The sequence below is a fragment of the Zoogloea ramigera genome (genome assembly GCF_006539865.1).
Lineage (GTDB): Bacteria > Pseudomonadota > Gammaproteobacteria > Burkholderiales > Rhodocyclaceae > Zoogloea > Zoogloea ramigera.
The window spans coordinates 1-45,422 of the sequence record NZ_BJNV01000040.1 but is presented as its reverse complement, the minus strand read 5'-3'; the positions used below and the strand labels follow the sequence as shown (position 1 = coordinate 45,422).

Below are 45,422 nucleotides of genomic sequence, written 5' to 3'. Positions count from 1 at the left end.
CAACCTAGAAACGGCAGTTGACCGCTTTCCGCAATCTCGAGAGCCGTATGAACACTTGCGATAGTGCCTTCGCCGACGCTCACCCGGAGGGTGAGGACGCTACACGCCCGCTGGCACGCCTGCGTGGGCGGCTGGCTTTGTCGCTCCGCCTTGCAGGCATGAGCCTGCGGCGTTGTCGCTTCGCGCCAGACACCCGCCCAGACGCGCCAGCAGGCACGTCCAACTGCCGTTTCTAGGTTCAACCTGGGCCACCACGCGGGAGGCCCGGTCGACGGCTTCAGCCGCACAGGCCCTGGTTGATCGGGGCTGGTCGCCGATTTCACGTCCGCGGGCGACTGAAGTCGCCCCTTGTACAGGGGCGTCGAGGCCTGGGTGAATTTCTGCGGATGTCGGTGCCAGGGCAGTCCAGGCGCCCCGCATTCAAGCTGCGCCCTGCCTGCCCCGCCTCAGCACAAGGGCTGGCAGCATTCCCCTGTCCCGGCTCCCGTCGGCTGTTCCCGAGCCGGGGTGGGCTTTTCGTGCCCAGGCTCGAACCTTTCCAGGCGGTAGCCGCTGCCGTAGGTGGAGGCGAGGCGGTAGCCCTTGGTGTCGGTGAGCTGCAGTTTGCGGCGCAGGCGGCTGATGTGGGTGTCGACGGTGCGGGTCGATTGGGCGTGCTGCCCGCGCCAGACGGCGTCGAGCAGGTGGCCCCGCGAGAAGATGCGGCCGAGGTTCTGGAACAGGAAGACGGCCAGCTCGAACTCCTTGTCGGTCAGAGTGATCTCGTGGCCGTCGAAACGGCAGCCGCGGGTTTCCAGGTCGAAGAAGTAGGGTGGGTGGTCGAGGCTGGACTGGTAGCGCAGGGGCTGCCGGCGGCGCAGCACGGCGTCGACCCGCGCGGCGATCTCGCGGCTGCCCACGCCGCTCCGGATGAAGTCGTCGGCGCCCAGGGCCAGGGCATCGGCGAGCCGGTGTTCGTTGTCGTGGCAGTTGATGAAGATCAGCGCGGTGTCGTCGCCGGCCAGCGCGAACAGGCGCGTCACGAAGCGCTGCAGGCCGCTTTCGCAGGCCGATTCGTCGATCAGCAGGAGGTCGAAGGTCTCGCGGCCGAGCTCGCGCAGCAGGTGTTGCGGCTCGCGGTAGGCGTGCACGCTATGCCCCGCGGCGCGCAGCGCGGTGAGGATCTCCAGCGCTGGGCCCGGGGCGAGGTACAACAGGGCGAGGCGCATCATCGCCATTCGGGGCTTTGCATGGTCGTCGGCGGGGTGTGGCTGGCCCGGGGCGGGCGGGGCTGCGCCGCTCATCCGGTGCTTGGCACGGGGGCCGGCATGAGCCAGCGCCGGGCGGCGGAGTACAGCCGCTCGGGGGCGACGGGCTTGGTCAGAAAGTCGCTCATCCCCGCGGCCAGGCAGGTCTGCCGGTCTTCCTCGCAGGCGTTGGCGGTGATGGCGATGATCGGTGTGGTGGCGTTGAGCGGCAGCGCCCGGATCTGCCGGCTGGCCGCGGCTCCGTCGAGCCCGGGCAGCTGCATGTCCATCAGGATCAGGTCGAAGCGGGTGTGCCGTGCCAGCGCGATGGCGCCCTCGCCGTCCTTGGCAAAATGGGTGTGGCGGAAGGCGCTCTGCAGCAGGGCCAGCATCACCGCGAGGTTGATGGGCTCGTCTTCCACCACCAGCACGCGGGCGCCGGCGCAGGATGCCTTCAGCGCGTGGAGCGCCGTGGCGGCCAGGTCGGTGCTGCCGCTGGGGGCGGTGTGGGCGGTGGGCTCGCCGCGCATCAGCTGCACCGTGAACCAGAAGCGGCTGCCCCGCCCGGGTTCGCTGGTGGCGCCGGCGCTGCCGCCCATCAGCTCGGCCAGGCGGCGGGTGACGGCGAGGCCGAGGCCGGTGCCGCTGTTGAGCGCGATGCCGGCCTCGGCCTGCTCGAAGGGCTGGAAGAGCTGCGCGAGCCGCCCGGCGTCTATGCCCTTGCCGCTGTCTTCGATCTCGATGCGCAGGGTGATCTGGCCGCCGGCTTCGGCAAGCGGCACCGCGCGGCAGGTGATGGTGCCCGTTTCGGTGAATTTGACCGCGTTGCCCAGGTAGTTCAGCAGCATCTGGCGGATGCGCAGGGCGTCGCCCACGACCGGGCCACGCAGGGGCGGGGCGATGCTGACCGCCAGCGCGAGCCCCTTGTCGTCGGCCTTCTGGCGGATCATCGCGAGGGCTGAGTCGATGACCTGCTCGAGGCTGAAATCGGCGTGCACGATCGCAAACTTGCCGGACTCGATCTTGGCCAGGTCCAGCACGTCGTTGGTGATCTGCATCAGGTGCTGGGCCGACTGGGACGACTGCTGCAGCAGCTTGCGCTGCCGTTCGCTGCTCGCCGCCAGCCCGGCCAGGTGGGTGAGGCCGATGATCGCGTCGAGCGGGGTGCGGATCTCGTGGCTGACGGTGGCGAGGTAGCGGGACTTGGCCTGCCGGGCGGCTTCGGCCGAGCGGGCGGCGTCGGACATCATGCGGTACAGCTGGACGAGGGCCTGGATCAGCTCGTCCTGCTCGGGGCTGCCCGCCGGCTGGCGGGCAGCGATGCTATTTACATGGTCTATGAGCAGGCGGTGGGCCCCGTCGACTTCCGGGTTGCCTGTTGCGTGAGCGGAGGACCATTCGAGCAGCGCCATGATTTTGCCTTCGGCATGAGACTATGCCGATCGCAGATCGGGAGAGGCGCGACTGTAACACTCTGGCTTGGCCGAATATTTCAATATATTTCACTGAATTATCGGCTGCTGATATAGATAAAGTCGAAAAATGCGGCGTTGCCGCGTTGATTCTCAGCGAATCTCGATGGGGATCAGCAGCTGGTAGCCCTTGCGGCGCACGGCCCGGATCAGCTGGCTGTCTGCGCCCGTGGAAACCTCTGCCAGCTTGCGCCGCAGGCGGCTCAGCAGCACGCCCAGGTAGCCCTTGTTGAGCGTGTCCTTGTCACCCGAGCACAGCAGCAGCAGCTCGGCCGAGTCGGCGATCCGCTCGCGGGCCCGCGCCATGCCGGCCAGCACGGCGCATTCATTGGCCGACAGCTCGCTGCTCGCGCCGCCGGGGCTGGTGATGGTGCGGCGCTGCAGGTCGAGCTGCCAGGCGGCGCTGGGTTGCGGGCGGAGCCGGCGCTGCAGGCTGGCCAGCACCGCCAGCAGCTCCTCGCCGGAGGCCGGCTTGGTGAGGTAAACATCGGCGCCGGACACATAGCCGCTGAGGCGGTCGGCGGGCTCCTTGCGGCCGGTGAGCATCACGATGCCCAGGGTGGGGTAGGTGGCCCGCAGGCGGCGCGCCACGTCGAGCCCGCTTTCGCCCGGCAGGTTGAGGTCGAGCACCACCATGTCGGGGGGGCGCGGCCGGCTGGCCAGCCAGTCATCGAGGCCCAGGCTGCAATTGACGCCGGCGACGTCGAAGTGGTTGAGGGCCAGAAAATGCACCAGCTCTTCGCGGAGGATCCCGTAGTCCTCGACCACCACCACGGAAGGCCGCCCGCCCGCGCTCATTGTTCGGCCTCCGGCGGGTAATCGGGGGCCGGCAGCCAGATGCTGAAGCTCACCCGCCCCTCGGGGCCGCAGCGGTAGTCCGCGTCGCCGCCCTGCAGGCGGGCCAGCTCCCGCGTGAGGTAGAGCCCGAGCCCGGTGCCGCTGACGTCGTGGGCGTTGGCGCCCCGGAAGTAGCGCACAAAAACCTGCCCGGCCGCGGGTGCGCTGCCTGCGGCGACCTGGTTGTCGACGGAGAGCCGGAAGCCCGGCTTGCCGTCCCGCTGCTCGGCATCGCTGCGGAGGGTGATGGGCGTGCCGGGCAGGGCGTACTTGAGCGCATTGTCGATCAGGTTGCCCAGCGCAACCTCCAGCAGGTGGCGGTCGGCCAGCACGCTGTCCACGTCGTTGAGCTCGATGCGGAGGCGCGGGTTGTCGGGGCCGCACACCACGTCGAGGGCGGTCACCACGTCCAGCAGGATGCACTCCGAGAGGTGGATGGACTGCTCGCCCCGGTCCAGCCGTTCGAGTTCGATGCAGCGGTCGACGATGGCGCTCATCGAGTCGGTGGCCCGGCCGATGTTGTCGACCCGCCGGGTGACCTCGGGTGGCTGGTCGGTGAGCTGGCATTTGAGCGAGCTGCTGGAGATCTTCACCACCGCCAGGGCCGCCCGCAGTTCGTGGGTCAGCATGTCGATGAAGTTGCTCTGCAGCATGCGCCGCTGCCGCTCGCGCTGTTCGCTCTCCACCAGCAGCTGGTCGTCGCTTTCTTTCATGAGGAGCAGGAAGCCGACCGTGCCGACCAGCAGCAGGCAGAACTGGATGATGTAGATGATCGACTGGATGGTGTGGGAGGTCATCACGCCGATGTTGTCGGTTGGCGCCAGGTAGCTGCGCAGCAGCAGGATCGGGCAGAAGCCGAGGTAGATCAGGCCTGTCAGCTGCTGCAGCCTTGATCGACGGCTGGCGGCCAGCAGCCCCACCCCGCCCATGGCATAGATCACCGCGCCCGTGGCGCTGGCAATGACCACCAGCAGTGACGGCGTGCTGCCCAGACCCCAGAACGTCAGGCTGCCGGCAATGACCCAGGCGGCGAGGGGTTTCTCCATGCGCAGCCTCGACTCGCACAGCCGCGCCACGGCCAGCATCTCGAGGGCAAAACCCGAGAACAGCAGCGGGTTGCCCAGGTGCGCCGAGAGCCACAGCGGGATCTCGCCGCGCTGGCTGAGCAGGCAGAAGGCCACGGCCTGGAACAGCCTGCTCAGCACGAACAGCCGCATCGGCACCGCGTGGTTGCCGGGGCTCTTGTAGGCGAACACCATGGCCATGGCGACCAGGTTGCCGATCACCAGCGCTCGCAGGAGGGTCCGGATGTCGAGTTCGAGAAATTCCATGGAGGATGCTTGCGTGACCAAGCCGGCACGCTACCACATTCCGCCGATCACCCCGCGCGGGCTGCGGCGGGGCGCCGTCAGCCCACCAGCCGCACCACCAGGCGGTCTCGCCAGGTGAGGTTGTGCCACCACTGCTCGCCCTCGCGCCAGAAGTCGAAGCCGCGCTGGGTCAGGCGGTAGAAGTGGATGCCGTCGCGTGACTCCCGCTCGGCGATCCATTCGTGGTCGAGGATGTACTGGAACAGGATCGCCACATGGGGCAGGCCGTCGAGGAAGCTCTGGAAGGAGCTGGGGCCGGTGACCACCAGCGCGTGCCCCCTGGCCATGGCGCGCAGCATCACCAGTAACCAGAAACGGTGGGGAATGTCCTTGTCGGCTGCGCTATCGTGGGTCATGGCTTCACCCCGCTCTCGAAGTGTTGGTGCGATGCGGCGCCGCGGGTGCCGCTGGCTGGTGGATAGGTATTTTTACGGTCGGCCCGCCGCGGGCTTGACTCCGTAAATACCCTGACCCCGCCCCGGCCCACCGCGAGGCGGCGGCTGATCTGTGATACAACGCCAGCCACCGTGAGCCCCCCGAGCTACCCCGAGCCGCCGCTGATTTACGCCGATGCCTCTCTCCGATCTCCCCGCCCGGGCTGCCCGGCGTCTGCAGCCCCTGCTGGCCCGCCTGCGCCGGCCCACCCGGCGTGGCATGGTGCTGGCCGTGGCGGCGGTGCCGGCGTCCTTACTTCTTTATAGCCTGATCCTGATCCCATTCACCCCCGGTATCAGCGACATCCGCAAGGCGCGGCTGGAGCAGCCAGCGCGGGTGCTGTCGGCCGACGGCAAGGAGCTCGCCGTCTTCAAGTGGGCCAACCGCGAATGGGTGGGGCTGGCGCAGATGGCGCCCTCGGTGAAGGCCGCGCTGATCGCCACCGAGGACCACCGCTTCTACGAACACCACGGCATTGATTTCTACCGCCTCGGCGGCGCCGCGCTGCGCACGTTTTCGGGGGAGCGCCAGGGCGGCTCGACGCTCACCCAGCAGCTCGCCCGCAACCTCTACCCCGACGAGATCGGCCGCGCCCCCACACTGACCCGCAAGCTCAAGGAGGCGATCACCGCGCTGAAGATCGAAGCGGTGTACAGCAAGGACGAGATCCTCGAGACCTACCTCAACACGGTGCCCTTTTTGTACAACGCGTGGGGCATCGAGATGGCGGCGCGCACCTACTTCGACAAGCCGGCGCGCAGCCTGGACGTGCTCGAGAGCGCCACCCTGGTGGGCATGCTGAAGGGCAACAGCTATTACAACCCGGTGCAGAACCCCGAGCGGGCGCTGGCCCGGCGCAACACCGTGCTGGCCCAGATGGCCCGCCGCGGAGGGCTCGACCCGGCGCGCCTGGATGCGCTGCAGAAGAAGCCGCTGCGCATCGACTTCGAACGCCAGCTCGAAGCCCCCGGGCCGGCGCCGCACTTTGCCCAGCAGGTGCGCCGCTGGCTGATCGACTGGGCCGACCGCCGCGGCTACAACATCTACACCGACGGCCTGGTGCTGCGCACCACCCTCGACAGTCGCCTGCAGGCCCAGGCCACCCAGGCCGTGGTGCGCCGCGGCAAGCAGCTGCAGGGCCTCGCCGACGAAGCCTGGCGCACGGGCTGGGGCGCCAGCCCGGCGCTGGTGGAGGCCTTCATCCGCGAATCGAAGCCCTACCGGGCTGCCGTCGCCAGCGGCCAGAGCCCCGATGAAGCGCTCAAGCAGCTCGCCGCCGACAAGGCCTTCATCGACGCCCTCAAGCGCGACAAGACCCGGGTGCAGGTGGGCTTCATGGCCGTCGACCCGCGCACGGGCCAGGTGCGCGCCTGGGTCGGCAGCCGCGACTTCGTGCAGGACCCCTTCGACCACGTCCAGCAGGCCCGCCGCCAGCCGGGCTCCACCTTCAAGCCCTTCGTGTATGGCGCCGCCTTCGCCAAGGGCATGAGCCCCGCCGACACCCGGGTGGACCAGGAGGTCGAGATCCCGCTGCCCAACGGCGAAGTCTGGCGCCCCAGCGACGAAGCGGCCCCCAGCGGCCAGCCGGTGAGCCTGCGCGACGGGCTGGTGTATTCCCGCAACCGCATCACCGCCCAGCTGATGACTGACGTCGGCCCGGCGCGGGTGGCCCGCCTCGCCCGCGCGATGGGTGTGCGCCAGAGCCCGCTCGAAGAGGTGCCCTCGCTGGCCCTCGGCACCAGCCCGGTGACGCTCAGGGAGATGGTCGCCGCCTACGCCACCCTCGCCAACGGCGGCGGCTACCTCGAGCCGGTGCTGGTGACCCGCGTCGAGGACAAGGACGGCAATTTGCTGGAGGCCTTCGCCCCCGCCGAGCCCGAAGAGGCGCTGGCACCGGAGACCGCCTACACCCTGCTCGACGTGATGCGCGGGGTGGTGGACCGCGGCACCGGCAGCGCCATCCGCCGCCAGTTTGGCCTGCGCGCCGACCTCGCCGGCAAGACCGGCACCACCCAGGACAACACCGACGGCTGGTTCATCCTGATGCACCCGCAGCTGGTGGGCGGCGCCTGGGTCGGCTTCAACGACAACCGCATCACCCTGCGCAGCGACTACTGGGGCCAGGGCGCCCGCAGCGCGCTGCCGGTGGTCGGCGACACCTTTCACTACGCGCTGGCCAACCGCCTCGTCGACGCCAAAGTGCGCTTCGTGTCCACCGAAGAGCCGGGCTGGCTGGCGCAGGGCTGGAGCTGGGTGAAGGGCCTGTTCGCACCGGCGCCGGAGCCCACCCCCGAGCCCACCCCGCGGCGCAGGAAGCCGCCCACGCCGGAAGCCCCGCCGCCACCGCAAGCACCCGCCCAGCCCCCCGCAGCGCCGGCCTGGCAGCCGCCCGTGCCGGGGCCCGACGAGCCGCTGCCGCCGACGGCACCCAAATCCTGACACTGCCCCTTACCCTGGATCGACCCATGCTCCCCGACACCAAAGCCGCCCCGCGCTACCCGCTCGTCATCGTCGGGGCCGGCGCCCTCGGGCTCAACTTTGCCGCCCGGCTGGCGGCCGTCGGGCCGGTGGCGCTGATTGCCCGCAGCGAGGCCCGGGCGGCCGAGCTCAGGGCCGGCGTGCAGGTGGGCGATGCGATCTTCCGCCCGCAGGCCTTCGGCCCCGACAGCCTGCCCGCCGCCGACTGGGTGATCGTGCTGGTCAAGACCTACGACACCGCCGCCGCGGCGCACACCGCCCTGGCGCTGCGGCCCCGTGGCGTGGTGTCGCTGCAGAACGGGCTGGTGGACGACGTGTTGCGCGGCGTGTGCGGCAGCGTGCCGGTGGGGCAGGGCATCACCACCGAGGGGGCGTTTCGCGACGGGGCCGGGGTGCAGCCCGCCGGGGCCGGCGAGACGCTGCTGCCGCCGGGCTTCGAGGCGGTGGCGGCGCGGCTGCAGGAGGCCGCCATCGCCGCGCGGGTCGAGCCGCAGATCGCCGCGGCGCGCCTCGCCAAGCTGCTGATGAACGTGGTGATCAACCCGCTGGCGGCGATCTTCCGGGTGCCCAACGGGGCGGTGCTCGAGCCGCCCCAGCGGCCGCTCTTCGACGCGCTCTTGGCCGAGGCCTGGCCGGTGCTGCGGGCCGAAGGCCTGGCCCTCGACGAGGCCGCGGCGCGGGAGCGGGTGATCGCGGTGGCCCGCGCCACCGGCGCCAACCGGGCCAGCATGTTGCAGGACGTGCTGGCCGGCCGGCGCACCGAGATCGACGCGATCACCGGTAGCCTGCTGGCGCTGGCCGAGCGCCAGGGCACCGAACTCCCCACCCACCGGGCGGTGTTCGCGCTCGTCAGGGTGATCGAGGCGGCCGGCCGCGCTTGAGCGTGGATCAGCAAGAAAGCGCCGGGCCGCCCCAGGCTTTATTGCCACCCCCTCGGGGGGCGGTGGCGCTTGGCGCGGCCGCCGGGGCATCCATTTAAGAAAGCGCCAGGCCGCCCCAAGCGCCAATGCCGCGGGGGCAGGCTGGGCGAAGCCCTGGCGCCGCTCAGCCCTCGCGCCCCGGGCGGGCGAGCCACTTGAGCAGGGTTGAGAACAGCACGTCGGGCTCGACGGGTTTGGCGATGAAGTCGTCCATGCCGGCGTCGAAGCAGCGGGCCTTGTCTTCGGCGAAGGCGTTCGCGGTCATCGCCAGGATGGGCAGGTCGCGGCAGTGGGGGAGCTGGCGGATCTGGCGGGTGGCCTCGGGGCCGTCCATGCGCGGCATCTGCATGTCCATCAGGACCACGTCGTAGGGCCGCGTTTCCAGCATCGCTTCGATCATTTCGACGGCCTGCAGCCCGTCTTCGGCGATGTCCACCTCCAGCTCGAGGTTTTCGAGCAGGCCTAGGGTGACCTCGCGGTTGATCTCTTCGTCCTCCACCAGCAGGATGCGCCGGCCCTTGTGCTGGCGCAGCAGGGCCGCCTCGGCGGATGCGCCGGTCGATGCTTCGCCGGGCTGGCCGGCGGCCTTGGCGAGCCGGGCGGTGAACCAGAAGCTGCTGCCGACCCCCGGGGTGCTGGTGGCGCCGGCCTCGCCGCCCATGATCTGGGCCAGCTTGCGGGTGATGGCGAGGCCCAGCCCGGTGCCGCCGTACTGGCGGGTGGTGGAGTTGTCGGCCTGCTCGAAGCTGGTGAACAGGCGGTTGATGTCGGCTGGGGCGATGCCTATCCCGGTGTCGTGCACCTCGAAGCGCACCAGCACGCTGTCGGGGGTCTCTTCGGCGAGGGTGGTGCGCAGGGTGACGCTGCCGGATGCGGTGAACTTGATCGCGTTGTTGGCGTAGTTGAGCAGGGCCTGGCGCAGCCGGGTCGGGTCGCCGCGCAGCGGGCGGGGCAGGGCCTGGGTCTGGATGAGCAGCTTGAGATGCTTGGCCTGGGCCTGGTTGAAGACGATGGAGGCGACGTTGCCGACGATGGCGGCCACGTCGAGGGCGGTGTCGTCGAGGGTGAACTTGCCGGCTTCGATCTTGGAGAGGTCGAGGATGCCGTTGATGACCTCCAGCAGGTGCTGCCCGGCGATGTTGATCTTGTCGAGGCGCTCGGCCTGGCGCGGGGTCACGCCATCGCGCCGCATCAGGTGGGCCATGCCGATGATGGCGTTCATCGGAGTGCGGATCTCGTGGGACATGTTGGCCAGGAAGGCGCTCTTGGCCACGCTGGCGGCCTCGGCGCTCTCGGCTTTGCGGCGCTCGCTGATGTCGCGCAGGATCAGCACGTAGTGGATGTCGTCGGGCACCGCCATGCGTGACACGGTGAGCTCCGCCGAGACGCGCCGCCCGGCCTTGTGGCGGGCCTCGACTTCGGTGATGTGCCCGACCAGGGTGGCGAGCTGCAGGCTGCTCGCGCTGTCGGCGAGCAGCTCGACGGCGGTCTGCCCGCGGAGCTCGTCGCCGGCGTAGCCCAGCATCGCCTCGGCGGCCGGGTTGGCCGACAGGATGCGCCCGCCGGCGTCGGCGGTCAGCATGCCTTCGCTGATGCTCTCGATCACCGCGCGGTAGCGGGCCTCGTTGCGGGCGGCGGCGATCAGGGCGGTGCTGCCGGTGCGCTGCAGGGTGTCGATGGAGGCCGCGAGCTGGTCGATCTCGTCGCGGATCTCGGGCCCCCGGGTGGGCGCCGGGCTGAGGGCCAGGCGGCGCAGGTCGTCGGCGGTCACGGCGCGCAGCTGGCGGGCGATGGCGACGAGGCGCCGGGTGACCACCGCCTGGTAGATCAGCACCGAGACGATGGCGACCAGCAGGATCACCAGCGCATTGCCGGCAAAGGTGGTGACCCACTGGCGGATGATCGTGTTGCGGTCTTCCCGCAGGTCTTTGACGAGGGTCAGGGTGCCGAGATTATGGAGCTGCCCGTCTTCCTCGTAGATCAGCGGGAGGCTGTGTTCGAAGGTGTCGGGCGAGAGCTGCCGGGCGCCGAAGTGGAGCGGCTCCTGCCCTTTGAGGTTGAGGCGTGCCGCCGACACGTCGGGCAGCCGGGTGAAGCCCTTCAGCTGCAGCTCGATCTGGTCGCGGTCGAAGGCCCAGGCGCTCTTGGCCAGCGAGGGCGCCGCAAAACGGCCGATCGACTGGAGCTGGATGGCGAGGTTGTCGACGTGCTGGCGGTAGGCATACACCGACTCGCCCACCGACACGGTAAGCGTGCCGATACCTCCCACCAGGAAAGCCCACAGCAGCAGGCGGCGCACCACATGGCTGGTGAGGCCGAGGCGGTCGCGCAGAGGCTCGCGTTGTGGCGGCGTTGAAAGGCTCATGCCGGCGTGGGTCAGTAAATGGTCGAGAGGATGCGGTTGTAGGAGCCGTCGGCCTTGATGTCACGGATCGCCTGGCTCAGCTTCGGGACCAGGGCCTGGTGCTTCTTGTGCAGGTAGAGGTACATGTCCACGTCTTTCAGGGTCGGCGACAGGGGCGCGATGGCCGGCAGCCCGAGGTTGCGGGCCAGGAGTATGCCGTCGGCACGAGTGTAGAGCGCCAGGTCGACCCGGCCTTCTTCCAGCATGCGGAAGAGTTGTTCCGGCTTGTCCACCTTGTGCACGACCCGCGCGCCCAGCGCATTGGCCTCGAACATCTTCCAGCCGTTGATGAAGGCGATGCGGTAGGGCTTGAGGCTGTCCCAGCCGTTGTCGAGGGGGATCGTGGCGTCTTTGGAGAAGGCGACGAAGCTGATCCGCACAAAGCGTTCGGGTACCTGGACGAGGTTGGGGTAGGGGCCGCCGGGCCCGCCCAGGCCGGCGACGCGCAGGCCCTCGCCGTCCACTTCGCCCAGATTGGCGGCCACCAGCGAGCGCTCGGAGGGCAGGCTGACCAGCTTGAGATCGACGCCGACGCGGCGGAAGCTCTCTTGAGAGAGCTGCTCCAGGGCCTTGCGGTCGAGGGGGGTGTTGTTGGTGCTGACGGTGAGGGTCGGATTGTCGGCGAGGGCCGCGTTGAGTCCGAACATCAGCAGGAGGCCTGCAATAATAAGGGCGCGCATGATCTGTTCCATCCTGGGTGCGCCGCCCGCCTTCCGCTCCGACGGCAGGGCTGCCTGCCTGGCGGGGTGTCTCGCCGAAGCGGGCGGAGCGGAGTGATGCGGCGCTTGGTGTGCCGGTTCGAGGCGTTTTACGGCCCGATCATGCCCGGTCTTGAGGCTTTTTGCCCGCGTTAGCCGTCGCCGCCGATACGCAGGCCGGTCTTTTTGAGGATTTCGGTGGAAAACAGCACATCGTGGCCGCGGCAGGCCGGGCCGAGGAGGGCGGCGATCTCGCTCACCCGGGCCTGCACGGTGGCGCGGTCGCCGGCGTGGACCATCGCGAAGAGGTTGTAGGGCCAGTCGGGCAGGCGCCGCGGGCGTTCGTAGCAGTGGGTGACGAAGTCGAGCCGGCCGATGGCTTGGCCGAGGGCTTCGATGTGGGCGTCGTCCACGTCCCACACCGACATGCCGTTGGCGGTGTAGCCGATGGCGTAGTGGTTGGGCACCGCGCCGATGCGCCGGATGCGGCCGCTGGCCAGCATGGCGGCGAGGCGCGCCTTGACCTCGGCAGGGCTCACGCCGAGCTGCTCGGCGAGCAGGTCGTAGGGCCGCGGTACAAGGGGCAGGCCGGCCTGGGTGGCGATGACGAGGCGGCGGTCGAGGTCGTCGGGGGCGTTCATGCCTTCAGCCTCATGTCGACAAAGAATTCGCGCAGCTTGGGAAAGGCGAACACCGGCAGGCCGGTGGCGGCCTCGATGCGGGCGATGGCCTGGGCGATGCCCTCGGGCGTCTCGGTGGCGAGCACGAACCACATGTTGAGGGCGTGCTCGCGGCGGTAGTTGTGGGCGACCTCGGGCAGCGCATTGACCTGGGCCGTGACCTCGGCGAAGCGGGCCTCGGGCACCGCCAGCGCGGCCAGCACGAAGCGCCCGCCCAGGCGTTCGATCTGGAACATCGGGCCGAAGCGGGTCAACACCTTGGTGTCGAGCATGCGCTGCAGGCGGGCGAGGAGCTCGGCCTCGGTGGTGCCGAGGCTGTCGGCGACCTCGCGGTAGGGCTCGTCGCTGATCGGGAAGCCGCCCTGCAGGGCATTGATGATGCGCCGGTCGAGCTCGTCGAGGGGCGCGGCGGGGCTGCGGGCGTTCATGGGGCGAGGGCGGCGTGGCCGGCGGCGGGCGGCAGGCCGGGGGCCTGGTAGCGGGCGCCGCACTGTTTGTAGCAGTCGGTGGAGAACAGCACCGCGTGGGGGAAGGCGGCCAGGCCGACTTCGGCGGCGAGGGCCTCGCGGCGGGCGGCGACGGCCTCGCGGTTGCGGCCGTGGATCATGCAGAACAGGTTGTAGGGCCAGTCGCCGTCCAGGCGGCGGCGGTAGCACAGGCTGACCCCGTCGTGGCTGGCGAGCAGGTGGCCGAGGCGGCTGACCTCGGCCTCGGGCACCGCCCACACGCACATGGCGTTGGCCCGGTAGCCGAGCTCGCGGTGCTTCACGACGACGCCGAAGCGCCGCAGCGTGCCGTCGGCCTGCCAGGCGGCGAGGGTGTCGAGCACGCTGGGTTCGGTGAGGCCGGCGGCCTCGGCGACGGCCTGGTAGGGGCGCGGCTGCCAGGGCAGGCCGTCGTGGAGGGCGTCGATCAGCCGCCAGTCGGCCGCCGACAGCCGGGGCCGCGGCGCGGCGGGGTCGACCACATGGCGGGTGCGGCGGCCGTTGGCGAGGTCGAAGCCCAGGTCGATGTGGAACTCTTCGAGCAGCGGCAGCGCGATGGGCGGGCAGCCGGTGGCGGCGCCCATGTCGGCCAGCAGGCGGGCGAGGGCGGCCTCGTCGGTGCTGCTGGCGACGAACCACAGGTTGTAGCGGTGCTCGCGCCGGTAGTTGTGGTTGACGCCGGCGAAGGCGTTGACGATGGCCGCCACGCGGGGCAGGTCGCCCACCGGCACGGCCATCGCGGCGAGGGTGCTGGCGCCGATCCGGTTGGGGGCGAAGACCGGGCCGACGCGGCTGATCTTGCCACCGTCGCGCAGCCGCTCGAGCCGGGCGAGCACGTCGCCTGCGCCGCAGCCGAGGCGCGCCGCGATGGCTGCCCACGGCTCGGCGACCAGCGGGAAGCCGCGCTGGAAGTCGTTGAGCAGCGCGAAGTCGAGGGGGTCGGTGTCGACCACGGCCGGGGCTGCCTGCGGGGGGCTCGGTAGAGCGGCCGAGCCCCCTTTTTGGGGGGTGATGTTCATCATCAGAAGCCGATCCGTTGCCCGCGGGCGGTGAAGAAAATGCCGGATGGGGCGTCGGCGGGGAGCTCGCTGCGGGTGGCGAAGGTGGCGGTGTTGACCACGCTGACCCGGTTGCTGTCGCGGGACGACAGCCAGACCTCTTCGCCGCGGGGCTCGAACTCCATGTGCAGCACCGCCTTGCCGGGGCTGAAGGTGTGCACCACGCGCTTCTCGACGGTGTCGATGACCTGCACCCATTCGTTGTCGGGGAAGGCGAAGTTGACCCACACCTGGCGCCCGTCGGGGCGCGCCATCACGAACACCGGCTGGCCCTTGACCGCTACGCGGGCGGTCTCCTGCCAGCTGCGGGCGTCGGCGACGAGCACCTCGTGGCGGCCGATGGCGGGCAGCCAGGCCTGCCCTCCGGCCAGCGACCAGCCGCGCAGGTGGGGCATCTTGAAGACCGGCAGTTTTTGTTCGCCACGGCCGTAGCCGGCGAGGATCTTGGTGGCGCCACGCTCGGGCTGCCACAGGTCGAGGAGCGAGATGCCGTCCTCGCCGAACAGGCCGGCCAGGAAGTAGCGCCCGTCGGGGGTGACCAGGCCGTCGTAGGGCTGCTTGCCGGCCGGGTAGCGGGTGGTGGTGGGGCGGCGCGGGTTGGTGAAGTCGGTGACCCAGATCTCGCCGGCCTCGAAGAGCGCATAAACGAAGCGCTGGCCCGACACGTCGGCCAGCCCGACGACCTTGGAGAACTTGCCCGGGGCGTATTCGGCGGGGACTTCGGAGAGCAGCTCGAGGGTGTCGGCGTCGAAGGCCTTGATGCCACCCGGTTCGTAGTTTTGCGCGACGATCAGCCGGCCGTCCTGGGAGATGGAGCCGCCGATGGAGTTGCCGGCCTGGATGATGCGCTTGTCGATGCGGCGGGCCAGCAGGTCGACCTTGGTGAGCCCGCCGTCGCGCCCGAACACATAGGCGAAGCGGCCGTCCCGCGAGAAGGTGACGTGGGCGTGGGAGAGGTCGCCGAGGCCGGGGACGGTGGCGAGGCTGCTGTTGGTGCTGTGCTCGACGATCTGCACGCGGCCGGCGGCGCGTTCGATGACCACGCCCAGGTCGCCGGTGCCGCGCAGGGCCTCGGGCGGGGTGGTGGCGCAGCCGGCGAGGGCGAGGGCCGCTACAAGGCTGGCGATGGCGGGGCGCAGGCGCATGTCAGTCGAGCTCCGGGAAACCCTGCTTGAGGCGGGCGACGATCCAGCCGGCCTCGGCTTCGTTCATGAAGCGCTGCCAGCCGGGCATCGCGGTGCCGGGGCGGCCGTGGATGATGGTGGCGACGAGGGAGTCATCGGGCCAGTCGGCGAGGCGTTCGGGCAGCAGGGCCGGGCCGAGGCCGCCGGCGAGGCGCATGCCGTGGCAGGAGCCGCAGTCCTGGCGGACCATGTGCACCAGCTCTTTCTGACGGGCGGGGGCCGGCTCGGCGGCCTGGGTGGTGCTCACCGCAAGCGCGGTGAGGCCGAGCAGCACGGCAACGTGGATGAGCAACGATCGATCCATCACGACCTCCTTCAAACAATGCCGCCAGATTAGGTCGGCGGGGGTCGAGGGGCATTGATGGCTGTCAAGTTGGGGAAGTGGGGGGTGGGGCGTGGGAAGTGGGGCGGGGCTGGATTTGGCTGTGCCGACAATCGTCAGCGCAACCGCATCCAGCCCCGCCCCTGTTTCCTACTGCCCGCTCCCTGTTTCCGGGGGGTCAGCCTTTCAGGATCCAGCCCACGACGTCCTTCAGGTCACCGTCGCTGATCTTTTCGGCGGCGTTCGGCGGCATCGGGATCGGGCCCCAGACGCCGGCGCCGCCCTTGCGGACTTTGTCGGACAGCTTGGCGACGGCGTCGCCCTGGCCCTTGTACTTGGCGGCGATGTCCTTGAAGGCTGGGCCGACCAGCTTCTTGTCCATTGCGTGGCAGGCCATGCAGCCGGCTTTCTGGGCGGCGGCGGCCGGGTCGGCCGCAAGCGCGCTGCCGCTGGCGGCGGTGGCGAGGAGGGCGGCGAGAATCAGCGAATATTTCATCGAGAACTCCTTTGGCAGGTTTTCCGCCGGCCGAGGCCGGCGGTGGCTACGACGATCAGTAGACGTCGTGCTGGGTGTTATACACGTTGAAGTGGCCGGTCGGGGTGATCAGGCGCGGGTCCTTGATCACAGCCTTCAGCTTGAGCGTCTTGTCGTCCACCACCACGATGGCGGATTCCTTGTTCTTGGCGCTCCACACCGAGAACCACACTTCGTCACCGGCCTTGTTGTACTCCGGCTGCACCACGCGCTTGGCACCGTCGTCCTTGATGCCGGACCATTCGCCGATGGGCAGGGTCTTGTAGCCGGCGGCCAGGTTGTTGATGTCATACACCACGATCGACTGGGAGATCTTCGGATCGGGGTTCAACGGGGCGTCGGACCAGAGGTTCTTGGACTTCGGGTGGCTCTTGACGAACAGCGCGCCTCCGCCCGGGCCCTTCAGCGACTCGACCATCTTCCAGGCGTACTGCTTGTGCTTGGCCGGGTCGGTGCCGATCAGGGCGATGGTCTCGTCGCCCAGGTGGCCGGTGGCCCAGACGGGGCCGTACTTCGGGTGGGTGAAGTTGGCGCCGCGGCCCGGGTGCGGGATCTTGCCCACGTCGATCAGCCCGGCCAGCGTGCCGTCCTTGAGGTCGATGGCGCCGACCTGGTTGGACTGGTTGGCTGCGACCATGAAGTAGCGCTTCGAGCTGTCGAGGCCGCCGTCGTGCAGGAACTTGGAGACCGGGATCTCCTTGGTGGTGATCTCGTTGAGATTGCTGTAGTTCACCATCAGGGACTTGCCGGTTTCCTTGACGTTCACCACGAACTCGGGCTTGTAGTGCGAGGCCACGATGGAGGCGACGCGCGGCTCGGGGTGGAACTCTTGCTCGCCGACGGTCATGCCGCGGGTGGCCATGATCTTCAGCGGCTCGAGGGTGTCGCCGTTCATGATGACGTACTGGGGCGGCCAGTAGGTGCCGGCGATTGCCAGCTTGTCTTCGTAGCCCTTGAACTTGGAGGTCTCGACCGAACGGGCCTCGAGACCGACGCGGATCTCGGCGACGTTGTCGGGCTTCTCCATCCACAGGTCGATCATGTTGATCTTGGCATCGCGGCCGATCACGAACAGGTAGCGGCCCGAGGCGGACATGCGCGAGATGTGCACCGCGTAGCCCGTCTTGATAATGCTGATGATCTTCTTGGTGTCGCCGTCGATCAGCGCGATCTCGCCGGCATCGCGCAGGGTGGTCGAGAAGATGTTCTCGAGGTTGTAGTTGTTCATCTTCTTCTTCGGGCGCGCCTCGGGCGGCACGATGACCTTCCAGGTCGCCTTCATGTCCTTCAGGCCGTACTCGGGCGGCTGCGGAGGCGTCTGCTGGATGTAGCGGGCCATCAGGTCGACTTCGTCGTCGCTGAGCTCGCCCGAGGTGCCCCAGTTGGGCATGCCGGCGGGGGAGCCGTACTTGATGAACACTTTCAGGTAATCGGTGCCGGCGGCCAGCGTTTTATCGGGAGTCAGCGGCTTGCCGGTGGCGCCCTTGCGCAGCACGCCGTGGCAGCCGGCGCAGCGCTCGAAGTAGATCTGGCGGGCCTTGTCGAACTCGGCCTTGGTCAGCGGCGGCGCCTTCGGGTTGATGTCCTGGTACATCTCGACGTTCGCGAGGGGCGAACTGCCGGCCTGGTATTGAACTTCGGCCGAGCTGACATCCTTGCCGGCGGCGAGGGCTTGCGCGATGGCCAGCGGCAGCATGGCCGCGGCGATTGCTCCGGTCTTCCAGATTCTCATAGTGCATCTCCCTTTAATGAACGCGACGAGCGGACAGTCCCGCTTGCCGGCAAGGTTGCGCCTGTGGGGCATTCCCCTTCCTTGACAGGGGTCAAGTTCGAAAAGTCGCTCCGGCTGATAGATTCCTTCCGTCATGATTCCGGGAGTAACGCCATGCCGCCGCCCGTCACCGCAAGCCTCGCCCTGCCGGCCACCGGCACCCTGCGTTCGTTCCTCGACCAATGGGTCGGCAGCCGTCGGGCCGGGGCGGGCGACACCCCCCGCTCGCACGACGCCGGCGCGATGGGCCGCGTCGCCCTGGTCGGCGCCGGCCCCGGCGACCCCGAGCTCCTCACCCTGCGCGCTGCGCGCCTGATCGGCGAGGCCGACGCGCTGGTGGTCGACCACCTGGTGAGCGACGGCGTGCTGCAGTTCGCCCGCCGCGGCGCCGAGATGATCTACGTCGGCAAGGAGGCCGGCCACCACACCCTGCCCCAGGACGAGATCAACCAGCTGCTGGTGCGCCTGGCCCGCGAGGGCAAGCAGGTGGTGCGCCTGAAGGGCGGCGACCCCTTCATCTTCGGGCGCGGCGGCGAGGAGCTCGAGGAGCTGCTCGAGGCCGGCGTGCCCTTCGAGGTGGTACCCGGCATCACCGCTGCCTGCGGCGCCGGCGCCTACGCCGGCATTCCCCTCACCCATCGCGACTACGCCCAGTCGGTGGTGTTCGCCACCGGCCACCGCCGCGCCGGCGAATCGGCGCTGGATTGGGACGCGCTGGCGCGCCCCCACCAGACCGCGGTGATCTACATGGGCGTCGGCATGCTGCAGTCCCACTGCGCTGCGCTGGTCGCCCACGGCCGCGCCGCCAGCACCCCGGCGGCCCTCGTCGAGAACGGCACCACGCCGCGCCAGCGGATCGTCGTCGGCACCCTCGAGACCCTGCCGGCGAAGGCCGTCGAGGCCGGCATCCGGCCGCCGGCGCTGCTCATCGTCGGCGAGGTGGTCAGCCTGGCCGGCAAGCTGGCGTGGTTCTCGCCCGCCGGGGCCGCCGTGCAGGCCGCCTGAGGCCACGCCGCTCCGATGATGGCGGCCGCCTGCGGGCGGCCGTTGCTCGTCCACCGGCCGGGCGGCCTGTTAAGCTCCCCATCCTTCACAAAACCATAACAATGGGAGGGAAAAGCCATGCCCGTCCGCCTGATCGAGCGCACGCCCGACGCCTACGCCTATCCGCTGCTCATCAAGCAGCTCCTGCACACGCCGCTGGCCGTGGCGCCGGACCAGGAGATCACCTACATGGGCGGGCGGCGCCACAGCTACCGCGAGCTGCGCCAGCGCATCGGCCGGCTGGCCAGCATGCTCGCCGGGCTGGGCGTGGAGGCCGGCGACACCGTGGCGATGATGGACTGGGACAGCCACCGTTACCTCGAGTGCTTTTTCGCGGTGCCGATGATGGGCGCGATCCTGCAGACGGTGAACGTGCGCCTGACGCCCGAGCAGATCCTGTACACCCTCAACCACGCCCGCGCCGACGTGGTGCTGGTGAACGCCGAATTTCTGCCCATCCTTGCCGCCATCGCGCCGCGTCTCGAGACGGTGAAGCGTTTCGTGCTGATCGAGGACGCGCCGGCCGCCGTCGCCCCGGTCGACCTGGCCGGTGAGTACGAGGCCCTGCTGGCGGCGGCGTCGCCCGACTACGACTTCCCCGATTTTGACGAGAACGCCCAGGCCACCACCTTCTACACCACCGGCACCACCGGGCTGCCGAAGGGCGTCTACTTCAGCCACCGCCAGCTGGTGATGCACACCCTGGCCACCGCCGCGGCCCTCGGCAGCGCGCCGGCCCAGGGCCGCCTGCACCGGGACGACGTGTACATGCCGATCACCCCGATGTTCCACGTGCACGCCTGGGGCCTGCCCTATGTGGCGACAATGCTCGGCCTCAAGCAGGTCTACCCGGGCCGCTACGTGCCCGAAACCCTGCTCAAGCTGGTCCGCGACGAGGGCGTCACCTTCTCCCACTGCGTGCCCACCATCCTGCACATGCTGCTGGTGCACCCGCTCTCCAAGGTCATCGACCTGTCCCGCTGGAAGCTCATCATCGGCGGCTCGGCGATGTCCCAGGCCCAGGCCAGGGCCGCGCTGGCGCGGGGCATCGACGCTTTCACCGGCTACGGCATGTCCGAGACCTGCCCCATCCTCAGCCTCGCCCAGCTGCCCACCGCGGCGCTGGCCGACGGCCCCGAGGCGCAGGCCGCCCTGCGCGCCAAGACCGGCATCCCGCTGCCGCTGGTGGACATGCGGGTGGTGAACGAGGTGCTCGAAGAGCAGCCCCACGACGGCCAGACGGTGGGCGAGGTGGTGGTGCGCAGCCCGTGGCTGACCCAGGGCTACCTCCACGACCCGGCCGCCTCCGAGGCCCTGTGGCAGGGCGGCGTGCTGCACACCGGCGACATCGGCCACGTGGACGCCGCCGGCTGGCTGCAGATCACAGACCGCATGAAGGACGTCATCAAGACCGGCGGCGAGTGGACCTCCTCGCTGCAGATCGAGGACGTGGTGGCCCAGCACCCGGCGGTGGCCGAGGTGGCGGTGATCGGCGTGCCCGACGAGAAATGGGGCGAGCGCCCGCTGGCCCGGGTCACCCTCAAGCCGGAGCACGTCGGCCAGGTGAGCGAGCACGAGATCCGCAACTTCTCGGCGCGGCTCATCGAATCCACCGGCGTGTCGCGCTACGGGGTGCTGCTCCAGGTGCAGTTCGTGGACGTGCTGCCGCGGACCAGCGTGGGCAAGCTCAACAAGCGCGCGATGCGCGAGGAGCACGGGCCCCACTGAGCGCCCCCGGGGTCGGGCTCCGCCCCCGTGGGGGGCAGGGAAACCTGGGGCGGCCCTGCGTTCCCCTGGGCGCGGCAAGAGGGCGCGCGCACCGCCCCGGTGCGCACCCGGCGCATCACTTTGGTGCGCCGGACGTGGGTGGGACGTAGATGTGACGTGAGTTGGGCGGCAAACCGCCATGCTGGTGCAATTATTCGGGCTTTTAGTGCTGGCTCGAAGCTTGCTTGCTCGTATGGCCAACCTATTTTGCCGTCCTGTTAACGGAGTCTCCAGTGACCATCCACGTAGCCCTCAATCACCTGACTTCCTACAAGTACGACCGCCCGATCAACGTCGGGCCCCAGGTCGTCCGCCTGCGCCCGGCGCCCCATAGCCGCACCCGGATCCTCTCGTATTCCCTGCGCGTCCTGCCCAAGCCTCACTTCATCAACTGGCAGCAGGACCCGCAATCCAACTACCTGGCCCGCCTGGTCTTCCCCGAGAAGGTCACCGAGTTCAGCGTCGAGGTCGACCTCGTGGCCGAGATGTCGGTCATCAACCCCTTCGACTTCTTCCTCGAGCCCGAAGCCGAGAACTTCCCCTTCAGCTACGACAAGACCCTCGCCCACGAGCTCGCCCCCTTCCTGCTGAAAGAGCCGGCCACCCCGGCCTTCGCCGACTACCTCGCCAGCATCCCCCGCGAGACGATGCGCAGCGTGGACTTCCTGGTCAGGGTCAACGCCGACCTGCAGCAGCACATCGGCTACGTGATCCGCATGGAGCCGGGCGTCCAGACGCCCGACGAGACCCTCACCAAGCGCACCGGCTCGTGCCGCGACTCGGCCTGGCTGCTGGTCCAGCTGCTGCGCCACATGGGCCTGGCGGCGCGCTTCGTGTCCGGCTACCTGATCCAGCTGAAGGCCGACGTCAAATCCCTCGACGGCCCCTCTGGCACCGAGGTCGACTTCACCGACCTCCACGCCTGGACCGAGGTGTACCTGCCCGGCGCCGGCTGGGTCGGCCTCGACCCCACCTCCGGGCTGTTCGCCGGCGAAGGGCACATCCCGCTCGCCTGCTCGCCCGACCCGTCCTCCGCCGCGCCGGTCTCGGGCCTCATCGACGAGTGCGAGTGCGAGTTCGAGCACCGCATGGAAGTCACCCGCGTGCTGGAAGCGCCGCGGGTCACCAAGCCTTACACCGAAGAGCAGTGGGCCGAGATCGAAGCCCTCGGCCACCGCATCGACGTGGACCTCGACGCCCACGACATGCGTCTCACGATGGGCGGCGAGCCCACCTTTGTCTCCATCGACGACCCCGACGGCGCCGAGTGGAACACCGAGGCGATGGGCCCCACCAAGCGCATCCGCGCCGAAGACCTCTACCACCGCCTGCGCGACAAGTACGCCCCCCAGGGCCTGGCCCACTTCGGCCAGGGCAAGTGGTACCCCGGCGAGCAGCTGCCGCGCTGGTCGCTGAGCTGCTTCTGGCGCAAGGACGGCGAGCCGATCTGGCTCAACCCCGACCTCATCGCCGACGCCTCCGCCCCCGGCGAGGCCAAGGCCGACAAGGCCCACACCTTCCTCGCCGGCGTCGCCGCGCGGCTCGAGATCGACCGCCGCCGCGTCTTCCCGGCCTACGAAGACGCCTTCTACTACCTGTGGCGCGAGCGCCGCCTGCCGGGCAACGTCGACCCCTTCGACGCCCGCCTCGACGACCCCCTCGAGCGCGACCGCATCCGCCGCGTGTACGAATACGGCCTGCCCAACCCGGTCGGCTACGTGCTGCCGGTGGGCATCAACGCCTACACCGGCGCCTGGGAGACCGGCCCGTGGTTCCTGCGCGACGAGCGCTGCTACCTGATCCCCGGCGACTCGCCCCTCGGCTACCGCCTGCCGCTGGATTCCCAGCCCTGGGTCGCGAAGGGCGACTACCCCTACGTTAACCCGCCCGACCCCCACCAGCCGCAGGTGCCGCTGCCCGCCTACGCGGCCATCCGCCGCCAGCTGCCGGGCGGCCAGACCGCGGTGGTCAATGCCCTCTCCGCCGACGAGGCCGGTGCCGGCACGTCGGCCGCCGCCCGCGCCGCCGCGGCGCTGAAGGCAGCCCAGGACGCCGGCAGGCTCACCCCCACCGACCGCCCGCCGCAGCCCTTCGAGTCCGCCGCCGGGATCGTGCGCACCGCGCTGTGCGCCGAGCCGCGCAACGGCACGATGCACATCTTCATGCCCCCGCTGGCCCGCCTCGAGCACTACCTCGAGCTCGTCGCCGCCATCGAAGCCACCGCCGCCGACCTGGGCATGCCGGTGGTCATCGAAGGCTACGAGCCGCCCTCCGACCCGCGCCTCACGCACTTCCGCATCACCCCCGACCCCGGCGTGATCGAGGTCAACATCCACCCCGCCAGCAACTGGGAAGAACTCGTCGAGCGCACCACCCACCTCTACGACGCAGCCCACTACTCGCGCCTCACCACCGAGAAGTTCATGGTGGACGGCCGCCACACCGGCACCGGCGGCGGCAACCACTTCGTGCTGGGCGGCGCCACGCCGGCCGACTCGCCCTTCCTGCGGCGGCCCGACGTGCTGCGCAGCCTGATCTCCTACTGGCACAACCACCCGAGCCTGTCCTACCTGTTCTCCGGCATGTTCATCGGCCCCACCAGCCAGGCCCCGCGCATCGACGAGGCGCGCAACGACTCGGTGTATGAAATCGAAACCGCCTTCCGCCAGTTCCCCAAGGCCGGCGAAACCGTGCCGCCGTGGCTCATCGACCGCCTGCTGCGCAACCTGCTGATCGACGTCACCGGCAACACCCACCGCGCCGAGTTCTGCATCGACAAGCTCTACTCGCCCGACGGCCCCACCGGCCGCCTCGGCCTGGTCGAGATGCGCGCCTTCGAGATGCCGCCCCACGCGCGCATGTCGCTGGCCCAGCAGCTATTGCTGCGCGGCCTGCTGGCCCGCTTCTGGGAGACGCCCTACGCGCCGGAGCGCCTGGTGCGCTGGGGTACCGAGCTGCACGACCGCTTCCTGCTACCCCACTTCGTCGAGCAGGATTTCAACGACGTGATGGAGGACATGCAGGCCCACGGCCTGCCGTTCAAGCCCGAATGGTTCGCCCCGCACCTCGAGTTCCGCTTCCCCAAGATCGGCGACTTCTCGGTGCGCGGCATCCATGTGGAGCTGCGCAGCGCCCTCGAGCCCTGGCACGTGATGGGCGAGGAGGGCGGCAGCGGCGGCACGGTGCGCTTCGTCGATTCGTCGTTGGAGCGCCTGCAGGTGAAGGTGTCGGGCATGTCGGAGGAGCGCTTCCTGTTCGCGGTGAACGGCCGCACGATCCCGCTGCAGCCCACCGGCACCGTCGGCGAGCACGTGGCCGGCGTGCGCTACCGCGCCTGGCAGCCGCCGTCCTGCCTGCACCCCACCATCCCGCCCCATGCGCCGCTGGTCTTCGACCTGGTGGACACCTGGACCGGGCGCTCCCTCGGCGGCTGCCAGTACCACGTGTCCCACCCTGGCGGGCGCAGCTTCGAGACCTTCCCGATCAACGCCTTCGAAGCCGAGAGCCGGCGCCTGGCGCGCTTCTTCCGGATGGGCCACACCCCGGGCCAGCCGTCGCTGCAGGCGTCGCCGGTCGAGAAGGAGTTCCCCTTCACGCTGGACCTGCGCCGCTGAAGTTGCATCACTGAAGCCCCCCAGGCCGGCGAGGGGCGGAGTGTGGAGCTTTGCCTCTGCACCCCGCCCCGGCCTTTGCCCGCGGGCCGCCGGTGCTTTATCGTGCGGGCTGCCCGCGCTTGTCCGTGGAAGCGCCGCCCGGTGCCCATCGCCCCCATCGCCAACCCATGACCCACCCCTTCCTCGCCCACTATCCCTACCGCCCCGACAGCTACGACGAACTGATCGGCGACAAGGATGTTCGGCCGCACTGGCAGGCGTTCGTCGATCACATCGAGGAGACCGGCACCGACACCCTGCGCGCCCGCAGCGCCCAGCTGGAGCGGGGCATTCAGCAGAACGGCGTCACCTACAACGTCTACGCCGACCCCCGTGGCGCTGGCCGCCCGTGGTCCCTCGACCTGCTGCCGCTGATCCTGCCGGCTGACGAATGGCGCGGCATCGCCACCGCCATCGCCCAGCGCGCGCGCCTGCTCGACACCCTGCTGGGCGACCTGTATGGCCCCCAGACCACGCTCGAGAAAGGCCTCCTGCCCACCGAGCTGGTGTATGGCCACAAGGGTTTTCTGTGGCCCTGCCAGGGCATCCGGCCGGCCGGCGGCCACTACCTGCACCTCTACGCCGCCGATCTGGCCCGCTCGCCGGACGGCCGCTGGTGGGTCATCGCCGACCGCACCCAGGCCCCGTCGGGCGCCGGCTACGCCCTCGAGAACCGCCTGCTCGTGTCGCGGGCCTTCCCCGACCTGTTCCGCGACATGCAGGTGCACACCCTGGCCGGCTTCTTCCGCGGCCTGCAGCGCGCCCTCGCCGCCCAGGCCCCGGGCGACGGCGAGCCGCCGCTCACCGTGCTGCTCACCCCCGGCCCGTTCAACGAGACCTACTTCGAGCACGTCTACCTAGCCCGCTACCTCGGCTTTCCGCTGGTCGAAGGGCAGGACCTCACCGTGCGCGACGACACCGTCTTCCTCAAGACCGTCTCGGGCCTCAAGCGCGTGCATGCCATCCTGCGCCGCCTCGACGACGACTTCTGCGACCCGGTCGAGCTGCGCGCCGACTCCGCCCTCGGCGTGCCCGGCCTGCTCGGCGCGGTGCGCGCTGGCAAGGTGCTGGTGGCCAACGCGCTGGGTTCGGGCCTGCTCGAATCGGCCGCGCTGCCGGGCTTCCTGCCGGGCATCTGCCGCCACCTGCTGGGCGAGGAGCTGGCCATGCCCTCGGTGGCCACCTGGTGGTGCGGCGAGGCGCCGGCCCGCGCCGAGGTGCTCGACAACCTGCGCAACCTGGTGCTCAAGCCCACCTTTCCCGGGCGCTCCAGCGAGGTGCTGTTCGGCGACCGGCTGGCCGAAGACCAGCTCGACGCCCTGGCGGCGCGTATCGAGGCCCACCCGACCGAGTTCGTCGCCCAGGAACTCGTCAAGCTGTCCCGCGCCCCGGTGTGGGCCGGCGGCCACCGGCGCAAGCTGCGCCCGCGGGCGATGGGCCTGCGCGTCTATGCGGCGATCACCCCCGAAGGCTACAGCGTGCTGCCCGGCGGGCTGGCGCGGGTGGCCGGCGTCGACAACACCCGCATCCTCACGCTCCAGAAGGGTGGCAGCAGCAAGGACACCTGGGTGCTCTCCGACGGGCCGGTGTCCACCTTCAGCCTGCGCAAGGCCGTCATCGGCGTGGACGACCTGATCGGCGAGACCGGCACCCTGTCGTCGCGGCTGGCCGAGAACCTGTTCTGGTTCGGCCGCTACAGCGAACGCTGCGACGCCGTCGCCCGCCTCGCCCGGCTGGCCCTCACGCGGCTCTCCGAGGGCCGCCGCACCGAGCGCGCCGGCGCCCTCGCGGTGATGCTCGAGCTGGCCGCCGGCGCCGGCCTGATCGACGAGGAGGCCGTCGAGGGGCCGGTGGTCAAGGCCGAGCTCGACCTCTTCCGCGCAGTCCTCGACCGCCGCGCCGACCACGGCCTGGCCGCCAACCTGCAGCGCCTCAGCTGGTGCGCCACCCAGGCCCGCGAGCACCTCTCCCTCGACCACTGGCATGCCCTCAAGCGCCTGTCGGCCGAGATCGAGGCCTGCCGCGATCGGGCCAGCGACGTCTCGGCCCTGCTCGAATTCCTCGACGAAGCCCTCACCACCTTCGTCTCCCTGTCGGGCTTCGCGATGGACACCATGACCCGCGACATGGGTTGGCGGCTGCACATCATCGGCCGCCGCCTCGAACGCCTCGACAACCTGGCCGGCACGCTGGCGCGCTTCCTGCGCCGCTACACCGGGCTCGACTCCCCGCTCAACCGCGAGCTGGCCATCGAAGCCCTGCTCGAGCTGTGCGACTCGGTCATCACCTACCGCACCCGCTACCGCGCCCAGCCCGAGCTGCTGCCGGCGATCCACCTCCTCACCATGGACGAGGCCAACCCCCACGCGCTGGCCTTCCAGCTGCGCATGGCCGGCAACTACCTCAGCCGTTTCGAGAAGAGCGGCTCGCCCCTAGGCCTGGCCGAGCTGGAGCAGGCCTTCGCCGGCCTCCAGGTCTTCCCCTGGAAGCGTCTCGAGGCGAGCACCCCGGAGGCCGACCGCCACGCCGCCTGCGTCCTCCTCGCCACCCGCCTGGAGGCCCTGGCCGACGCCGGCCGGCAGCTCTCCGACCGCCTCGCGATGCGCTTCTTCAGCCACGTGGGCGGCAACCGCCAGGCCACCTTCGCCGCCTGAAACCCTGCCCAGCGCCCCGCCCGCCACCATGAGCCAGAGCGTCGCCTACATCGTCATCCACGAAACCGAGTACCCCCACTGCGGGGTGCCGGTGTCGCTGGCCCAGCACCTCCTGCACCTCATCCCGCGCGCGCTGCCGCACCAACTGCGCGCATCGGCCGGCATCACCATCGCCCCCGACGTCGGCCGCCTCACCCACGGCGAGGACGCCTTCGGCAACCCGGTCACCTGGCTGTCCCTCGACACCCCCCACGACGGCCTGCTGGTGCGCGCCGAGAGCCACGTCACGGTGGTGCGCCGCGCCCTGCCGGCCCCCGCCGATTCGCCGCCCTGGGAGAGCGTGCGCGAAGCCTTCATGTACCGGCCCGAACCCCACAGCCGCGAACGCCTCGACGCCGAGCGCTACCTTTACGCCTCGCCCCGCGTCCCGCGGGACGCCGCCCTCGCCGACTTCGCGCGGCAGGCCTTCACACCCGGGCTAGCGCTGCTGGCCGGCGCGAAGGCGCTGATGGACCTGATTTTCAAGACCTTCACCTTCGACGCCGAGGCCACCGAGGTGAACACCCCGGTCCATGACGTGCTCAAGCGCAAGCGCGGCGTGTGCCAGGACTTCGCCCACCTGATGATCGCCGCGCTGCGCTCCATCGGCCTGCCGGCGCGCTACATGTCGGGCTACCTGCTCACCGACCCGCCGCCCGGCAAGCCTCGCCTGGTGGGCGCCGACGCCTCCCACGCCTGGGTGGCGGTGTGGTGCCCCGGCCACGGCTGGATCGAATACGACCCCACCAACGGCATCCAGCCCGACCTGCGCCACGTCACCTTGGGCTGGGGGCGTGATTTCCAGGACGTCTCGCCGCTGCGCGGGGTGATCCTCGGCGGCCTCGCCCAGACGCCCGAGGTGCGCGTCACGGTGATGCCCGAGGCCGAATGGGTCGAGCGTCAGGCGCAGCTCGAGAAGGCTCAGGCGGAGGCCCGGGCGAAGCCTCGGGCGAAGGCGCCCGCCAAGCTGCCCGCGGCCCCCGACGTGGAGGCGCCGGAGGGCTGAGCCTGGCCAGGGCGCGCCGCCATCGGCACCGCGGACGTGCCGCGCCTGCCGCCTCCGGGTGAGCCTCGGCGAAGGCGCTATTGCAAGTGTTCGTGTGGTTCTCGAGGCTGCGGAAAGCGGTCAACTGCCGTTTCCAGGATAATCCGCGGCCTGTCGTCGCGGAGCCCTATCCATGCCTTACCTCGTCACCGTCAACCTGCTGTGGGCCTTCTCGTTCAGCCTGATCGGCGAATACCTGGCCGGCCGCGTCGATAGCGACTTCGCGGTGCTGGTGCGGGTCGCCATCGCCGCGCTGGTGTTCGTCCCCATCATGCGCTGGCGCGGCCTGCCCGGGCGGCTGGTTGGCGGGCTGTGGCTCGCTGGTGCCTTGCAGTTCGGTGTCACCTATCTGTGCCTTTACCGCAGTTTTGCCGTGCTGACGGTGCCAGAAGTGCTGCTTTTTACCGTTTTGACCCCAATTTACGTCACCCTCCTCGACGACGCCCTGGCACGCCGTTTCAACCCCTGGGCGCTGCTGGCGGCGCTGGTGGCGGTGGCCGGCGGGGTGGCGATCCGCTTCCAGCCGCTGGAGGGCGACTACCTGATGGGCTTTTTGCTGCTGCAGCTCGCCAACGCCACCTTCGCCGCCGGGCAGGTGCTGTGCCGCCACCTGCTCGCCCGCCACCCTACCGATCTGCCGCTGTACCGCTTCTTCGGCCACTTCTTTCTGGGCGCCCTGGTGCTGGCGCTGCCCTCCTGGCTCATCTTCGGCAACCCGGCCAAGTTGCCCCACACCGCGCTGCAATGGGGCGTGCTGGTGTGGATGGGCCTGTTCGCCACCGCGCTGGGCATGTTCTGGTGGGTCAAGGGCAGCACCCGCGTCGACGCCGGCGCGCTGGCGGTGATGAACGAGCTGCACGTCCCGCTGGGGCTGCTGGTGAACCTGTTGATCTGGAACCGCGACGCGGACCTGAAGAAGATCGCCCTGGGGGGTGGGGTGATCATGTTGTCGCTGGTGCTCAACCGGGTCGGGCGGAGGCGTGGTGGGGCGGTGGCGGCGGGCTAGCTGTGCTCTCCTGTTCGTCCCGACGGGCGCCAGGCGCACGACTGCACCGTGGCTTAGGATTGTCCCAACATGGTTTATCCCCACGCAGGTGGGGATAAACCGGGTGTAGCGGCAGTGCAAGCGAGCTATTTAAAGTGTTCCCCACGTGCGTGGGGATGAACCGTGTGCCGTAACCCTGAAACTATCGAAACCCGCGCCAGCGCTGGGTTTCAAGCGTTTTCCAGTGCGAGCGGACAGGCCGCTGGGGCATTTTTTCATATGAAAAATTTGCTTGGCAGCCCTGACGGATCCATTCCTTGGCATAACTGGGGCTTTTTGCCACACGACAAAAAATTCCGGCGGCGTGGAGAACGGTTTTTGTGACGTGGCTGGCGGTTTTTTGGGCGTGAAATAAGGTGTTTTCGGCGCGGCTTGCCGGGTTTGTGTGGCATCACGGGGGATGCCGTCGGCGCCGGCCGCCCGGGCGGGTGTTGCGGCCCGGGCGGCGGGGCGGCCTCAGGTGCCCTCAGGCGCCCTTCCAGCCCCCCCCCAGGGCCTTGAACAGGTCCACGGTGGCCGTGAGGCGGGCCTGGCGGTTCTGGATCCAGGCCACGGTGGCGTCGTTGGCGGTGCGCTGGGCGCTCAGCACTTCGAGGTAGGGCGAGTAGCCGGCGTCGTAGCGGGCCTGGGCGAGCTGCAGGGCGCGCTTGGCGGCGTTCATGGCGCGGGTGTAGGCGTCCTCGGCGTCGGCGTTGCGGCCTACGCTGACGAGGGCGTCGTTCACTTCGCGGAAGGCGCCCTGCACCGTCTTGCGGTAGGTCTCGAGGCTCTGCTGCTGCTGGGCGGTGATCTGGTCCACCTGGGCGCGCAGGCGGCCGCCTTCGAAGATCGGCTGGGTGAGCCCGGCGCCGAAGGACCACACCGCCGACGGGGCGCTGAAGAGCTGCGACAGGTCCTTGCTCTCGCGGCCGAAGTTGCCGGTGAGGGTGATGCTGGGGAACAGCGCGGCCTTGGCGACGCCGATCTTCGCGTTGGCGGCGATCAGGTCGGTCTCGGCCTTCTTCACATCCGGCCGGGTCTCGAGGAGCGCGGAGGGCAGGCCGGCGGGCGGCGCCGGCGGCACCGGCAGGGTGCGCAGGTCGCCCGCGGCGACCTTGAGGCCGGGCTGGCCGACCAGCAGGCCGAGCAGGTTCTCGGACAGGCCGCGGGCGCGGTCGAGCTCGACCCGCGCGGCGGTGTAGGTGGCCAGTGCGCCCTCGGCCTGCTGCACGTCGAGCTGCGAGGCGATGCCGCCCTCGAAGCGGGTGCGGGTGAGCTGGGTGCTGCGGCTCTGGCTGCTGAGGGAGTCGTCGACGGCCAGCAGCTGGGCGTCGATGGCGCGCAGGTTGAGGTAGGCCTGGGTGACCGCTGCGGCAAGGCTCAGCGACACCGTGTCGGCGGCGTAGCGGGTGCCCAGGGCCTGGGCCCGGGCGGCCTCCGAGGCGCGCCGCAGCTTGCCCCACACGTCCAGCTCGAAGGAGGTGGACAGGGCGAGGCGGGCGCTGCTGCGGGTGATCGGCGCGGTGGACGGGATCGGCGTGGCGTTGGTCTGGCTGATCCGGCTGCGGCTGCCGCTGGCATCCACGTTGACCTGCGGCAGCAGGGCGGCGTCGACCTGGCGCAGCAGGGCGTCGGCCTCTTCGATGCGCAGCGCGGCGATGCGGGCGTCGGGGCTGGTGGCGAGGGCCTGGGCGACCAGGCCGTCGAGCTGGCTGTCGCCAAACAGCGACCACCAGTTGTCGGCCACCGTGGGCGCGGCGGCCAGCGGGCCGGCGGCGTTGTAGGCCTCGGGCAGGCCGACCTGGGCGGCGGGGCGCACGTAGTCGGGCCCGATGGCGCAGCCGGACAGCAGGGCCAGCGTCAGCGCGGCGAGGGCGAAGGGCCGCGCGGTGAAGTGGGGGGCGTCAGGGCGGCGCATCATGCCTTCTCCTCGGAGCTGTGGGGGGTGGCGGCCGCCTGGGGCGCCCGGCGCCCGGCGAACCAGCTGAAGAACATCGGGATGAAGAGGGTGGCGATGAAGGTGGCCGCCAGCATCCCGCCGAACACGCCGGTGCCCATGGACTTGCGGGCCGCGGCGCCGGCGCCGGTCGAGATGACCAGCGGGAAGACGCCGAGGATGAAGGCCAGGGACGTCATCACGATGGGGCGGAAGCGCAGCCGCGCGCCTTCGAGGGCGGCCTCGAGCACGTGCATGCCCTCGGCCCGCTTCTGGGCGGCGAACTCGACGATCAGGATGGCGTTCTTGGCGGCGAGGCCGATCAGCACCACCAGGCCGATCTGGAAGTAGATGTCGTTGGGCATGCCGCGGATCATCACCGCCGCCAGCGCGCCGAACAGCGCGAAGGGCACCGACATGATCACCGCCAGCGGCAGCGACCACTTCTCGTACTGGGCGGCGAGGATCAGGAAGACCATGATGATGCCGAACACGAAGGCGATCGCCGAGGTGGTGCCGGTGCGCTTCTCCTGGAAGGCCTGGCCGGTCCAGGCCAGCTCGTAGCCGGCCGGCAGGGTTTCGCGGGCGACTTCCTCGACGATCTTGATGGCGTCGCCGGTGCTGACCTTGGGGATCGAGTTGCCGAGCACCTTGGCGGCCAGGAAGCCGTTGAAGCGCTCGAGCTGCTCGGCGCCCACCTGCTGCCTGACCTTGATCAGCGCCCCGACGGGCACCATCGCGCCGGCGGTGGAGCGTACATACACCTTGCCCAGGTCGTCGGGCCTGGCCCGGTAGGCGCCGTCGGCCTGGAGCTGGACGCGGTAGGTGCGGCCGTTGAGGTTGAAGTCGTTCACATAGAGCGAGCCCATGGTGGCCTGCAGCGACTGGTAGACGTCGGCCACCGGGATGTCCATCGAGATGGCCTTGGCTTCATCCACTTCCACGTAGAGCTGGGGCGAGGTGGGGCGGAAGAAGGTGTTGATGCCGGTGAGCTCGGGGCGCTTCTTGAGGGCTTCCATGAACTGCTGGATCACGCCGGCCAGCTTTTGCGGGTCGGCGTCGCCGCGGGCCTGGATGTAGGCCTCGAAGCCGCCGGCCGCGCCCAGGCCGCGGATCGCGGGCGGGTTGAACACGATGCCCAGGCCGTCGGGCAGGGTCATGCCGAGGCCGGTGAACTTCTTGGCCAGCTCGTCGGCGCCGGTGCTGCGCTCCGACCAGTCCTTGAGCGGGATGAACACCGTGCCGGCGTTGGGCTTGAGGCCGCCGCCGATGATGTCGTTGCCGGCGATCACGAAGACCTTGTCGACGCTGTCGTCCTGCTTGAGCTTCTGCTGGAAGCTCTCGCCGGTGACGCGGGTGCGCTGCAGGCTGGCGCCGTCGGGGAGCATCAGCGCGCTGATCAGGTAGCCCTGGTCTTCGGCCGGCACGAAGCCGCCGGGCACCGCGCGGAACATGAAGATGCTGCCGCCGACGATGATCGTGCACGCCACGGCGCCGATGATGCGGTGGTGCAGGGTCTTGTGCACCATGCTGGTGTAGGAGCCGGTGAAGGCGTCGAACAGCCGGTTGAAGGGGCGGAAGATGGGGGCTTCTTCGTGCTTGGTCTGCAGCAGCAGCGCGCACAGGGCCGGGGTGAGGGTGAGTGCGACGACGCCGGAGAGGGTCACCGCGATGGCCACCGTCACCGCGAACTGCTGGTAGAGCTTGCCGGCGATGCCGCCAAGGAAGGCCACCGGCACGAATACCGCGCACAGCACCAGCACGATCGCGATCACCGCGCCGGAGACTTCGCGCATGGCCTCGACGGCAGCCTCGCGCGGCTGCATCTTCTCTTCCCACATCAGGCGCTCGACGTTCTCGAGCACCACGATGGCGTCATCCACCACGATGCCGATCGCCAGCACCATCGCGAACAGGGTGAGGGTGTTGATCGAGAATCCGAACATCCACAGGCCGGCGAAGGTGCCGATCAGCGACACCGGCACGGCGATCAGCGGGATCAGGGTGGCGCGCCAGTTCTGGAGGAACAGGTAAACCACCGCGCCCACCAGCAGCATGGCTTCGCCGAGGGTGCGCACGACCTCCTCGATGGAAGCCTGCACGAACTTGGTGGTGTCGAAGGGGATGACGTAGTCGACGCCGGTGGGGAACTTGAGCTTCAGCTCGTCCATGCGGGCGCGCACCTTGGCGGCCACTTCGAGGGCGTTGGCGCCGGATTGCAGGAAGATGCCGACACCAACCACCGGCTTGCCGAGCAGCGTGGTGCTGGCGTCGTAGTTCTGGGCGCCGAGCTCGACCCGGGCCACGTCCTTCACGCGGAGCACGCCGTTCGGGCCGGCGGCGCGGACCACGATGTTGCCGAACTCCTCGGGGGAGCTGAGGCGCCCCTTGGCGGTGACGGTGTACACCAGCTGCTGGCCGGCGGGGGCCGGCTCCTGGCCGATCTTGCCGGCGGCGTTCTGGCGGTTCTGGGCGGCGATGGCGTTGGCGATGTCGCTGGCCGTTACCCCCAGCTGGGCCATGCGGTCGGGCTTCAGCCACAGGCGGATGGAGTAGTCGAGGGCGCCGAAGATCTGGGCGTCACCCACGCCGGGGATGCGCTTGAGGTCGTCCACGACGTTGACCAGCGCGTAGTTGGAGAGGAACAGCGGCGTCCGGCTGGCATCCGGCGAGGTCAGGGTGGCGACCATCAGGATGTCGTTGGAGCGCTTCTGCACCGTCACGCCGAACTGGCGCACCACGTCGGGCAGGCGCGGCTCGGCGATCTTGACCCGGTTGTTGACGTTGACGGTGGCCATGTCGACGTTGGTGCCGACCTCGAAGGAGGCGGTGATCGTCAGGCTGCCGTTGGACGAGGCGGTGGAGTTGAAGTACAGCAGGTTCTCGACCCCCGACAGCTGCTCCTCGATGGGAGCGGCCACGGTTTTTGCCAGGGTGTCGGCGGAGGCGCCCGGGTAGGAGGCGGTGATCACCACCGTCGGCGGGGTGATTTCGGGGTATTGGGCGATGGGCAGCGCGCGCGCGGCCATCAGGCCGGCGATCACGATGATGATCGAGATGACCGACGCGAAGATCGGCCGGTTGATGAAGAAACGTGACATTGTGCGTGCCCCCTCAACCCTTCGCCGCCGGAGCGGCGGCGGGCGCGGTGCCCGGCTTGGCGGCACCCGGCGCGCCAGGGCCCTGGCCCGGTGCGTGGGGAGCGACCGTCGTGCCCGGGCGGGCCTTCATGAGGTTGTCCACGATCACCTTGTCGCCGGCCTGGAGGCCCCCGAGGATGATCCAGTCGGGGCCGCTCCACTGGCCGGTCTTGACCGGGCGCGGGGCGACCTTGTTGTCGGCGTCGACGGTCATCACGATCGGGCCCTTTTCGGTCTGCATCACTGCGGCCTGGGGCACCTTGAAGACGCCGCTGCGCTCGCCGGTGATCAGCCGCGCACGCACGAACTGGCCCGGTAGCAGGCGGCCTTCGGGGTTGGCGAACTCGCCGCGCAACTGCAGCGTGCCGAGCTTGGGGTCGATCTGGCTGGCGGCGAAGTTGAGCTTGCCGCGCACCGGGTAGCTGCTGCCGTCGGGCAGCACGAGCTCGACGCCGCGGATCGCCTGGGGCTTGAAGCGGCCCTCGGGCATCGCCGCCGACAGCTCGGCCTCGGGGATCGAGAAGCGCACCCACATCGGGTTGACCTGCACCACGGTGGTCAGCAGGGTGCCGCCGCCGGTGGCAAGCAGGGTGCCTTCGGAGACCACCGAACGGCCGCTGATGCCGCCCACCGGCGCGGTGACGGTGGCATAGGAGAGGTTCAGCTCGGCCTGGCGCAGGGCGGCCTGGGCGGCCTGTACGGTGGCCACGGCGACGCTGTTGTCGGAGCTGGCGGTGTCGTATTCGCGCTGGCTGATGGCCTGCTGGGCCAGCAGGCCCTTGAGGCGGGCGGCTTCGCGCTGGGTCTGCTCGACGCGGGCCCTGGCTTCGGCGAGCTGGGCCTTGGCCTGGGCGACGGCAGTCTCGAGGGGCGCCCGGTCGATCTGGTAGAGCGCCTGGCCGGCCTTCACCGGCGAGCCTTCGTCGAACACCCGCTTCTCGAGGATGCCGCCGACGCGGGCGCGGACCTCGACCTCACGGGCGCCTTCGGTCTGGGCGACGGCTTCGACGCTGGTCTCGACGCGGGTCGGCTGCATTTCGAGGGCGGTGACGGGCAGCGGCGGCATCGCGCCGCCCGGGGGGCCGGCGGGCGGCTGCTCCTTGCTGGAACAGGCGGCGAGCAGGAGGGTGGCGGAAAGGGTCGACAGGCCAAGGCCGGCGAGGCGGGTGGCGGAACGGACGGTCACGGTGATCTCCGGGGGCTGGATTTCTGATGGGGCTTGGGGCATAGTTTATACAAACACGGTTGTATGTAAATAGCCCGGCACGTAAGGGTGGGTAAAGATCGCGCCACACCGAAGGTCGCCCCGGGAATGCCGACGAAATAATACCGACTTTAGAACAGGCCGATGGTTCGTAAAACGAAAGAAGAAGCCGAGATCACCCGCCTGCACATCATCGATGCTGCGCGCCGGGTGTTTCTGCAATGCGGGGTGAGCCACACCTCCCTCGAAAAGATCGCCGCCGCCGCCGGGGTGACCCGCGGCGCGGTGTATTGGCATTTCCGCAACAAGAGCGAGCTGTTCTTTGCGATGCGCGAGGACGCCACGCTGCCCTTCGTCGACCGGGTGGTCTTCGACGCCGACGACGAAGACCCGCTCGCGGGCATCGAGACGGCCTTGCTGGAGATCTTCCGGGTGCTCGCCGACGAGCCGAAGACCCGCGAGACGATAGAGATCGTGGCTTTCAAATGTGAATACGTGGACGAGCTCCTGCCGCTGATGGGCTGCTCGTCCGGCCAGGAGGTCTTCCTGAGCGACCTGACCCAGGCCTACACCCGGGCCGCCGCCCGCGGCCTGCTGCGCCCGGGCGTGACCCCGGCGGCGCTGGCGACCGACACCTTCATGTTCGTCGGCGGGCTGATAAAGCACTGGCTGGGGGGCGGGCCCGAGTCGCCCTTCCGGCGGGATGCCGAGCAGATGGTCCGCGCCCACGTGGCCCTGCGCCGGGCCTGAGGGCGGGGTTCAGCGCTCCGGGGCGTCGCCGGCCGGGGGCGTCTGGAAGGCGCCGGGCAGCCAGTGTGGCGGGTTGGCCAGCGGGCGGGTGCCGGCCGGGAAGCGGAACTCTGCGTCGGGCGCCAGCCCGATGTCGTCGGCCGATGGCACCGGCGCGAGCTGCGGGCCGGGCCAGGCCGAAGCCCCGGCCGGCAGATGCGCGTTGCCCCGGTGGTCGCCGGGCATCGCCTCGACGAAGCTGCCGGGCCCGAGCAGCAGGTTGTTGCGCGTGCTCACGCGGGCGTCGGCGGGCAGGCGCTCGAACCACACGCGGGCAAACTGGCCGGGCTTGTCGCCGTCGTTGATCAGGGTGTTGTGGGACAGCTGCAGCCGGTTCACGGGCCAGCGGCCGTGCTCGGCGCCGTAGGAGACGATGGCCGGGTTGTCGGTGGTGGGGCTCTGGGCGATCAGGTTGCCCACCACCTGTGCGTCGCCCCCCTCCGGAAACTCCAGCTCGTAGGACGCGGTGCCGCCCGGCCCGTCGGCCAGCCAGTTGTAGCGCACCTCGCTCACCCGCGCCCGGCTCTTCACCAGATGCCCCCGGTGGCCCTGCTGGAAGTGGCTGCCCTCGAGCACGAAATGGCCGATCCGCCCCACGTAGAGCAGGTGCGGCAGCAGCAGCCCGCCTTTGGGGGCGTGGCCGAACACGCTATTGGCGATGCGCAGCGCGCTGTCGGCCTCGTTGCCGGTGAGGATGCCGTTCTCGTTGTCCTCGAAGACGCAGTCGGCCAGCTCCAGCGTGCCGCGCTCGAAGCGGATGCCGGCGCCATTGCCTGCGGGGGCGCGGGCGCCGCGAAACTCGATGTTGCTGATCCGGAAGCGGCCGCTCCTGAGCACCCAGATGCCCTTGCCCTCCGCCAGCGGGCCGTCGGCCAGCAGCACCGGCCGGGCACCGACGCCGCGGATTTCGAGATCCTGCTGCGGCCACACCGCGACGTCGCCCCGGTAGGTGCCGGGTTTGATGAGGACGGTGTCGCCGTCCCGGGCGATGCGGGCCGCGTCGGCGATGCGCTCGACCGTGCCGCCGGGGCCGACGGTGATGACTTCGGCGAGGGCGGGCCCGCCGACCGGGGCCAGCAGCGCGATCTGCAACGTGAGCTGCAGCGCCATGGGGCGGCGGACAGGCATGGGGGGCTTCAGCGATCGGCCGGGCGGTGGAGGGCGACGCCGCTTCCCTGGAAGGCGCCCGGGGTCCACACCGGCGGCTGGGAGAGGGGCTGGGTGCCGGCCGGGAAGGCGAACTCGGCGCGGGGGGCGAGCTCGGTGCCGCCGAGGGTTTCGGCGCGGCTGAGCCGGCCGCGCAGCCAGGAGTCCGGAGCGGGGGCGAGTTCGAGTTTGTCGGGGTCGATGGCGCCCGGGGGCAGCATGTAGTTGCCCCGATGGTCGCCGGGCAGCAGCAGCGTGAACAGCCCGAAGCCGACGGTGAGGTTGTTGCGGGTGACGATCTCGGTGCCGGCGGGCAGCTTGTCGGTCCACGCCCGAACGAACCAGGCCGGGCGGATGCCCTTGTTGATCAGGGTGTTGTGGGAGAGAAACAGGCGGTTCACTGGCCGGTTGCCCGCTTCGGCCCCGTAGCCGATGACCACCGGGTTGCCGCTGGCGGCGCTCTGGGCGATCACGTTGCCGGTGACCACCGCGACGCCGCCCTCGGGAAACTCGAGTTCGTAGGAGGCCGCGCCCTCGGGCCCGTCGGAGAGCAGGTTGTAGCGCACCTCGTTCAGCCGGGCCCGGCTCTTGACCAGGTGCCCGCGGTAGCCGCGCTGCAGGTGGCTGCCTTCGAGCACGAAATGCTTGATCCGCCCCACATACAGCAGGTGGTGCAGCCCGAGCTCGTCGTGGGGGGCCTTGTCGAAGGTGCTGTTGATGACGCGCAGCTCGGTGTCGTCGAAGTTGGCGGTCAGGATGCCGTTCTGGTTGTCCTCGAAACTGCAGTTGCGGACTTCCAGCGAGCCCTGCTCCATGCGGATGCCGGCGCCATTGCCATCGGCCACGCGGGCGCCGCGGAAGGCGATGTTGTCCACCTTGAAGTGCCCGTTCACGAACACCCAGATCCCCTTGCCTTCCGCGTCGCGTCCGTCGGCCTGGAGCACCGGCCGGGTGCCCAGGCCGCGGATTTCGAGGGATTTCTGGGGCCACACGGCCACATCGCCCCGATAGGTGCCGGGCTTGATGAGGACGGTGTCGCCGTCCCGGGCGAGGCGCGCGGCGTCGGCGATGCGCGTCACGCTCTCGTCGGGGCCGACGATGATCACCGCGGCGGGCGCGGCGGTGCTGGCCGCGAGCAGCGCCGCGGCGACAAGGCGCCGGACGCGGCGCAGCAGGGAAGGGGTGGGCAGGGCGGGCACGCTGGGGGTGTCTTCGTTCATTCTAGAAACGGTAGTTGGACGCGCTTGCTGGTGCGTCTGGGCGGGTGTCTGGCGCGAAGAGCTCCACCCCCGGAGACGCCGCGATGCGGCGCTCCTGCCCCCCGAGGGGGCCGCGAGAAAGCTTGGGGCGGCCCGGCGCTTTCTCGCGACAACGCGGCAGGCTCATGCCTGCAAGGCGGAGTGACAAAGCCAGGCGCCCGCGCAGGCGTGCCAGCGGGCGTGTAGCGCTATCACCCTCCGGGTGAGCGTCTGCGAAGGTACGAAAGCGTTTGCTCATGCGGTTCTTGAGGTTACGAAAAGCGGTCAACTGCCGTTTCCAGGATTATTGGGGGTGCGGGCCGGGCGGCTGGCGGAGGGTCAGCGCCAGCCACAGCAGCAACAGCAGGAAGACGGTGATCCGGGGCATGTCCATCAAGCTGTCCACCATCCCCACGGTGAGCACACCGGCGACGGCCGCCAGCACGGTCGGGGCCAGCGTCTGACCGCGCAGGGCCTGCCGGAACAGCCGCAGGGCAGCGGTGGCCAGGATCAGGGCGAGGGCCGTGACGCCGAGGAGGCCCTGCTCGACGTAGGTGTGCACGAACAGGTTCTTGGCGTGCCAGGGCAGGTGCTCGTGGTCGGAGGTGAAGAACCAGAAGTCGGTGCCACGCGCCAGGTCGCCATTGGCCAGCAGGGGCTGCCAGCGGGCGTCCACCAGGGCGAAGCTGGAGAGATCCACCGCAGCGGGGGCGCCGACCTCGACGCTGAACACCGCCAGCCTGGGTGGCCGCAGGGGGCCGGGCACATCGTCAAACTGGCCAGCGACGGTCTGCCAGCCCTTGCCGCCGGTGATCGGGAGGCTCTGGGTGGCGCAACTGTCGCTGTAGAGGAGGTGTTTGCGGCAGATGCTCACGCTGACGACGGCATCCTGCTCGCTGCGCGCCTTGAGGCTGTAACGGGCGACCCCGGCGGTGTCGATCGGGATGCGCTGGGAGAACCGGATGGGTTCGGTCACCCCTGCCGGCGGCCCGATCTGGATGAAGGCTCCGCTGTCGTCGTGGCCAAGGCCGAGGGCGCTCGGGCGGGGGGCGCCCGGCTCCCAGAAATAGGCCGCCGGATAACGCCCCAGGCCGATGCCCACCAGGCTGTCGATGCCCGCGGGCACCAGGCCCAGGCTCAGCTTGAAGTGCCGGGAGCGGATCTCGATGTCGTTGCCGGTCGCACCCAGGCGGTCGCCCATGTAATAGCTGCCGAGCGTTGTCACCAGCATCCCGGCCATCGCGAGGGCAATGGCCACGCCGGGGGCTTCCTGCAGGCGGGGTGTCCACAGGGGCGTGCCGCCCAGGGCCTGGCGCGCCAGCAGCGCCAGCGCCAGGGCGGCCCCCACCGCGGTGCCGGCAAAGCTGTGGCTGATGCTCCAGAAGGCGCTGATGAGCACCGTCGTGCCGGCGAGCCAGGTGAGCAGCGCCAGCGTCAGCCCGGGGCGCGGCAGGGCGCTGCGGCGCGTGGCGGCGAGGGCACCGGCGGTGATCAGCCAGGCCACGCCATAGGCCAGATAGACCCCCTTGGGCAGCGCCAGCATCGCCACCACGCTGAGCCCCGTGAGCAGCAGCCCGCCCACCACGCCGCCCGCCACCCGCGCGGTGGTGGCGCCGGCGAGGGCTCCGCCCGCTGCGTAGCCGAGCACCGCCAGCCCGGCAAAGGCGAGCAGGGCGCGGTAGCCGCCCTCCGAGAAGCTCAGCGCGCAGCCTGCGATCAGTACTCCCGTGAGCAGCAGCAGGCTGGCCGGCCGCGGGCGCGGCGCTGCCGTGGCGCCGGTGGCGGGCCGCAGCAGCGCCAGCCCGCCGAGGATGGCCGCGGCGATCAGCATCGCGCCATAGACGATCCGCGAGAAGGTGGTGAAGGCGGCGTAGAAACCGAGGATCAGCACCCCCAGGGCCAGGCCCCGGGCGAGGGGGTGGCGGGCACGGGCGATGGCGGCCAGCGCGAAGGGCAGGGCCAGGGCCAGCCAGGCATCGAGGGCGGCGCCGCCCACGTGCATCTCCCAGAACAGGGCCGAGCTGCGGTAGTCGGCGCCAAAATTGGTGAAGCCGGGGAAGGCCAGGCGCTCCCACAGGGCCGCCAGGCCGCAGGTGGCAAGGCCCAGTGTGAGGCCGGTGACGATCCGCCCGAGGGCTGCCTCGCCGTCCCGGCGGACGGCCAGGTGCAGGAAGGGGATCAGCGCAAAGGCCAGCACGAAGCCCTTGCCGACCCGCAGCGCATTGAGCGGTGTGTTGTAGCCGACCAGCGCCGCCGCGTCGAAAACCGGCTGCGGGCCGAGGCCGCGGAGGCCCGAGATGAGCACGCCCGCCGCCAGCAGCCCGAAGAGGGCCAGCGCGCTCACCGTCAGCTTGACCGGGGCCCACCCGGCCAGGGTGGTGGGGGGCGGGGCGAGCGCCTCGCGAAGGCCGAGGGCGGCCAGGGTCGTGAGGGCCAGCGCGTCGCTTTCGGTGAGGTGGATGTGGCCGCTCCAGGGGGCCAGATCGACCACCGGCCAGAGCGCCGGCATCAGCACCAGCCAGAGGGCCGGCCGCAGCGCGACGGTGAGGCCGTAGAGGCCCAGCAGGACGCCGGCGACCCAGCGGTCGAGGGGGTAGACCGCGAACCAGCCGGCCAGCGCGGCCAGGGCCGCGAGGGCCGCCAGCATTCCGTAGAGGCGCGGGCCGACGCTGCTGGAGGGGTGTCGGGAGGAGGGCGGGGCGGTGGTTTCCACGGCGCAAAGGCGGAACGATGACAGCCGGCGATGCTAACCGATTGGGCCGCGCTTTGTCGCTGCACCCTGCCCGGCTTGACCGCCGCTGCGGCGCACCGCAGCATTGGCAGGCTTCAGCCATCCAGCGCCTCCATGTCGTGACTCCTTCCGAACCGCTGCCCTCCCTGCGCGCCCGGCCGTTTCTGGCCGGCCTGCTCGCCACCCGCCCGGCCTTTCTGGGCGTGACCCTGTGCGCCTGCCTGATCGGCCTCGCGGTGGCCCACGGCAGCGGCGTGCCGGTCGACGCCGGCCGGGCCGCGGCCACGGTGTTCTTCGCGCTGCTGGCCCACGCCGGCATCAACGTGCTCAACGATTACTTTGATGCCCGCAGCGGCGCCGACGCGGCCAACGTCGAGCGGGTCTTTCCCTTTACCGGCGGCAGCCGCTTCATCCAGAACGGCGTGCTCAGCGAGGCCGAGACGGCGCGCCTCGGCTGGGGCCTGCTGCTGCCCGTGGTGCCGGCGGGGCTGTGGCTGGCGTGGCAGGCGGGGCCTGGTTTAATCGTCATCGGGCTGGCCGGGCTGCTGATCGGCTGGGCCTACAGCGCGCCGCCGCTGGCGCTGGCCTCCCGCGGGCTGGGCGAAGCCGCGGTGGCGGCCGGCTGGCTGCTGGTGGTGGTGGGCAGCGATTACGTGCAGCGCGCCGCCTTCGCCCTCGCGCCGCTGCAGGCCGGGCTGTCGTATGCGCTGCTGGTGGCGGCGATTTTGTTCATCAACGAGTTCCCCGACCAGCGCGGCGACGCGGCCGCCGGCAAGCGCACGCTGGTGGTGCGCCTCGGCCCGGATGGGGCCAAGTGGGCCTGGCTCGGCCTGGTGCTGGCGGCCTACGGCTGGCTGGTGCTGATGGTCGGGCGCGGCTACCTGCCCCAGGGCGCGGCGGCCGCGGCGCTCACGCTGATCCTGTCGTTCCGTGCGGCGCGCAGCCTGCTCGCCCACGCGGCCGAACCTTGCGAGCTGGCGCCGGCCCTCCGGTTGACGATCGCCGCCGCCCACCTGCATGGCCTCGTCCTGGCCGCCACCCTGGCGCTCGGACGCTGGCCCGGAGCCCTGTCATGAGTTTTGCACCTGCCTTCGCCGCCCTCGACATCCACGGCGTCATCTTCGACATGGACGGCCTGCTGCTCGACAGCGAGCGGGTCGCCCTGGCCACCGTCGCGGCGGCGGCGGCCGAGATGGGCTTCGAGTGGCCGCCCGAGCTTGGCTTGGCGATGGTCGGCCTCAACTCGAAGGACGGCCAGCACGTGATCCGCCGCCACCTGGGCGACGATTTCCCGGTGGACCAGCTCTACGAGCACTTCGGGCGGATCTACGAGGCGCGCATCATGAGCAGCGCGATCCCGCTGATGCAAGGCGTCACCGACCTCTTCGACGTGCTCGACACGCTGGCCCTGGGCCGCGTGGTGGCGACGTCCACGCGGCGCTCCCGGGCCGAGCCCAAGCTCGCCGCCGCCGGCCTGCTCGGCCGGGTGCACGGCATGGTGTGCGGCGACGAGGTGAGCCGCGGCAAGCCGGCGCCGGACATCTTTTTGAAGGCCGCCGAGCGCCTCGGCGTACCGGTGGCGAACTGCCTGGTGCTGGAAGACTCCAACGCTGGCGTGCGCGGCGCCCTGGCCGCCGGCGCCCGGGTGGTGATGGTGCCCGACCTGCTGGCCCCCGCCGACGACGTGCGTGCCGCCGGTGTGCCGCTGGCCGGCAGCCTGCACGACCTGGCGGGCTTCCTCGCCGGCCGGGCCGCCTGAAACCCCGATTCCCCTGCCTTACGGAGTGAAACCATGAAAATCGTCGGCCTGCTCGATTCACCCTTCGTCCGGCGCACCGTCATCACCGCGCGGATGCTCGGCATCCCCTTCGAGCACCAGAGCCTGTCGGTGTTTCGCAATTTCGACGAGTTCCACGCCATCAACCCCCTCACCAAGGCGCCGACCCTGGTGCTCGACGACGGCGAGCTGCTGGTGGACAGCAGCCACATCATCGACTGGTTCGAGCGCACCGCGCCGGCCGGCCGCAGCCTCTGGCCCGCCGGCCCGGAGCAGCTGAAGCGCTGCCTGCAGCTCACCGGCTTCGGGCTGGCCGCCGCCGAGAAGGGCGTGCACCGCGTCTACGAAACCAAGGTCCGCCCCCTGGAGAGCCGCGACCTGGGCTGGCTGCGGCGGGTCGAGGGGCAGATCCGCGACACCTTCGGCGAGCTCGAGAGGCGGGTGCCCAGCGAGGGCGACTGGCTGTGCGGCGACGCCCCCACCCAGGCCGACATCACCGTGGCGGTGGCCTGGCGCTTCATCCATGCCACCGCGCCCGGCCTCGTCGCCGACAGCGACTACCCCCACCTCGCCGCCCTGTCAGCCCAGGCCGAGGCGCTGCCGGCCTTCATGGCCACCCGCTTCGAATAGCCTCTTCCCCACTTCCCACTTCCCACTTCCCAACGCCCCATGATCGGACGCATCACCGGCCGCCTGGCCGAAAAGAACCCCCCGCAGATCCTCGTCGACGTAAACGGCGTCGGCTATGAGCTCGAGGTGCCGATGAGCACCTTCTACGGCCTGCCGGCCCTTGGCCAGAACGTCAGCCTCGCAACCCACATGGCGGTGCGCGAGGACGGACACTTCCTGTACGGCTTCGCCACCGAGGACGAGCGCGCCGCCTTCCGCCAGCTCCTCAAGGTGGCCGGCATCGGCGCCCGCACCGCGCTGGCGGTGCTCTCCGGGCTGTCGGTGCACGACCTCGCCCAGGCCATCGCGCTGCAGGAGTCCGGCCGGCTGGTGAAGATTCCCGGCATCGGCAAGAAGACCGCCGAGCGCCTGCTCCTCGAGCTCCGCGACAAGCTCGCCAAGGCCCTGCCGGCGGTGGCCGGCAGCGTCACCGCGAACCTGCCCGGCGACGACCGGGCCGACATCGTCAACGCGCTGCTGGCGCTGGGCTACAACGAGAAGGAGGCCCTCGGCGCGGTCAAGACGCTGCCCGAAGGCGTGGGCGTGTCGGACGGCATCCGCCAGGCCTTGAAGGGGCTGTCGAAGGCGTGAGCGCCAAGCTCAAACAGGGCTTCATGCGCAACGTGAAGCTCCGCGCCGGCACCCTGCGCCTGCTGATGAACCTGTGGCCGCCCTTCATCGGCGCCGGCATCCATGTGGAGCACCTCGCCTCCGATTACCTGGAAGCCCGCGTGCGGATGCGCCTGGGCCTCCTCAACCGCAACTACATGGGCACCCACTTCGGCGGCTCGCTGTTTGCGATGACCGACCCGTTCTTCGCGCTGCTGGTGATGCACCGCCTGGGGCGCGACTATGTGGTGTGGGACAAGGCGTCGCGCATCGATTACCGGCTGCCCGGCCGCGGCACCGTGCGCGCGATCTTCCGCATCACGCCGGAGCAGGTCGAGGAAATCCGCCGCGCCACCGCCGGCGGCGACAAGCACGAGCCGGTGTTTGCCGTGGACGTGACCAACCGCCAGGGCGAGGTGGTGGCGACGGTGGAGAAGACGCTGTACGTGCGGAGGAAGCCGGGGCGTTGATGGCCCCGGCGTGATGAATCGTCAGCCCGGCGGCGTGGCGTCGATGGCTTGGCGCCCAAAGTGTGACTGCGCGGCTTCGATCAGGCGGTCGAACTCGGGCAGGGCCGCGGCGAGGTGGGCGAGGGCTTCGTCGACGGGCTCGAGGGCATCGGCCAGGGTGTCGGGGTAGGCGTCAGCGAGGATCGCGGGGTCGAGGCGGATGGGGTGGAAGAGGAACTCACCTTCGATCCGGAAACCATTGGCGGCGAGTGCGGGGAAGTCGTCGATGGCGTTCTGCAGGAAGCCCGCCCACTTCTTGCCGGGCTGGGCGCGTTTCTGGCCTTCGAGGCCGGTGATCCAGGGTGCGTGCACGGCGAAGCGGAGGCCGAACTCGTGAGGAGCTGCGCCGACGAGGGGTGACAGGTAATGCGTGCAGTCGATCTCCGGGACATAACCCAGCTCCAGGTAGGCTAGCAGGCTGTTGAAAAAATCAGCGTTCCTCGCGGCTTTTTCCCCTGCCCGAAAAATCAATCTCCGCTGCGCGCTTCAAGCCGGAAGTGTTGCCGCTTTCAGGCGTCTATTCCGCCGCCGCCCGTGCATCCATTACCCAGCCATTCCCACTGCCGCGCCTAC

General features: G+C 70.2%; 35 protein-coding genes. 14 read left to right on the top strand and 21 right to left on the bottom strand.

All coding sequences use genetic code 11. The features are described from left to right. Positions 1-446 precede the first annotated feature (446 nt). The 5 genes from ZRA01_RS12090 to ZRA01_RS12070 all read right to left on the bottom strand — a co-directional run bounded on the left by ZRA01_RS12090 (position 447) and on the right by ZRA01_RS12070 (position 5,261). A complete protein-coding gene (locus tag ZRA01_RS12090; RefSeq protein ID WP_170182965.1) occupies positions 447-1,217 on the bottom strand; it encodes a response regulator transcription factor in 771 nt (256 codons plus the stop codon). Positions 1,218-1,279: 62 nt separating this feature from the next. Further along, positions 1,280-2,638: a response regulator gene (locus ZRA01_RS12085; protein ID WP_141352504.1), complete on the bottom strand. Its 1,359-nt coding sequence runs from the start codon at positions 2,636-2,638 to the stop codon at positions 1,280-1,282. A gap of 153 nt (positions 2,639-2,791) precedes the next feature. Then, positions 2,792-3,496, bottom strand: coding sequence for a response regulator transcription factor (locus tag ZRA01_RS12080; RefSeq protein WP_141352502.1), 705 nt, complete (start codon positions 3,494-3,496; stop codon positions 2,792-2,794). Then, positions 3,493-4,866, bottom strand: a complete 1,374-nt coding sequence (locus tag ZRA01_RS12075; protein ID WP_141352500.1) for a sensor histidine kinase — start codon at positions 4,864-4,866, stop codon at positions 3,493-3,495. The genes ZRA01_RS12080 and ZRA01_RS12075 overlap by 4 nt, the downstream gene beginning before the upstream one ends. Before the next feature lie 77 nt (positions 4,867-4,943). Continuing rightward, the gene (locus ZRA01_RS12070; protein ID WP_141352498.1) at positions 4,944-5,261 is read right to left on the bottom strand and encodes a hypothetical protein; all 318 of its coding nucleotides are present in this window, start codon (positions 5,259-5,261) and stop codon (positions 4,944-4,946) included. Positions 5,262-5,475: 214 nt separating this feature from the next. Between ZRA01_RS12070 and ZRA01_RS12065 the strand changes: the two genes are divergently transcribed. Continuing rightward, positions 5,476-7,779 carry a penicillin-binding protein 1A gene (locus ZRA01_RS12065; RefSeq protein ID WP_281279875.1) on the top strand — a complete coding sequence of 768 codons (2,304 nt, stop codon included), beginning with the start codon at positions 5,476-5,478 and terminating at the stop codon, positions 7,777-7,779. Between the two features lie 26 nt (positions 7,780-7,805). After that, on the top strand, positions 7,806-8,699 hold the full coding sequence (locus ZRA01_RS12060) for a ketopantoate reductase family protein (RefSeq protein ID WP_141352496.1): 894 nt from the start codon (positions 7,806-7,808) through the stop codon (positions 8,697-8,699). 163 nt (positions 8,700-8,862) lie between these two features. Here ZRA01_RS12060 and ZRA01_RS12055 read toward each other — a convergent pair whose 3' ends face one another. The 9 genes from ZRA01_RS12055 to ZRA01_RS12020 form a co-directional block, all read right to left on the bottom strand. Beyond that, positions 8,863-11,103: a response regulator gene (locus ZRA01_RS12055; RefSeq protein WP_141352494.1), complete on the bottom strand. Its 2,241-nt coding sequence runs from the start codon at positions 11,101-11,103 to the stop codon at positions 8,863-8,865. Between the two features lie 11 nt (positions 11,104-11,114). Continuing rightward, a complete protein-coding gene (locus tag ZRA01_RS12050) occupies positions 11,115-11,822 on the bottom strand; it encodes a substrate-binding periplasmic protein (RefSeq protein ID WP_170182964.1) in 708 nt (235 codons plus the stop codon). Positions 11,823-11,992: 170 nt separating this feature from the next. After that, positions 11,993-12,481 carry a siroheme decarboxylase subunit beta gene (gene ahbB, locus ZRA01_RS20550; RefSeq protein ID WP_170182963.1) on the bottom strand — a complete coding sequence of 163 codons (489 nt, stop codon included), beginning with the start codon at positions 12,479-12,481 and terminating at the stop codon, positions 11,993-11,995. Then, positions 12,478-12,948 (bottom strand): Lrp/AsnC family transcriptional regulator, encoded by a 471-nt coding sequence (locus tag ZRA01_RS20545; RefSeq protein WP_170182962.1) that lies wholly within the window; start codon positions 12,946-12,948, stop codon positions 12,478-12,480. Before ZRA01_RS20545 ends, ahbB (ZRA01_RS20550) begins: the two co-directional genes overlap by 4 nt. Then, positions 12,945-14,027 (bottom strand): siroheme decarboxylase subunit beta, encoded by a 1,083-nt coding sequence (gene ahbB, locus ZRA01_RS12040; protein WP_246093657.1) that lies wholly within the window; start codon positions 14,025-14,027, stop codon positions 12,945-12,947. The genes ZRA01_RS20545 and ahbB (ZRA01_RS12040) overlap by 4 nt, the downstream gene beginning before the upstream one ends. Continuing rightward, entirely contained in the window at positions 14,027-15,208 is a 1,182-nt protein-coding gene (locus tag ZRA01_RS12035; protein WP_141352490.1) for a cytochrome D1 domain-containing protein, read from the bottom strand. The genes ahbB (ZRA01_RS12040) and ZRA01_RS12035 overlap by 1 nt, the downstream gene beginning before the upstream one ends. A 1-nt stretch (position 15,209) precedes the next feature. Beyond that, positions 15,210-15,551, bottom strand: coding sequence for a c-type cytochrome (locus ZRA01_RS12030; protein ID WP_141352489.1), 342 nt, complete (start codon positions 15,549-15,551; stop codon positions 15,210-15,212). Positions 15,552-15,747: 196 nt separating this feature from the next. Next, entirely contained in the window at positions 15,748-16,065 is a 318-nt protein-coding gene (locus tag ZRA01_RS12025; protein ID WP_141352487.1) for a c-type cytochrome, read from the bottom strand. A 55-nt stretch (positions 16,066-16,120) separates the two neighbouring features. Next, positions 16,121-17,836, bottom strand: coding sequence for a nitrite reductase (locus ZRA01_RS12020; protein ID WP_141352485.1), 1,716 nt, complete (start codon positions 17,834-17,836; stop codon positions 16,121-16,123). Positions 17,837-18,118: 282 nt separating this feature from the next. On the opposite strand from ZRA01_RS12020, the gene cobA reads away from it, so the two are divergent. The 6 genes from cobA to ZRA01_RS11990 all read left to right on the top strand — a co-directional run bounded on the left by cobA (position 18,119) and on the right by ZRA01_RS11990 (position 29,083). Then, positions 18,119-18,880 carry a uroporphyrinogen-III C-methyltransferase gene (cobA, locus tag ZRA01_RS12015; RefSeq protein WP_141352516.1) on the top strand — a complete coding sequence of 254 codons (762 nt, stop codon included), beginning with the start codon at positions 18,119-18,121 and terminating at the stop codon, positions 18,878-18,880. A gap of 117 nt (positions 18,881-18,997) precedes the next feature. Then, positions 18,998-20,647 (top strand): fatty acid--CoA ligase, encoded by a 1,650-nt coding sequence (locus tag ZRA01_RS12010; protein WP_141352483.1) that lies wholly within the window; start codon positions 18,998-19,000, stop codon positions 20,645-20,647. A gap of 272 nt (positions 20,648-20,919) precedes the next feature. Beyond that, the gene (locus tag ZRA01_RS12005; protein WP_141352481.1) at positions 20,920-24,300 is read left to right on the top strand and encodes a transglutaminase family protein; all 3,381 of its coding nucleotides are present in this window, start codon (positions 20,920-20,922) and stop codon (positions 24,298-24,300) included. 167 nt (positions 24,301-24,467) lie between these two features. Continuing rightward, entirely contained in the window at positions 24,468-26,993 is a 2,526-nt protein-coding gene (locus ZRA01_RS12000; protein WP_141352480.1) for a circularly permuted type 2 ATP-grasp protein, read from the top strand. A gap of 28 nt (positions 26,994-27,021) precedes the next feature. After that, the gene (locus tag ZRA01_RS11995) at positions 27,022-28,038 is read left to right on the top strand and encodes a transglutaminase family protein (RefSeq protein ID WP_141352478.1); all 1,017 of its coding nucleotides are present in this window, start codon (positions 27,022-27,024) and stop codon (positions 28,036-28,038) included. A 172-nt stretch (positions 28,039-28,210) separates the two neighbouring features. Then, entirely contained in the window at positions 28,211-29,083 is an 873-nt protein-coding gene (locus tag ZRA01_RS11990) for an EamA family transporter (protein WP_141352476.1), read from the top strand. A gap of 505 nt (positions 29,084-29,588) precedes the next feature. On the opposite strand, the gene ZRA01_RS11985 is transcribed toward ZRA01_RS11990, so the two are convergent. Genes ZRA01_RS11985 through ZRA01_RS11975 form a run of 3 tightly spaced genes read right to left on the bottom strand, consistent with a single transcriptional unit; the run spans position 29,589 to position 35,363 of the window. Continuing rightward, the gene (locus ZRA01_RS11985) at positions 29,589-31,022 is read right to left on the bottom strand and encodes an efflux transporter outer membrane subunit (protein ID WP_246093656.1); all 1,434 of its coding nucleotides are present in this window, start codon (positions 31,020-31,022) and stop codon (positions 29,589-29,591) included. Then, on the bottom strand, positions 31,019-34,138 hold the full coding sequence (locus ZRA01_RS11980) for an efflux RND transporter permease subunit (protein ID WP_141352474.1): 3,120 nt from the start codon (positions 34,136-34,138) through the stop codon (positions 31,019-31,021). Before ZRA01_RS11980 ends, ZRA01_RS11985 begins: the two co-directional genes overlap by 4 nt. 13 nt (positions 34,139-34,151) lie before the next feature. Beyond that, the gene (locus ZRA01_RS11975) at positions 34,152-35,363 is read right to left on the bottom strand and encodes an efflux RND transporter periplasmic adaptor subunit (protein WP_246093655.1); all 1,212 of its coding nucleotides are present in this window, start codon (positions 35,361-35,363) and stop codon (positions 34,152-34,154) included. 162 nt (positions 35,364-35,525) lie between these two features. Between ZRA01_RS11975 and ZRA01_RS11970 the strand changes: the two genes are divergently transcribed. After that, complete coding sequence (locus ZRA01_RS11970; protein ID WP_141352471.1) at positions 35,526-36,131, top strand: TetR family transcriptional regulator; 606 nt, start codon at positions 35,526-35,528, stop codon at positions 36,129-36,131. 9 nt (positions 36,132-36,140) lie between these two features. On the opposite strand, the gene ZRA01_RS11965 is transcribed toward ZRA01_RS11970, so the two are convergent. From ZRA01_RS11965 to ZRA01_RS11955, 3 genes are all read right to left on the bottom strand, one after another. Then, complete coding sequence (locus ZRA01_RS11965) at positions 36,141-37,298, bottom strand: right-handed parallel beta-helix repeat-containing protein (protein WP_246093654.1); 1,158 nt, start codon at positions 37,296-37,298, stop codon at positions 36,141-36,143. Between the two features lie 8 nt (positions 37,299-37,306). Then, positions 37,307-38,536 carry a right-handed parallel beta-helix repeat-containing protein gene (locus ZRA01_RS11960; protein ID WP_246093653.1) on the bottom strand — a complete coding sequence of 410 codons (1,230 nt, stop codon included), beginning with the start codon at positions 38,534-38,536 and terminating at the stop codon, positions 37,307-37,309. 322 nt (positions 38,537-38,858) lie between these two features. Next, positions 38,859-41,267, bottom strand: a complete 2,409-nt coding sequence (locus tag ZRA01_RS11955; RefSeq protein ID WP_141352469.1) for a hypothetical protein — start codon at positions 41,265-41,267, stop codon at positions 38,859-38,861. 137 nt (positions 41,268-41,404) lie between these two features. Between ZRA01_RS11955 and ZRA01_RS11950 the strand changes: the two genes are divergently transcribed. The 5 genes from ZRA01_RS11950 to ZRA01_RS11930 are packed head-to-tail and all read left to right on the top strand — an operon-like array spanning position 41,405 to position 44,810. Continuing rightward, entirely contained in the window at positions 41,405-42,361 is a 957-nt protein-coding gene (locus ZRA01_RS11950; RefSeq protein ID WP_246093652.1) for a prenyltransferase, read from the top strand. After that, positions 42,358-43,044 carry an HAD family hydrolase gene (locus ZRA01_RS11945; protein ID WP_141352465.1) on the top strand — a complete coding sequence of 229 codons (687 nt, stop codon included), beginning with the start codon at positions 42,358-42,360 and terminating at the stop codon, positions 43,042-43,044. The genes ZRA01_RS11950 and ZRA01_RS11945 overlap by 4 nt, the downstream gene beginning before the upstream one ends. 33 nt (positions 43,045-43,077) lie before the next feature. Continuing rightward, positions 43,078-43,692 (top strand): glutathione S-transferase family protein, encoded by a 615-nt coding sequence (locus ZRA01_RS11940; RefSeq protein ID WP_141352463.1) that lies wholly within the window; start codon positions 43,078-43,080, stop codon positions 43,690-43,692. 39 nt (positions 43,693-43,731) lie between these two features. Next, the gene (ruvA, locus tag ZRA01_RS11935; RefSeq protein WP_141352461.1) at positions 43,732-44,322 is read left to right on the top strand and encodes a Holliday junction branch migration protein RuvA; all 591 of its coding nucleotides are present in this window, start codon (positions 43,732-43,734) and stop codon (positions 44,320-44,322) included. Beyond that, positions 44,319-44,810, top strand: coding sequence for a DUF4442 domain-containing protein (locus tag ZRA01_RS11930; RefSeq protein ID WP_246093651.1), 492 nt, complete (start codon positions 44,319-44,321; stop codon positions 44,808-44,810). Before ruvA ends, ZRA01_RS11930 begins: the two co-directional genes overlap by 4 nt. A gap of 21 nt (positions 44,811-44,831) precedes the next feature. Here ZRA01_RS11930 and ZRA01_RS11925 read toward each other — a convergent pair whose 3' ends face one another. Beyond that, entirely contained in the window at positions 44,832-45,320 is a 489-nt protein-coding gene (locus ZRA01_RS11925; protein WP_141352459.1) for a hypothetical protein, read from the bottom strand. Between the last annotated feature and the right edge of the window lie 102 nt (positions 45,321-45,422).

What these genes read in the sequence shown, in the direction of transcription:
- ZRA01_RS12055 (WP_141352494.1), bottom strand. Translation starts at nt 11,103, where the DNA reads ATGAGCCTTTCAACGCCGCCACAACGCGAGCCTCTGCGCGACCGCCTC.
- cobA (WP_141352516.1), top strand. Translation starts at nt 18,119, where the DNA reads ATGGGCCGCGTCGCCCTGGTCGGCGCCGGCCCCGGCGACCCCGAGCTC.
- ruvA (WP_141352461.1), top strand. Translation starts at nt 43,732, where the DNA reads ATGATCGGACGCATCACCGGCCGCCTGGCCGAAAAGAACCCCCCGCAG.
- ZRA01_RS11990 (WP_141352476.1), top strand. Translation starts at nt 28,211, where the DNA reads ATGCCTTACCTCGTCACCGTCAACCTGCTGTGGGCCTTCTCGTTCAGC.
- ZRA01_RS11960 (WP_246093653.1), bottom strand. Translation starts at nt 38,536, where the DNA reads ATGAACGAAGACACCCCCAGCGTGCCCGCCCTGCCCACCCCTTCCCTG.
- ZRA01_RS11985 (WP_246093656.1), bottom strand. Translation starts at nt 31,022, where the DNA reads ATGATGCGCCGCCCTGACGCCCCCCACTTCACCGCGCGGCCCTTCGCC.
- ZRA01_RS12075 (WP_141352500.1), bottom strand. Translation starts at nt 4,866, where the DNA reads ATGGAATTTCTCGAACTCGACATCCGGACCCTCCTGCGAGCGCTGGTG.
- ZRA01_RS12050 (WP_170182964.1), bottom strand. Translation starts at nt 11,822, where the DNA reads ATGCGCGCCCTTATTATTGCAGGCCTCCTGCTGATGTTCGGACTCAAC.
- ZRA01_RS11965 (WP_246093654.1), bottom strand. Translation starts at nt 37,298, where the DNA reads ATGCCTGTCCGCCGCCCCATGGCGCTGCAGCTCACGTTGCAGATCGCG.
- ZRA01_RS11995 (WP_141352478.1), top strand. Translation starts at nt 27,022, where the DNA reads ATGAGCCAGAGCGTCGCCTACATCGTCATCCACGAAACCGAGTACCCC.
- ZRA01_RS12060 (WP_141352496.1), top strand. Translation starts at nt 7,806, where the DNA reads ATGCTCCCCGACACCAAAGCCGCCCCGCGCTACCCGCTCGTCATCGTC.
- ZRA01_RS12025 (WP_141352487.1), bottom strand. Translation starts at nt 16,065, where the DNA reads ATGAAATATTCGCTGATTCTCGCCGCCCTCCTCGCCACCGCCGCCAGC.
- ahbB (WP_170182963.1), bottom strand. Translation starts at nt 12,481, where the DNA reads ATGAACGCCCCCGACGACCTCGACCGCCGCCTCGTCATCGCCACCCAG.
- ZRA01_RS12020 (WP_141352485.1), bottom strand. Translation starts at nt 17,836, where the DNA reads ATGAGAATCTGGAAGACCGGAGCAATCGCCGCGGCCATGCTGCCGCTG.
- ahbB (WP_246093657.1), bottom strand. Translation starts at nt 14,027, where the DNA reads ATGATGAACATCACCCCCCAAAAAGGGGGCTCGGCCGCTCTACCGAGC.
- ZRA01_RS12010 (WP_141352483.1), top strand. Translation starts at nt 18,998, where the DNA reads ATGCCCGTCCGCCTGATCGAGCGCACGCCCGACGCCTACGCCTATCCG.
- ZRA01_RS12000 (WP_141352480.1), top strand. Translation starts at nt 24,468, where the DNA reads ATGACCCACCCCTTCCTCGCCCACTATCCCTACCGCCCCGACAGCTAC.
- ZRA01_RS12030 (WP_141352489.1), bottom strand. Translation starts at nt 15,551, where the DNA reads ATGGATCGATCGTTGCTCATCCACGTTGCCGTGCTGCTCGGCCTCACC.
- ZRA01_RS12080 (WP_141352502.1), bottom strand. Translation starts at nt 3,496, where the DNA reads ATGAGCGCGGGCGGGCGGCCTTCCGTGGTGGTGGTCGAGGACTACGGG.
- ZRA01_RS11945 (WP_141352465.1), top strand. Translation starts at nt 42,358, where the DNA reads ATGAGTTTTGCACCTGCCTTCGCCGCCCTCGACATCCACGGCGTCATC.
- ZRA01_RS11970 (WP_141352471.1), top strand. Translation starts at nt 35,526, where the DNA reads ATGGTTCGTAAAACGAAAGAAGAAGCCGAGATCACCCGCCTGCACATC.
- ZRA01_RS11980 (WP_141352474.1), bottom strand. Translation starts at nt 34,138, where the DNA reads ATGTCACGTTTCTTCATCAACCGGCCGATCTTCGCGTCGGTCATCTCG.
- ZRA01_RS12070 (WP_141352498.1), bottom strand. Translation starts at nt 5,261, where the DNA reads ATGACCCACGATAGCGCAGCCGACAAGGACATTCCCCACCGTTTCTGG.
- ZRA01_RS12035 (WP_141352490.1), bottom strand. Translation starts at nt 15,208, where the DNA reads ATGCGCCTGCGCCCCGCCATCGCCAGCCTTGTAGCGGCCCTCGCCCTC.
- ZRA01_RS12085 (WP_141352504.1), bottom strand. Translation starts at nt 2,638, where the DNA reads ATGGCGCTGCTCGAATGGTCCTCCGCTCACGCAACAGGCAACCCGGAA.
- ZRA01_RS12090 (WP_170182965.1), bottom strand. Translation starts at nt 1,217, where the DNA reads ATGGCGATGATGCGCCTCGCCCTGTTGTACCTCGCCCCGGGCCCAGCG.
- ZRA01_RS20545 (WP_170182962.1), bottom strand. Translation starts at nt 12,948, where the DNA reads ATGAACGCCCGCAGCCCCGCCGCGCCCCTCGACGAGCTCGACCGGCGC.
- ZRA01_RS12065 (WP_281279875.1), top strand. Translation starts at nt 5,476, where the DNA reads ATGCCTCTCTCCGATCTCCCCGCCCGGGCTGCCCGGCGTCTGCAGCCC.
- ZRA01_RS11940 (WP_141352463.1), top strand. Translation starts at nt 43,078, where the DNA reads ATGAAAATCGTCGGCCTGCTCGATTCACCCTTCGTCCGGCGCACCGTC.